The organism is Georgenia sunbinii, from assembly GCF_036421875.1.
Classification (GTDB): Bacteria; Actinomycetota; Actinomycetes; order Actinomycetales; family Actinomycetaceae; genus Georgenia_B; species Georgenia_B sunbinii.
On the sequence record NZ_JAZGOL010000004.1, the window covers coordinates 1 to 56,265 of the forward strand.

General features: G+C 71.9%; 54 protein-coding genes and 2 pseudogenes (1 of these 56 only partly in view). 19 read left to right on the top strand and 37 right to left on the bottom strand.

The genetic code is table 11. The features are described 5' to 3' along the window. Positions 1-332: 332 nt before the first annotated feature. The 6 genes and pseudogenes from V2J52_RS17045 to V2J52_RS11115 form a co-directional block, all read right to left on the bottom strand. Positions 333-1,219: pseudogene (locus V2J52_RS17045) on the bottom strand (glycoside hydrolase family 43 protein). Positions 1,220-1,321: 102 nt separating this feature from the next. Then, positions 1,322-1,555 carry a heavy-metal-associated domain-containing protein gene (locus V2J52_RS11095; RefSeq protein WP_331227777.1) on the bottom strand — a complete coding sequence of 78 codons (234 nt, stop codon included), beginning with the start codon at positions 1,553-1,555 and terminating at the stop codon, positions 1,322-1,324. Between the two features lie 110 nt (positions 1,556-1,665). Beyond that, the gene (locus tag V2J52_RS11100) at positions 1,666-2,571 is read right to left on the bottom strand and encodes an NADP-dependent oxidoreductase (RefSeq protein ID WP_331227778.1); all 906 of its coding nucleotides are present in this window, start codon (positions 2,569-2,571) and stop codon (positions 1,666-1,668) included. 74 nt (positions 2,572-2,645) lie between these two features. After that, entirely contained in the window at positions 2,646-4,583 is a 1,938-nt protein-coding gene (locus V2J52_RS11105) for a heavy metal translocating P-type ATPase (protein WP_331227779.1), read from the bottom strand. Positions 4,584-4,894: 311 nt separating this feature from the next. Next, positions 4,895-5,305, bottom strand: coding sequence for a PPOX class F420-dependent oxidoreductase (locus V2J52_RS11110; protein ID WP_331227780.1), 411 nt, complete (start codon positions 5,303-5,305; stop codon positions 4,895-4,897). A 20-nt stretch (positions 5,306-5,325) separates the two neighbouring features. After that, a complete protein-coding gene (locus V2J52_RS11115; RefSeq protein WP_491062125.1) occupies positions 5,326-5,703 on the bottom strand; it encodes a VOC family protein in 378 nt (125 codons plus the stop codon). Positions 5,704-5,852: 149 nt separating this feature from the next. Here V2J52_RS11115 and V2J52_RS11120 point away from each other — a divergent pair, with 149 nt between their 5' ends. From V2J52_RS11120 to V2J52_RS11135, 4 genes are all read left to right on the top strand, one after another. Next, positions 5,853-5,987 (top strand): DUF7800 domain-containing protein, encoded by a 135-nt coding sequence (locus V2J52_RS11120; protein WP_331227782.1) that lies wholly within the window; start codon positions 5,853-5,855, stop codon positions 5,985-5,987. Then, a complete protein-coding gene (locus tag V2J52_RS11125) occupies positions 5,984-6,394 on the top strand; it encodes an HIT family protein (RefSeq protein ID WP_331227783.1) in 411 nt (136 codons plus the stop codon). Before V2J52_RS11120 ends, V2J52_RS11125 begins: the two co-directional genes overlap by 4 nt. Before the next feature lie 123 nt (positions 6,395-6,517). Continuing rightward, the gene (locus V2J52_RS11130) at positions 6,518-6,892 is read left to right on the top strand and encodes a RidA family protein (protein ID WP_491062126.1); all 375 of its coding nucleotides are present in this window, start codon (positions 6,518-6,520) and stop codon (positions 6,890-6,892) included. 115 nt (positions 6,893-7,007) lie between these two features. After that, a complete protein-coding gene (locus tag V2J52_RS11135; RefSeq protein ID WP_331227785.1) occupies positions 7,008-8,771 on the top strand; it encodes a hypothetical protein in 1,764 nt (587 codons plus the stop codon). Positions 8,772-8,785: 14 nt separating this feature from the next. Here the strand turns inward: V2J52_RS11135 and V2J52_RS11140 are convergent, their stop codons facing one another. From V2J52_RS11140 to V2J52_RS11155, 4 genes are all read right to left on the bottom strand, one after another. After that, entirely contained in the window at positions 8,786-9,046 is a 261-nt protein-coding gene (locus V2J52_RS11140; protein ID WP_331227786.1) for a hypothetical protein, read from the bottom strand. Between the two features lie 5 nt (positions 9,047-9,051). After that, complete coding sequence (locus tag V2J52_RS11145) at positions 9,052-9,390, bottom strand: type II toxin-antitoxin system PemK/MazF family toxin (RefSeq protein ID WP_331227787.1); 339 nt, start codon at positions 9,388-9,390, stop codon at positions 9,052-9,054. Next, positions 9,374-9,571 (bottom strand): hypothetical protein, encoded by a 198-nt coding sequence (locus tag V2J52_RS11150; RefSeq protein WP_331227788.1) that lies wholly within the window; start codon positions 9,569-9,571, stop codon positions 9,374-9,376. Before V2J52_RS11150 ends, V2J52_RS11145 begins: the two co-directional genes overlap by 17 nt. A 355-nt stretch (positions 9,572-9,926) precedes the next feature. Beyond that, entirely contained in the window at positions 9,927-10,397 is a 471-nt protein-coding gene (locus V2J52_RS11155) for a hemerythrin domain-containing protein (RefSeq protein WP_331227789.1), read from the bottom strand. A 564-nt stretch (positions 10,398-10,961) separates the two neighbouring features. Between V2J52_RS11155 and V2J52_RS11160 the strand changes: the two genes are divergently transcribed. Continuing rightward, complete coding sequence (locus tag V2J52_RS11160; RefSeq protein ID WP_331227790.1) at positions 10,962-12,839, top strand: HNH endonuclease signature motif containing protein; 1,878 nt, start codon at positions 10,962-10,964, stop codon at positions 12,837-12,839. A 99-nt stretch (positions 12,840-12,938) separates the two neighbouring features. On the opposite strand, the gene V2J52_RS11165 is transcribed toward V2J52_RS11160, so the two are convergent. Next, a complete protein-coding gene (locus V2J52_RS11165) occupies positions 12,939-14,114 on the bottom strand; it encodes an RtcB family protein (protein WP_331227791.1) in 1,176 nt (391 codons plus the stop codon). A gap of 24 nt (positions 14,115-14,138) precedes the next feature. Beyond that, a complete protein-coding gene (locus V2J52_RS11170) occupies positions 14,139-14,780 on the bottom strand; it encodes a gamma-glutamylcyclotransferase family protein (protein ID WP_331227792.1) in 642 nt (213 codons plus the stop codon). Positions 14,781-14,933: 153 nt separating this feature from the next. On the opposite strand from V2J52_RS11170, the gene V2J52_RS11175 reads away from it, so the two are divergent. The 3 genes from V2J52_RS11175 to V2J52_RS11185 all read left to right on the top strand — a co-directional run bounded on the left by V2J52_RS11175 (position 14,934) and on the right by V2J52_RS11185 (position 17,408). Continuing rightward, entirely contained in the window at positions 14,934-15,668 is a 735-nt protein-coding gene (locus V2J52_RS11175; RefSeq protein ID WP_331227793.1) for an AAA family ATPase, read from the top strand. A gap of 445 nt (positions 15,669-16,113) precedes the next feature. Beyond that, a complete protein-coding gene (locus V2J52_RS11180; protein ID WP_331227794.1) occupies positions 16,114-17,169 on the top strand; it encodes a YeeE/YedE family protein in 1,056 nt (351 codons plus the stop codon). Between the two features lie 14 nt (positions 17,170-17,183). Beyond that, entirely contained in the window at positions 17,184-17,408 is a 225-nt protein-coding gene (locus tag V2J52_RS11185) for a sulfurtransferase TusA family protein (RefSeq protein WP_331227795.1), read from the top strand. A gap of 87 nt (positions 17,409-17,495) precedes the next feature. On the opposite strand, the gene V2J52_RS11190 is transcribed toward V2J52_RS11185, so the two are convergent. The 12 genes and pseudogenes from V2J52_RS11190 to V2J52_RS11245 all read right to left on the bottom strand — a co-directional run bounded on the left by V2J52_RS11190 (position 17,496) and on the right by V2J52_RS11245 (position 31,998). Continuing rightward, positions 17,496-18,443 carry a hypothetical protein gene (locus V2J52_RS11190; RefSeq protein WP_331227796.1) on the bottom strand — a complete coding sequence of 316 codons (948 nt, stop codon included), beginning with the start codon at positions 18,441-18,443 and terminating at the stop codon, positions 17,496-17,498. Positions 18,444-18,660: 217 nt separating this feature from the next. Next, positions 18,661-19,071 carry a PIN domain-containing protein gene (locus tag V2J52_RS11195; RefSeq protein WP_331227797.1) on the bottom strand — a complete coding sequence of 137 codons (411 nt, stop codon included), beginning with the start codon at positions 19,069-19,071 and terminating at the stop codon, positions 18,661-18,663. Then, a complete protein-coding gene (locus V2J52_RS11200; protein ID WP_331227798.1) occupies positions 19,064-19,297 on the bottom strand; it encodes a hypothetical protein in 234 nt (77 codons plus the stop codon). The genes V2J52_RS11195 and V2J52_RS11200 overlap by 8 nt, the downstream gene beginning before the upstream one ends. Positions 19,298-19,389: 92 nt before the next feature. Then, positions 19,390-21,669, bottom strand: coding sequence for an LLM class flavin-dependent oxidoreductase (locus V2J52_RS11205; protein ID WP_331227799.1), 2,280 nt, complete (start codon positions 21,667-21,669; stop codon positions 19,390-19,392). A gap of 2 nt (positions 21,670-21,671) precedes the next feature. Then, positions 21,672-22,565 (bottom strand): annotated as a pseudogene (locus V2J52_RS11210) (LLM class flavin-dependent oxidoreductase); the annotation flags it as partial. Positions 22,566-22,700: 135 nt separating this feature from the next. Then, positions 22,701-23,228, bottom strand: a complete 528-nt coding sequence (locus V2J52_RS11215) for a CarD family transcriptional regulator (RefSeq protein ID WP_331227801.1) — start codon at positions 23,226-23,228, stop codon at positions 22,701-22,703. Between the two features lie 259 nt (positions 23,229-23,487). Further along, complete coding sequence (locus V2J52_RS11220; protein WP_331227802.1) at positions 23,488-24,135, bottom strand: 4a-hydroxytetrahydrobiopterin dehydratase; 648 nt, start codon at positions 24,133-24,135, stop codon at positions 23,488-23,490. Between the two features lie 108 nt (positions 24,136-24,243). Next, positions 24,244-27,501, bottom strand: a complete 3,258-nt coding sequence (locus tag V2J52_RS11225; protein ID WP_331227803.1) for a PIG-L family deacetylase — start codon at positions 27,499-27,501, stop codon at positions 24,244-24,246. Between the two features lie 139 nt (positions 27,502-27,640). Beyond that, positions 27,641-28,459, bottom strand: coding sequence for a carbohydrate ABC transporter permease (locus V2J52_RS11230; protein WP_331227804.1), 819 nt, complete (start codon positions 28,457-28,459; stop codon positions 27,641-27,643). Continuing rightward, positions 28,456-29,364 (bottom strand): carbohydrate ABC transporter permease, encoded by a 909-nt coding sequence (locus V2J52_RS11235; RefSeq protein ID WP_434056420.1) that lies wholly within the window; start codon positions 29,362-29,364, stop codon positions 28,456-28,458. Before V2J52_RS11235 ends, V2J52_RS11230 begins: the two co-directional genes overlap by 4 nt. Before the next feature lie 58 nt (positions 29,365-29,422). Beyond that, on the bottom strand, positions 29,423-30,826 hold the full coding sequence (locus V2J52_RS11240) for an ABC transporter substrate-binding protein (RefSeq protein ID WP_331227805.1): 1,404 nt from the start codon (positions 30,824-30,826) through the stop codon (positions 29,423-29,425). Positions 30,827-30,915: 89 nt separating this feature from the next. Beyond that, a complete protein-coding gene (locus tag V2J52_RS11245; protein WP_331227806.1) occupies positions 30,916-31,998 on the bottom strand; it encodes a carbohydrate kinase family protein in 1,083 nt (360 codons plus the stop codon). Between the two features lie 149 nt (positions 31,999-32,147). Here V2J52_RS11245 and V2J52_RS11250 point away from each other — a divergent pair, with 149 nt between their 5' ends. Both V2J52_RS11250 and V2J52_RS11255 read left to right on the top strand, forming a co-directional pair. Next, positions 32,148-32,897: a DeoR/GlpR family DNA-binding transcription regulator gene (locus V2J52_RS11250; protein WP_331227807.1), complete on the top strand. Its 750-nt coding sequence runs from the start codon at positions 32,148-32,150 to the stop codon at positions 32,895-32,897. Beyond that, positions 32,894-34,270: a family 4 glycosyl hydrolase gene (locus V2J52_RS11255; RefSeq protein WP_331227808.1), complete on the top strand. Its 1,377-nt coding sequence runs from the start codon at positions 32,894-32,896 to the stop codon at positions 34,268-34,270. The genes V2J52_RS11250 and V2J52_RS11255 overlap by 4 nt, the downstream gene beginning before the upstream one ends. Before the next feature lie 15 nt (positions 34,271-34,285). On the opposite strand, the gene V2J52_RS11260 is transcribed toward V2J52_RS11255, so the two are convergent. The 4 genes from V2J52_RS11260 to V2J52_RS11275 all read right to left on the bottom strand — a co-directional run bounded on the left by V2J52_RS11260 (position 34,286) and on the right by V2J52_RS11275 (position 36,861). Then, positions 34,286-34,768, bottom strand: coding sequence for a hypothetical protein (locus tag V2J52_RS11260; RefSeq protein WP_331227809.1), 483 nt, complete (start codon positions 34,766-34,768; stop codon positions 34,286-34,288). Positions 34,769-34,827: 59 nt separating this feature from the next. Then, on the bottom strand, positions 34,828-35,355 hold the full coding sequence (locus V2J52_RS11265) for a pyridoxamine 5'-phosphate oxidase family protein (RefSeq protein WP_331227810.1): 528 nt from the start codon (positions 35,353-35,355) through the stop codon (positions 34,828-34,830). A gap of 147 nt (positions 35,356-35,502) precedes the next feature. Continuing rightward, positions 35,503-35,688: a hypothetical protein gene (locus V2J52_RS11270; protein ID WP_331227811.1), complete on the bottom strand. Its 186-nt coding sequence runs from the start codon at positions 35,686-35,688 to the stop codon at positions 35,503-35,505. A 213-nt stretch (positions 35,689-35,901) separates the two neighbouring features. After that, positions 35,902-36,861, bottom strand: coding sequence for a helix-turn-helix transcriptional regulator (locus V2J52_RS11275; RefSeq protein ID WP_331227812.1), 960 nt, complete (start codon positions 36,859-36,861; stop codon positions 35,902-35,904). A gap of 61 nt (positions 36,862-36,922) precedes the next feature. Here V2J52_RS11275 and V2J52_RS11280 point away from each other — a divergent pair, with 61 nt between their 5' ends. Then, positions 36,923-38,107 carry an ATP-binding cassette domain-containing protein gene (locus V2J52_RS11280; RefSeq protein WP_331227813.1) on the top strand — a complete coding sequence of 395 codons (1,185 nt, stop codon included), beginning with the start codon at positions 36,923-36,925 and terminating at the stop codon, positions 38,105-38,107. Next, entirely contained in the window at positions 38,104-38,907 is an 804-nt protein-coding gene (locus V2J52_RS11285) for an ABC transporter permease (protein ID WP_331227814.1), read from the top strand. The genes V2J52_RS11280 and V2J52_RS11285 overlap by 4 nt, the downstream gene beginning before the upstream one ends. 66 nt (positions 38,908-38,973) lie before the next feature. Here the strand turns inward: V2J52_RS11285 and V2J52_RS11290 are convergent, their stop codons facing one another. Further along, positions 38,974-39,369 (bottom strand): SHOCT domain-containing protein, encoded by a 396-nt coding sequence (locus V2J52_RS11290; protein ID WP_331227815.1) that lies wholly within the window; start codon positions 39,367-39,369, stop codon positions 38,974-38,976. Between the two features lie 222 nt (positions 39,370-39,591). On the opposite strand from V2J52_RS11290, the gene V2J52_RS11295 reads away from it, so the two are divergent. Beyond that, complete coding sequence (locus V2J52_RS11295; protein ID WP_331228092.1) at positions 39,592-42,900, top strand: DEAD/DEAH box helicase; 3,309 nt, start codon at positions 39,592-39,594, stop codon at positions 42,898-42,900. Here the strand turns inward: V2J52_RS11295 and V2J52_RS11300 are convergent. After that, positions 42,897-43,046 (bottom strand): hypothetical protein, encoded by a 150-nt coding sequence (locus V2J52_RS11300; RefSeq protein ID WP_331227816.1) that lies wholly within the window; start codon positions 43,044-43,046, stop codon positions 42,897-42,899. The genes V2J52_RS11295 and V2J52_RS11300 overlap by 4 nt on opposite strands. A 65-nt stretch (positions 43,047-43,111) precedes the next feature. Then, the gene (locus V2J52_RS11305) at positions 43,112-43,549 is read right to left on the bottom strand and encodes a MarR family winged helix-turn-helix transcriptional regulator (RefSeq protein ID WP_331227817.1); all 438 of its coding nucleotides are present in this window, start codon (positions 43,547-43,549) and stop codon (positions 43,112-43,114) included. A 209-nt stretch (positions 43,550-43,758) separates the two neighbouring features. On the opposite strand from V2J52_RS11305, the gene V2J52_RS11310 reads away from it, so the two are divergent. Together V2J52_RS11310 and V2J52_RS11315 are read left to right on the top strand one after the other, a co-directional pair. Continuing rightward, the gene (locus V2J52_RS11310) at positions 43,759-44,157 is read left to right on the top strand and encodes an ArsR/SmtB family transcription factor (RefSeq protein ID WP_331227818.1); all 399 of its coding nucleotides are present in this window, start codon (positions 43,759-43,761) and stop codon (positions 44,155-44,157) included. Continuing rightward, a complete protein-coding gene (locus V2J52_RS11315; RefSeq protein WP_331227819.1) occupies positions 44,154-45,884 on the top strand; it encodes a SulP family inorganic anion transporter in 1,731 nt (576 codons plus the stop codon). The genes V2J52_RS11310 and V2J52_RS11315 overlap by 4 nt, the downstream gene beginning before the upstream one ends. 1 nt (position 45,885) lies before the next feature. Here V2J52_RS11315 and V2J52_RS11320 read toward each other — a convergent pair whose 3' ends face one another. Then, entirely contained in the window at positions 45,886-46,746 is an 861-nt protein-coding gene (locus V2J52_RS11320; RefSeq protein WP_331227820.1) for a sigma-70 family RNA polymerase sigma factor, read from the bottom strand. A 168-nt stretch (positions 46,747-46,914) separates the two neighbouring features. On the opposite strand from V2J52_RS11320, the gene V2J52_RS11325 reads away from it, so the two are divergent. Genes V2J52_RS11325 through V2J52_RS11335 form a run of 3 tightly spaced genes read left to right on the top strand, consistent with a single transcriptional unit; the run spans position 46,915 to position 48,410 of the window. Next, a complete protein-coding gene (locus V2J52_RS11325; protein WP_331227821.1) occupies positions 46,915-47,700 on the top strand; it encodes an SDR family oxidoreductase in 786 nt (261 codons plus the stop codon). A 42-nt stretch (positions 47,701-47,742) separates the two neighbouring features. Continuing rightward, complete coding sequence (locus tag V2J52_RS11330) at positions 47,743-48,192, top strand: HIT family protein (RefSeq protein ID WP_331227822.1); 450 nt, start codon at positions 47,743-47,745, stop codon at positions 48,190-48,192. Between the two features lie 26 nt (positions 48,193-48,218). Then, positions 48,219-48,410, top strand: a complete 192-nt coding sequence (locus tag V2J52_RS11335) for a hypothetical protein (protein ID WP_331227823.1) — start codon at positions 48,219-48,221, stop codon at positions 48,408-48,410. On the opposite strand, the gene V2J52_RS11340 is transcribed toward V2J52_RS11335, so the two are convergent. The 3 genes from V2J52_RS11340 to V2J52_RS11350 form a co-directional block, all read right to left on the bottom strand. Then, positions 48,391-49,077 carry a metal-dependent transcriptional regulator gene (locus V2J52_RS11340; RefSeq protein WP_331227824.1) on the bottom strand — a complete coding sequence of 229 codons (687 nt, stop codon included), beginning with the start codon at positions 49,075-49,077 and terminating at the stop codon, positions 48,391-48,393. The genes V2J52_RS11335 and V2J52_RS11340 overlap by 20 nt on opposite strands. After that, the gene (locus tag V2J52_RS11345) at positions 49,074-49,769 is read right to left on the bottom strand and encodes a vitamin K epoxide reductase family protein (RefSeq protein WP_331227825.1); all 696 of its coding nucleotides are present in this window, start codon (positions 49,767-49,769) and stop codon (positions 49,074-49,076) included. Before V2J52_RS11345 ends, V2J52_RS11340 begins: the two co-directional genes overlap by 4 nt. Before the next feature lie 64 nt (positions 49,770-49,833). Continuing rightward, positions 49,834-51,768, bottom strand: coding sequence for a metallophosphoesterase family protein (locus V2J52_RS11350; protein ID WP_331227826.1), 1,935 nt, complete (start codon positions 51,766-51,768; stop codon positions 49,834-49,836). A 137-nt stretch (positions 51,769-51,905) separates the two neighbouring features. Between V2J52_RS11350 and V2J52_RS11355 the strand changes: the two genes are divergently transcribed. Further along, a complete protein-coding gene (locus V2J52_RS11355) occupies positions 51,906-53,381 on the top strand; it encodes a glutamate-cysteine ligase family protein (protein WP_331227827.1) in 1,476 nt (491 codons plus the stop codon). Positions 53,382-53,510: 129 nt separating this feature from the next. On the opposite strand, the gene V2J52_RS11360 is transcribed toward V2J52_RS11355, so the two are convergent. Continuing rightward, complete coding sequence (locus V2J52_RS11360) at positions 53,511-55,028, bottom strand: gluconokinase (RefSeq protein WP_331227828.1); 1,518 nt, start codon at positions 55,026-55,028, stop codon at positions 53,511-53,513. Positions 55,029-55,032: 4 nt separating this feature from the next. After that, on the bottom strand, positions 55,033-56,265 hold the 3' portion of the coding sequence (locus tag V2J52_RS11365) for a mannitol dehydrogenase family protein (protein WP_331227829.1). It continues 153 nt past the right edge of the window; 1,233 of the gene's 1,386 nt are visible here — the last part of the coding sequence; its start codon lies off the right edge, out of view; it ends in the stop codon at positions 55,033-55,035.

The following is a 56,265-nucleotide window of genomic DNA, read 5'->3' on the forward strand; positions in this document are numbered from 1 at the left end:
GATCTGGATCTCGACAATCCCTATCGTCCCAGGTCAGGAGCACTTTCTATCTCAGCGACACGGCCCCACAGCAACGCCGCTGTGAAAGCACCGGGCTAGGCGCGAACGCGGGCGAACGCGGGCGTCGTCCTTGAAAGCAGCGATCTTCGCATCCTCGACGCGGCGCTGTGGACGTACGCGGTCAAGTCGGGAGCTCAGCTCCCCCAGGAGGAGTAGACGAGGACAGAGGGGCCGCCGCGGGTAGCTTCTCGCGAGCGAGCCGCGGCGGCGGCGGACAGCTCCGCCCGCCCCCCCTGCTGGTCGCTGCGCCCTCCCCCTTCCTTGCTGACTCGCTACGGCACGACCACGCTCGGCCGGCCGTCCGGCCACTCCAGCAGCAGCACGTTGACGCCTCGGAACGAGGTGTCGCCGTACCAGGAGTGGAAGACCAGCCGGTCGACGCCGTCGGGGCCGGTGGTCACGTCCTGGCCGCCCGGCCCGACGAACCGGCCATCGGTGTCCTCGGTGGTGAGCAGCGGACCATCGGTGTCCTCGGTGGTGAGCAGCGGGCCGTCGGCCTTGGTGTACGGCCCCGCCACCGCATCAGCGGTGGCGTACCCGATGGCGTACGCCGGGCCGCCGTAGTCGTTCGCGGAGTACATCAGCACGTAGCTGCCGTCCCGCTCCACCAGCGTGGGCGCCTCGATGAGGCTGCCCTCCCACGACTGGTCCTGCTTGAGCAGCCGCACCGGCTCCCCCGCCAGCGCGAGCCGTCCTCCCGCAGCGGCGCGAGGTAGAGCCAGGTGTCGAGGCTGCAGCAGTTGCCGTCGTTCTTCCACAGCAGGTAGCGGGTGCCGTCGTCGTCGAGGAACGTCGAGGCGTCGATCGCGCCGCCCTCGCCCTCCGGGCACACCAGCATCTGGTCGCCCACCACCTCGAACGGCCCCTCGGGAACGTCCGCGGTAGCCACCCCGATGCACTGCAGCGTGGGCGTGAGGTTCGTCGCGGTGAAGTAGAGGACGTAGCTGCCGTCCTCAAGCGCGGTGACCTCCGGCGCCCAGGTCTTGCCCGGGATGACCCACGACGGCAGCTGCGGCAGCGCGTCGTCGAGCACCTCCCAGCTCGCCAGGTCGGTGGACCGCGCCACCCGCACGTTCCGCAGGTTCCCGTTGGTCCCGTACGCGTAGTAGACGCCGTCGACCTCCAGCACGTCCGGATCCGGGAAGTCGTCGTTGATCACCGGGTTGACGTCCGGCGCCGGCTCCGCCTCGGCGCACAAGCGCCGCCGTCATCATGACGGCGGCGCTCGGCCGGTGACCGGCGGCTCTCGTGCTGCGAAGTGTCAGAACGCGGAGGCCGTGGCCGTGTACCCGGCCTTCTTGACGGCGGCGACGATGTCCTCGACGCTCACACGCTCGGCGTCGTGATCGACCTCGATACGCGCGGTGGCGAAGTGGACCTTGACGGAGTCGACGCCGTCGAGGCGACCGACCTGCTTCTCGATCTTGGTCACGCAGGACGGGCAGCTGAAGCCCTCGGCGCGAAGCATCGTGTGGGTCATGGTCTGGGCGCTCATCGTGAGCTCCTTTCGTTGATTCGTCCCCATCGCTGGGCTACTGATCCTCAATCTACGGATCGGGGCCGTCGACCGCCTTGACGTGCGTCAAGGAGTCGATCCGGCCCGGATCAGCCGACCTCGATGACGACCTTGCCGGCCGCGTGGCCGGTCTCGACGGCGGCGACGGCCTCACCGGCCCGGTCAAGCGGGTAGGTGGCGGTCACGTGCGGGTCGACCAGGCCGTACTGGACCACTCCGGTGATCTTGGCCAGCGCCTCGGGGTTGCGCTCGCGGGTGGCACCGCCGAGCTCGCTCACCGCAGAGTCGGCGGCGGAGACCACCCGCGAGGGCTCGGAGGCCAGGGGCGCCGCCTCGCGCAGCACCCGACCGCCGACGAGGTCGATGACCAGGTCCACGCCCTCCGGGGCGAGCTGGCGGACGCGCTCGGCGAAGCCGTCCCCGGCGGCGACGAACAAGGCGCCGGTGGACTCCACCAGCTCACGCTTGCCCTCACGTGCCACCCCGATGACGCGGAACTCGTGGACCTTGGCGATCTGGGCGGCCATCAGGCCCACGCCGCCGCCGGCGCCGAGGACGAGCATGGTCTGGCCCGCCTCGAGCTCGACCTGGTGAGTGAGGTCGTAGGCGGTCGTCCCCGCCACCGGAAGCGTGGCGGCATCGACGAAGGAGATCTCCGCCGGCTTCGCCACCGCCTCGGCCGCGCGCACCAGGGTGTGCTCGGCGAAGCCGCCGTGCCCGCCGGGTACCCCGGCGATGACCGCGTCACCGACGGCAAAGTCGGTCACGCCCTCCCCCACGCCGGCCACGACACCGGCTACTTCGAGCCCCATCCCGGCCGGCAGCTCACGCGCGGTACCGAGGAAGCCGCGGCGGATCTTCCAGTCGGCCGGGTTGACGCCGGCCGCCTTGACCGCCACGAGCAGCTCTCCGGCGCCGGGCTCCGGCACCGGCCGGTCCTGGAGCTGCTGGTGCTCGGGGCCACCGAACTGGGTGAATACGTAGATCTTTGACATGTCGGTTCCTTCTCGTTCGATGTGTGTGACCCGCAATGCCCCGCGCTCGGTGGCGCCTGGGCGTTACGGCGGAGTCAGACCTGCTGGCGGATCTCCTCGTGCTTGATCGGTTCACCATGTACCGGCACGGGAGCGGCCGCCGGCTGGACGTCGCGCCGGCGGCGCAGCAGCCGCATCGCGTTGACGATGACCACGAGCACCGAGACCTCGTGGACGAGCATCCCGATCGCCATCGTCACCCCACCGAACAGCACCCCGGCGAGCAGCACAACCACCGTGCCGAGCGCGACGGCGATGTTCTGGCGCATGTTGTTCACGGTGCGGCGGGCCAGGCCCACGGCCTGCGGCAGCTTGAGCAGGTCGTCCTTCATCAGCGCGATGTCGGCGGTCTCGATTGCCACGCCGCTACCGGCGGCGCCCATGGCCACGCCGATGTCAGCGGTGGCCAGCGCGGGGGCGTCGTTCACGCCGTCACCCACCATCGCCACCGTGTAACCCTCCCGCTGCAGCCCGGCCACGGCGTCGAGCTTGTCCTCCGGCAGCAGCCCGGCGCGGACCTCGTCCACTCCCACCTGGACTGCGACGGCCTCGGCCACCCGCTGCTGGTCACCGGTGAGCATGACGACCTTCGTCACCCCGGCCGCGTGCAGCCGGCGGACCATCTCGGGGGCGTCGTGACGGATCTGGTCGGCGACCGCGACCACGCCGATGACGCGACCGTCGCAGGCGATGACCATCGGGGTGCGCCCCGCGGCCGCGAGCTCGTCGACGACAGGGGCTGCGACGTCGTCGGCAATCCCCTCCGCGGCGAGCAGCGCGAGGTTCCCGACGACGACGCGGTGGTCGTCCAGCGTGGTGATGATCCCCTTGCCGGGGACGGGCTCGGTGTGGGTGGGCAGGCCCAGCACCGGCAGGTCCCGCTCGGCGGCTGCCTCGAGGATGGGGCGGGCCAGCGGGTGCTCGGAGCCGGCCTCGGCGCGGGCGGCCATGGTCAGCACGTAGTCGCGGTCCATGTTCGGGTCGAGCACGACGACGTCGGTCAGCTGCGGGCGGCCCTCGGTGAGCGTGCCGGTCTTGTCCAGTGCGACGGCGGTGATCCGCGCCGAGGTCTCCAGGTACTCCCCGCCCTTGATGAGGATGCCGTCCTTGGCGCCGCGGCCGATGCCGGCGACGATCGAGACCGGGATGGAGATGACCAGCGCGCCGGGGCAGCCGATGACCAGCAGTGTCAGCGCCAGCACGATGTCCCCGGTGGCGATACCGAACACTGCGGCCAGCACGATGATCGCCGGGGTGTACCAGGCGGAGAACCGGTCCATGAACTGCTGGGTCTTGGCCTTGGCGTCCTGCGCCTCCTCCACCCGGTGGATGATCCGCGCCAACGTGGTGTCGGCGCCCACGCCGGTGGCCCGCACCTGCAGGAACCCGCCGGTGGCGATGGTGCCGGCGAACACCTGGTCGCCGGTGCTCTTCTCCACCGGCATCGACTCGCCGGTGATCGAGGCCTCGTCCAGCGCGCCGGTCCCGCCGATGACGACGCCGTCGACCGGCACCTTGGCGCCGTTCTTTACCAGTACCGTCTCACCCTGCCCGACGGCGCCGGCCGGCACCTCGACCTGTGTGCCGTCACGCAGCACGACGGCAACGTCCGGGGCGACGGCGACCAGCTCGGCCAGCGCCGAGCGCGTCTTGTTCAGCGTCGCGTTCTCCAGCGCGCCGCCGATGGCGAACAGGAAGGTCACCGCGGCGGCCTCCCAGTAGTTCTGGATGAGGATCGCGCCGATCGCCGCGACCGAGACCAGCAGGTCGATGCCGATGACCCTGACCGCCAGCGCACGGACGGCCTTGATGACGATCCGATGGCCGGCCACCACCGCCGCGGCCACCATGAAGATGTCCGCCGCCAGCGGCGACTCCCAGATCTGGGACATCGCGAACGACGCCAGGATGAGGAGCCCGGAGACCACCGGGATCGTCCACCGGCCCTGCAACCACATGTTGACCCTGCTCATGATCGATGCCTTGCCTTCCCACTCGTTCCGCGGGTTCGCGGCGCTGACATCGACGGTAGGAGGATCGGCCGGCCGGGGCCTTGACGCAGGTCAATACGGCACCGGAACTCCACTGCGCCTGACTTCGTCAGAGCTCGAGAACCAGTCGCAGAGCGGCTTCGACATGTCGCAGCTCATCGAACGTCAGGTGGCCGGCGCTGTCACCCAGACGTCCAGGATCGACCGCGGCCGTCTGCTCGACCAGCGCGCAGTCGGTAGACCACACCACGCACGCAGGCTCTCCATACGTGGTCGGCGATTCCCCTCCGCCGTCAGCCACTGATGGTCGGGCCGACCTCGTCCGGAGTGAGGACGACGACGCAGCGCCGTTCGCGCTCCATGGCGGCCCGGTACTCGGCCCAGTCCTCGTGCTCCCCGGCCGCCAGCCGGTAGTACTCGACGAGGAGGTCCATCGCCGCCGGCAGCGAGACGATCTCCACCGGACCGGTGATCTGCACCCAGCCCCCGAAGAACCTCTCAGTGAGCTGGCACAGCGAGGCCCGCGGGGTGCGGCGCAGGTTGCGGACCTTGACGGCCGTCTCACGGGTGCTGATGAGGATGCGGCCGGCGTCGTCGGCGACGGCGAGCACCGGAGACTGCTGGGCGTCCCCGGTGCGGCGGCGTGTCGCGAGCACCCCGCGCGGGTTGTCCCGGACGAACTCGAGCGCCTCGCTGATGTCCATGGGCAAGGTGTGAGGCCCGGCTACGCGTTCTGCCAGAGCCCGACGACGTTTCCCTCGGAGTCGTTGAAGTAGGCGGCGAAGCCCATCTCCCCGATCGGCGTCTTCCCGCTGAGCACCGCGCCGCCGTGCGCCTCCACCCGCGCGAGGTCGGCGTCGATGTCGGTGCTCTCGAGAGTGATGACGGTGCCGGTGTTGGTGCCCTCACGGGAGGTCATCCCGCCCCCGATGTACCCCGGCTCGCTGGGCATCCCGTCGTCGCCCGCGGGGCCGGAGGAGATGCCGACGTAGTCGAAGCCGGGCATCTCGTCGAGCTGCCAGTGGAAGACGTCGCTGTAGAACCGCTTGGCGCGGTCCTTGTCGTCGAACGGGATCTCGAAGTGGACCACTCGACCAGTCATGAAGACCTCCACGTCCGGAGCCGGCGCCCGGTCGGCGTCGACGCTGAGGAGTCTCATCGTAGAACTCAGGGGTCGTCCGAACCAGACCCTCGGTAGGTTTGCCGGCGAACCGGCCGCGCGACGCCCGGTCGGCGAGCAGACTTGGGGCCATGGCAGCAGAGCTGGTGCTCGGCCCGATGCTCCGGCGCATCGAGGACACCGCGGCCGCCGTGTGGGTGCAGACCTCGGCGGCGGCGGCGGTCCGCTGGTGGCAGCGGCGCGCGGGCAGCAGACTCTCGGCATGAGCTGCCTGTTCTGCGCGATCGTCGCCGGGGACGGCCCGGCCCACGTGGTGCTGGAGACCGACGACGCCGTCGCCTTCCTCGATGTCCGGCCGGTGTTCAAGGGGCACACCCTGGTGGTGCCGCGAGCGCACGTCGTCACGCTGCCCGAGCTCTCGCCGTCGTCGGTCGGGCCGTTCTTCACCGCGGTACAACGGGTGACGGCGGCGCTGCCCGCGGCGCTCGACGCACAGGGCAGCTTCGTCGCGATGAACAACGTCGTCAGCCAGAGCGTGCCGCACCTGCACGCCCATGTCGTGCCGCGCACCAAGGGTGACGGGCTGCGCGGGTTCTTCTGGCCGAGGCAGCGCTACGCCGAGGGTGAGGCGGCGCAGTACGCCGAGCGGATCGGGCGCGCGCTGGCAGCCTGAGGGCCGCCGTCGTCGTCCTATACTCGCCGGGCCGGGGGCTGACGACATCGGCGAAAGACAACGGAGACCTTCGTGACGACGTTCCAGCATTCCGACCAGCTGACCATCTCGAACCCGGCGGGGATGTACGACCCCAGCGGGTTCGGGTACTCCCACGTGGCGGAGGTCGCCGCCGGCGCCCGGCTGGCGTTCATCGCCGGCCAGGGTGGCGAGCGCGAGGACGGCACCTTCCCGGAGAGCTTCGAGGAGCAGGTCGATCAGGCGTTCCACAACCTGCTCACCGCGCTGGCCTCGGTCGGCGCCGGCCCCAAGGACGTCGCGAAGTTGACCGTCTACATCGTCGACCACGCCGAGGAGAAGCTCGGTGTCTACGGCGCGGCGCTGATGGCGGCCTGGGGCGACGTCGCCACGCCCACCGCCACCCTGGTCCCGGTGCCGCGACTGGCGCTGGACGCCATGCTGTTCGAGATCGAGGCGGTCGCGGTCATCCCGGGCTGAGCTGATCGGGCCGGCGGCGTCGCCCGGGAACTTCCAGGGAGCTCGAGCGCGTCGTTCGTGGTGACCTGCGGATGGCCCTTCGTCGTCGTCTGACCACGCGCGGTAGCGTGGCCCGGTGAGCAAGCGACGCCACCATCGCCGCCGGAGTACCAGCCCGAGCCACCGCCACCTGTACGCGGTTGACGCGCCCGAGACACCCGCACCCTCTCCTGACGACTTCCTCGGCACCATCGCCGCGGCTCTCGCCGACCCGGAGCCGCTGAGCTTCCTCGCGCTGGCGAGCTCAATGGTCGCCGCGCTCGACCCGCGCTCGGCCGACCCCCTGGCGCCGGTAGCGGACGACTCACCCGAGGCAGCGTTGTTCCTCGAGAGCCTCATCGGGCACGTCGTACCGGAGACCACCGCACTCCTGCTCGCCTTCGCCGAGCTGCTACCTGACAACCACCTCGCGCAACGTGCGCGGCGTGAGGCCCGTCGCCGTGACCACGTGCTGCCCCGGTGGTTGCAGCGGCTCGACGAGGCCGAGCCCGGCCCGGTGACGGCGTCGACGGACGTGCTCGGCGACGGTCAGAACACAGTGGTCTCGGTGCAGCTGGTCGGCGGCGAGTCACTCACCGCCGTCGTGTACGTCGACCACAACCTGGGTACCGTCGCCAAGGACGGTTTCATCGTCCCCGACGACCTCCCGGCCTTCCGGGCGGACTTCGACGCCCTGGCCGACGAGTCCGACGGCGTGGAGTTCACCGATCTCCGTCCGGCCGAGGCACGCGCCCAGATCGAGCAGGCGATCGCTATGGGCGCGATGACGGTGCCGCGCTTCGAGTCCGACACCTGGCCCGCGAGCCGTCCGATCGTCGAGTGGATCATCGGGCTGCTGCCGCCCGGCGGCACCGGGTTCGAGCGACCGGAGTGGACCGATGAGCAGCGGTCGGCAATCTCGGCTGAGTTCCTGCGTTCACCGGAGGGTGCCACGCTCACCGGCCGGGACGACGACGCGATCACCCGCGACCTCCTGTGGTTCACCACCGACTACAGCGGCGGGGAGCCGCTGCGATGGAGCTTCCTCAACGTCCAGATCCTCCTCGCCGACTGGTACCCCCGAAAGGTCATGGCCGGCCTCGCGTACCTGCGGCGGGTGCCCACCGTCCTGCGGGCACTCGTGCGCTACGCCCACCGCCTCGAAGGGATCCCCGGGCCGCTCACCGAACGGACCCTCAAGGCGATCGACGAGTGGGAACCCCTCTACCTCGAGCTCATCAGCGACGCCGGCGCGCCCGGCACTCCCGGGCCCCTCGATCAGCTGAGCAGGGCGGACCTGGCAGAGCTGCTGGCGCATCTCGCCAACCACGTGCACGAGCAGGCGGCCGGGGCCGTCGGTGGCGAACAGGCGCTCGCCGAGCTCGACGACGCTCCCTTGCCCGACGAGGCCTTCCAGTGGGACAACATCCCCGCAGACGTCCATGAGCGCGTGGCAGAGATCCTGCAGCTGTGCGACGGCTGCGCCGGGGAGATGTTCGACGTCGAGATGCGCACCGCCTTCCGGCGGGTGCTCGCGCGCACGGCCGCGACCGATCCCGCCGTGTTCCGTCGCCGGTCGAAGAACAGCACCGCCGCCGCGGCGATCGCCTGGCTGGTGGCGTCGGCCAACGACCGGCTCAGCCCGTACAGCGGCGGGCTGACCACCAAGGCACTGCTCGCGCACTTCGGCGTCACCGGCTCCATCTCAGACCGCGCCCGCCCCTTTCTCCGGGCCTTCGGCGCGGACGAGTGGCAGTCGGCGTACGACCTGACCTTCGGCACCCCGGAGGTTCTCACCTCCGACCGACGTGCCCGCCTGATCGAGATGCGCGACGACGACGGCACCCAGCCAGGCTCGTGACGCGACCGTCCTGGTCAGGTGCCAGCTGAGAACGCGCTGGCAAGGCGCGCGCTGATCGGGCTGAACCGCGCCCGGGGCTCACGGGCGAAGTACGACGCCTTGTGCTTCCGGAGCAGCTCCTCGCTGTCCCGCTGCCAGTCGAAGCCCGCGTCGTCGAGCACCCTGGCGAACAGCTCACTTGCGCGTGCATGGTCGCGGTCGGCCAGACGTCGTAGCACCGAGGGCGCGACGCTCTCTTCGTCCAGGATCTCCAGCAGATGCTCCGGCCGACACACTCGCCTCAAAGATCGAGAAGCACCGCGAGCGTGTCGCGAACCTGCCGGAGCACAACGGGTCCAACATTTCCGACACGCGCGATCACGCGGTCGCTCGAGACCGAGCGGACGTGTTGGCACTGGGCCGCCGAGACGGCGCCGAGGCCATTGCGTCCGTCCGGCTCGACCAGCACCTCGGCGCCGCTGTCGCGGATCGTCCTCGTGAGCGGGACCACCTGCACCACGCTAGGGCCGCCGCGAAGGACCCGCCCTGCCGTCACGACGATCGCCGGCCGCACCATCGCAGCCTCCGATCCCGCGGGCGCACCGAGATCGAGCTCGATCACATCACCCGGCGTCAGCATCGAGCCAGGAGACTTCCTCGCCGGTCAACGGCACTGCGAGATCACGGCCGATCTCGTCCTGCCGGAGCAACCGAACCGCTCGCGACACCGTCTCGGCAACCGTCAGCTGACGGCGCTCGGCGAGTTCGCGCAACTCGTCACGGGTGGCTCGACTGATCCGGATCGTCGTCGTTTCGGTCATGTATCGATGGTAGGCCGCTGTAGACTCTTTCGTCTACAGCGATCCGTTCGGCGGGACTGGTCGGCAGGTGCGGGCTACGCCCCTCCGCGTGGTTCGTCGGCACCGCGCGGCACGGCGTCCGAGAACCGATAGCGACGAACGTCGCCACGGTGGGCCTGCCGCGGCCCGATCTCCCGGCTATGACCGGATCCTGCGGCATATCGTGCCCCGGTCCGGCGACGAAGCCGTCGATCGAGCACGTGAATCCCCAGGCGACCTTTCCCATCTCTCCTCCTTGCTGGGCAGCGATGACGTGACCGTCGAGCTCACTTCGGTATTGAGTGGCCATCCACTACGGGAAGCCCCTCAGGATCGGTCAGAGCGGTCCCAGGACGTCGCGCGGGGCCGCGTTGAGGGCGAGGGTGTCGAGCACCGTGAGTAGCTGGCGTTCCTCGTACCGGAAGTGGGACTCCATGATCGCGGCGATCCCCTCGAGGTGCCGGTCCAGCTCAGCGGGGGGCGCGGCGTTCCCGATTGCCGTCTGTAGTGCGGTGATTAGGTGCGCCATCATCGAGTGGTCCTGCTCCAGGTATCGCAGCGTCTCGCGGAGCTCGGGGTGGGCGGCGGCGATCGCGGGAAACAGCGTGCGGTCCTCGCCCTCGTGGTGCCCGGTCAGCGCCGTGCAGAACCCGTGGCAGAACAGCAGCAGGTCGCGCGTGGCCAGCCCGGCCGCCTCGCCGTTGTCCAGGGCATCCCGGGTCACCCACAGCGCTTCGCGCAGCCGCTCGTGGACGCCACGCAGCTCGTGGCTCCAGGCGACAAGCCTGGTCTTCTCGCCCTCAGTCACGTGAGGGCGAAGGGAACGACGGTGTCATCGTCGACTCTCCTTCGTGTTCGGCGCCTCCATGCCTGACACGGTCTGCCACCGGCACGCGACGCTGACACGACGATACCGGACGCAGGCTCTGTGGTCGCACCTCACTCATCGTTGCGGCTCAGGGCGCTGTCCCGGCTCGCGCGTGCGTTGTCGAGGAGCCCTACCGCGGCCTCCGCAGTCCCCCAGGACTGGCTCACGCCCGATCCCCCGTGGCCGACGTCGTGCACGCACACGGCGTGGGCGCGAACTCGTGGATCGTCGACGTCGTCCTCGGTCGCGGTTCCGATTGAGGCGGATCAGCGAGGTGGCCGATAGACCGCTCTGCCGGACTTCACTGGACGTGTTCGCAGGGGAGCCGCTTCTGGAACGCCAGGCAGTGCCGCTATCGGACGCACAGCCATCACCCACGGCGAACGGCCGATGAATCTGGGGAGTGCTGACGGCGCCGTTGGCGCAGACCTGTGGATGGAAAAAATGGATGTCGGTGCCCTTCGGTACGATTGATACAAGCGTTCGACCACGGAGGTGAGCGGCATGGCGGCAGTGGCATCGGCCCCGCCCGCTGGCTCGCCCGCGGCCTCACCCGAGCCGCTGGTGCTGCTGGCAGCCGTTCGCCGCAGCGTGGCCGCGCTGCGCCAAGGCGCCGCCAGTAGCGAGGCCGGCGGCTGGCCCCAGCAGACCCGTGAGTCCGCCATCACCGACATCGACGCACTGCTCCAGGAGCTCACGCTCTACCGCGGTCGGCTGCTGCTCGCCCACCAGGAGGACGGCCGGTGGGGCTCGGCTCGCGACCGGGACTTCACCGACTGGCGAGCCAGGGAGACTGGCTCCGGTCGCGGCGCAGCGCTGGCCGACCTGCAGGTTGCCGAGGGCCTGAGGACCATGCCACCACTCGCCGACGCCGTCGAGAACGGCGAGCTCAACCTTGAGCATGCGAAGACCCTGACACGTCTGCAGCGCCAGGCTTCGGGCGAGGTACAGCGGGCGTTGGCCGACGGCGGCCTGGCTCAGCTGGTCGACCGGGCCGCACGTGACGGGCTCACCGCACCGGAGCTCGGCAAGCAGGCGCGGCAGTGGGCAGCGCAGATCGACGCGACGGCCGCCCAGGCCGACTTCAACGCGGTGCGGCGGCGGCGGTCGCTGACGCTGCACCAGCACAGTGGGGGCGTCAGGGGCGAGATCTTCCTCGACGCGGTGGCCGGCGCCGAGCTGCGCACCGCCCTGGACGCGATCAGCGGTCGGCCGGCCAAGGACGATGTCCGCACGCCGGCGCAGCGGATGGTCGACGCGCTGTCCACCATGGCTGAGCGCACGCTGCAGGTCGGCTCCGACCTCAACGGCGCCCAGGTCCGGCCGCACCTGTCGCTGCTGGTCGGTGAGGAGACGTGGGCCGGGATCCTAGCCCGCCGCCAAGCTATCGAGGCGTCGCAGCAGGTCAGCGATGCTGACGATGCCGATGGCAGTAGCGACGATGCCGATAACGGTAGCGGCGACGCCGACGGCGGTGACGGCGGTGACGGCGCCGTTATCGCTCATGGCGGCTCAGCTTCGCTGCCGCCGCTGCCGGATGTTCCGCCCGGCCTGCTCGAGGACGGCGCAGTGGTCCCGCTCGTCGAGCTCGAGCGGATCATGTGTGACTGCGAGGTCACCCGCATGGTGATGAATGCCGAGGGTGTCCCGTTGGATGTCGGCCGCACCGAGCGAACCTTCACCAAGGAGCTGCGCCGGGCGGTGACCACCCGTGATCGGCACTGCCAGTGGCCGGGCTGCCATATCCGGGCCTCGTGGTGCGAGGTCCACCACATCACCTGGTTCTCCCGGGGTGGCGTAACCTCGCTCGCTGAGGGCATCAGCCTCTGCAGCTTCCACCACCACCGGGTGCACGAGCTCGACGTGCAGATCACCGCGCTTCCCGACGGATTCTCGTTCCGTCGCGGCGACGGGTTCGAGCTGGGCACCACCCGCCGCAGCGAAGCGCCGGAGGTCCGCCTGCCCACCGGGTCGGTCGCGACTCGGACGGACTCGGCGGGTCTGGCCGCAACGCAGCCGAGCTCGGCGATGCAGGCGGCAGCATCCGACGGACTGTTCGCCGCAGACCCACCGGCACCACCGCCGATGGGGGTCGCGCCACCGCCGCAGAAGGCGGCCCCACCGCCGGGACGGGCGGCACCACCGCCGGGGCGGGCGGCCCCACCGCCGGGGCGGGAGGCACCACGAAGGGCTGCGGGACCACCACCACGGAGGCAGACCGCAGCACGACGGGATACGGCGCAACCATCACCGAGGGAACTGGCGCCACAGCGAAAGTGGCCCACCTCGACCCAGGACGCGCCGGCGGGCGGCCCCACCAAGTTCCCCAGTACCTATGCAACCGCACCGCCGACCCTCTGGGACTCCGACCCGCCCTTCTGAGTTCCGGAGCCGGGGGGCNGCCGGCGCCCGCGGTGCGGGCGCCGGGTCCAGGGCGCCGTCGGACCGACGACGTACGAACGCCGGCCGCGAACCCCTGGGCTACTGCCCCTTGACGTTGACGATCTGGCGAAGCTCGTGGTCGATCGTGACCAGGTCCGCGGCGTCGGCCATGACGACGTCGATGTCCTTGTAGGCGTCGGGGATCTCGTCGATGAACGCGGCCAGGTCGCGGTACTCGATGCCCTTCATCCGCCGGCGCAGGTCCTCCTGCGTGAAGCTCTTGCGCGCCTGGGTGCGCGAGTAGGCGCGGCCCGCCCCGTGCGGCGCCGAGCTCAGCGACATCTCGTTGCCCTTACCCGTGACGACGTAGGACCGCGTGCCCATCGACCCCGGAATCAGCCCACGCACACCCTCGTGCGCCGCGATCGCGCCCTTGCGCGACACCAGCCGTTGCTCACCGAAGTGGTGCTCGACGGCAGTGTAGTTGTGGTGGCAGTTGACCTCCTCGAGCCGGCGCACCTCACCGTCGAGGAAGCGCCCGAGCTCGTCGACCACCCGGTCCATCATCACCTCGCGGTTGAGCCGCGCGAACTCCTGCGCCCAGTGCAGGTGCGACAGGTACTCGTGGAACATCGGGTCGTCCTCGGTGAGGTAGGCGAGGTTGAGGTCCGGCAGCAGCTCCTTGCGGTCCAGCGCCCGGTCCTTCGCGGCGCTGATGTAACGCCGGGCGATCAGGTTGCCCACTCCCCTGCTGCCCGAGTGCAGGAACGTCCACACCGCCCCGGTCTCGTCTGCGGTCACTTCAATAAAGTGATTGCCGCCACCTAGCGAGCCCAGCTGCAGCCGCCAGTTCTTCGCAAACGCGTCCGGCTTGACGCCCTCCTCCCGCGCCAGGCGTTCGAGCTCAGCCACCGCCTGCGGCGCCCGGCCCCACAGCTTGCGGTTGTTGTTCCCCGGGCTCAGCGGGATCGCCCGCTCGATCTGCTCGCGCAGCTGGGACAGCGGGTGGCGTGCCCGGCGCAGGTGCTCCTCGGTGAACTGGGTCCGCACCGCGACCATCCCGCAGCCGATGTCCACGCCCACGGCCGCCGGGATCACCGCGCCGACCGTGGGGATCACCGACCCGACCGTCGCGCCCATGCCCACGTGTGCGTCCGGCATCAGCGCGACGTGCGGGTCCACGATCGGCAGCTCGGCGGTGAGCTTCGCCTGCGCCAGGGCATGGTCGTCGAGGATCGAGGCCCACGAGTAGAGCTTCTCGGTCAGCTGCTGCATATCGCCACCATGCCAGGTCCGCGGTCAGCCCACCCGCCGCAGCGGCACCACCGCCGACGGGTCCGGCCAGTCCGTCGAGCGCCGCAGGTCGGCGTGGAACCCGGAAACGTGCCGGTCCCAGAACCGGGCTCCGGCGTCGATCGAGTCGGTGTACGCCACCGGAACCACTCCGGCGGCGACGTCCGGCGCCCGGGTGAACTCGGGCTTGCCGACGAAGGTGACCACCCGGGTCAGGGACGGGGACGGTCGGGCGGCGTGGGTGACGTCGGCGGCCGCGGTGGCGCCCACCGCGTCGGTCGCGGCGACGGCGTCGCTGGCCCGGACCGCGTCGGTGACATCGACCGTGTCGTACCGCAGCTCGCGCGCTTCGAGTTGGGCCAGCTCCCCTGGCCCCACCGGCACGCAGATCCCGTTGACCGACTCCGCCGGTCCCGCCGGGCGAAGGTTCGCGAACAGCACCACCGGCGGCCGGACGTCCTGGTCGTCGAGGTACGCCTTGTCCGGCTGCGTGCCGTCGTTGGGGAACGCGACGCCGAAGTCCCGTCGTCGTCCACTGACGACGGCCGGCACGCAACGGCGCCACGAGACGGTCGGCAGCGTGGCCTGCAACGACGCCGGCTGCAGCAGCGAGCCGTACACGAACACGAACGCCGGTGGGGCGGTCATCGCGCCACGCTCCTCCCGCTGCTGCGCAGAACTCCGTGCCGCGCAGAACTCCCCCGACAACGTATCCAGCGGCGCCGACCGGCGCATGGCGTCAGACCGGCGTGCGGTGTCAGACCGGCGTGCGGTGTCAGACCGGTGCGGCACAGTGGACCCGTGATCCGACGCATCGAGCGCCGCCCCGAGACCGAGGTCGACCCAGCCGCGTGGCCCGACTCGGTGCCCGCCGTCGGCCAGCTGCTCACCCGGGGCCTTGACCTGCCGGCCGGCGTGACGTTCCTCGTCGGGGAGAACGGCGCCGGCAAGTCGACGATCGTCGAGGCCGTCGCGGAGCTGCTCGACATCCCCGTCGACGGCGGGTCGAGCGACCACCGCGCCGGCGCCGACCGCGGCCGGGGCAGCGACCGTTCCAACCTCGCCGGACGGCTGCGGACCATCCGCGGCACCGGTGGGCACGGCCGCACCGGCTTCTTCCTGCGCGCCGAGACGATGCACCGCTTCGTCACCTACCTCGAGGACGCCGCGAGCATCGAGGGAATCCCGCCGGCGCCGCACCCGCTGCACCAGGTGAGCCACGGCGAGTCGTTCGTCGAGATGCTCACCGGCCACTGGGTCCGCCGCGCGGGCATCGTGCTGCTCGACGAGCCGGAGTCGGCGCTGTCGTTCACCAACACCCTCGCGCTGGCCGACGTCCTCGGCCAGCTGGCCGCCAGCGGCAAGCAGGTGCTGTGCGCCACCCACTCCCCGCTGCTTACCGCGCTGCCCGGCGCCCAGATCTTCCAGCTCGACGACGACGGCATCACCCCGGCCACCTGGGACGAGCTCGAGGTGGTGCGCCACTGGCAGTCGTTCCTCGGTGCGCCCGAGCGCTACCTGCGCCACCTGGGCTGACCAGTTCCGGGGCGACGACGCGCCCGGGACACGAGACCGGCACCGGCCACCGTGCGCTGCGACGGCGTCGTCTCGCCTGTCGGGACGCGACCGGTCGGACGTCTTGCCTGCCGGACACCGGTCGACCGGCGCCGATGGGCACTCCTAGCGTCTGCGCCACGGTCGACCGGCCGCAGACAGGGGGGAACACCACTATGCCTTTCGTGAGGCACACCAAGCCGATGAGCACTGACGCTCGTTATCGGTGTACCGGCGAGTGTCGGTGACCCTGCTCGCCTGATCGGCTCGAGCAGCCCGACCCCGGCGGTGCGCCGGCTCCGTCGCACCTTCGTCACCACCGCGCAGCGGCCCACGGGGCGCTGCGCCCTGCCCGTGTGCTCATGCCACGGCGCCCATCGTGATGTCGCGGTTCGACCGCAGCTCATTCAACAAAGGAACTCCACCCATGGTCCTCACCGGACTCGCCGTCGGCGGTGCCCTCGGCTTTGCCATGCAACGCGGCCGGTTCTGCGTCACCGGCGCATTTCGAGACGTGTGGATCGGGCGCAACACGCGCTGGATCACCGCCTTCCTCATCGTTATCGCCGTGCAGAGCGTCGGCATCTTCGCCCTCGACGCGCTCGGCGTCATCACGCTGTCGTCCGGCCCGCTCGCACCGCTGGCCACCATCGCCGGGGCCTTCATCTTCGGCTTCGCGATCGTGCTCGCCGGCGGATGCGCCACCGGCACCTTCTACCGCTCGAGCGAGGGCCTCATCGGCTCCTGGTTCGCGCTCATCTGCTACGCCGGGGCCGCGGCCATGATGAAGGGCGGCGTGTTCGGCGACTTCACCGCGGCCGCTCGCGCCCAGACCATCGAGGTCACCACGATCCACGACACGCTCGGCATCTCACCGTGGTGGCTGGTCGGCGGGCTGGTCCTCGCCGTCGGCTACGCCGCTGCCCGCCACCTCGCCGCTGAGCCCAAGCTCGCCACCCTGCCGGCGCGGCGACGCGGCCTGGCCCACCTGCTGTTCGAACGTCCCTGGCACGCCTTCGCCACCGCCGTCGTCATCGGCGTCATCGCCATCATCGCCTGGCCGCTGAGCACCGCCGCCGGCCGGCCGGCCGGACTGGGCATCACCACGCCCTCGGCCAACGCACTGACCTTCCTGGTCACCGGGGACATCGAGCTCGTCGACTGGGGCGTCTTCCTCATCGCCGGCATCCTCCTCGGGGCCTTCATCGCGGCCAAGGCCTCGGGCGAGTTCCGGCTGCGCGTCCCCGACGCGACGACCATGGTCCGCTCGATCAGCGGCGGCCTGCTCATGGGCGTGGGCGCCGCGCTCGCCGGCGGCTGCACCATCGGCAACGCCATGGTCAACACCGCCCAGTTCTCCTACCAGGGCTGGCTCTCCTTCGGCTTCATGGTGCTCGGCACCGGGGCCGCCACCCACCTGTTCATCCTGCGCCACCGGCCCACCGCCACCCGCACCCAGCAACCGTCCCTCGCGGGCGTCTGACGAAAGGAAGCACCATGCCCATCACTCTCGAGACCTCCGGCCAGGTCTGCCCGTTCCCGCTCGTCGAGGCGAAGGACGCCATCGCGAGCCTGGCCGACGGCGACCACCTCACCATCAAGTTCGACTGCACCCAGGCCACCGACGCCATCCCGCGGTGGGCGGCGCAGGAGGGCTACCCGGTCACCGACTACCGACAGGTCGGCGACGCCGAGTGGTCGATCACCGTCCAGAAGAAGTAGTCACCCGCCGGCTCCGTTCGCGGGTGGAAAGCCACGGGGTCCGACGAGGACCCCGTGGCTGTCGCCCATTTAGGCGGGTACGGACGACTACGAGCCCTCCCCCGGCACACGTGACCGTGCCTCGGTGAGTGCGCGCTCCGCCTCCTCGCTGCGCGCGACGGCGGCCGCGTGCGCCTCCTCGGCGGCGTCCTGCTGCTCGTCGAGTAGCGCCAGCGACTCCTTGCGCTTGGCCAGCTCCCGCTCGGCCTCCTCCACCTGGGCGGCAGCGCGCAGCACCGCGGCGTGGAGCCGCTCGACCTCGTCCTCGGCCTCGGCCACCTCGTCCCGGGCCGTCGCCGCTGCCCGCTCGGCGGCCGCTAGGTCCCGCGCGGCCTGCCGGGCGGCGGCCTTGTCGGCGCGCGACCGTGCGGCGTCGGCGCCGGACGGTGCCGCGCCGGCACCGGCGCCAGCACCACCACCGCCGACTTCCGGTATCTCGGCGTCGAGCTCGTCGTCGTCGGGCACGTCCTCGACCACACCGGGCAAGGCCAGCGCACCCAGGTCAACCGCACCCGGCTCGAGCGGGCGCACGAGCAGGCCGCTGCGCACCGCCCGCTCGGCGGTCCGGTCGATGACGACGGCGTGCCAGGTCCCCGTCACCTGGCCGAGCGCGGCAGCGGACAGCGCGACGTCGTGGTCGGCGGCGAGCGCCTCGGCGGCGGCCGCGACCCGGGCGGTCAGCCTCCGACGCCGTCGGCCGAGGTCGCGCAGCTCCGTCGCGTTCGCCGACGCCTGGGCCACCCGCAGCTCCGCGCCCAGCTGGCTGAGCGCGTCGACCTCGTCGGGCAGCCCGCGGACGACGGCGCCCACCGCCCACGCGGCAGCGGTCGCCTTGGGCAGCGCTGCCACCCGAGCGGCGGCCTGCTTGTCGTCGTCGGCGCGGAGCGTGGCGGCGCGGGCCTTGCGGGCCGCGACGAACTCCGCAGGCACGATGGCGTAGAGCTCGTACGCCAGCCGCACGAACGCGTCGGAGGCAAGGTCCGCGCTGATATCCATGGTCAATGGTCTACCAGCACGAGTCACCGTCGTAACGGTTCGCCGCGGTGGCACAGTCTCCATGCGGCTCTTGCGGGTGCCGCCGTAGGCAAGGGCGGCACGGATGGTCCGCCCGGTGAAGCTCGCGACGGTGTCGAAGTCGAGGTCTGCCAGTCACCGGCCCAGCGTGGTACGGACCGCTGCCGTCACGCATCGCTCGGGTCGGTCCGCACCTCGCTCAGCCGAACGGGTCGACGATTGCTACGCCCCTGAGCACACTGCCTGTCGCGAGGTCCTCCGTCCACAGCTCGGCGCATCCCGACTCGACTGCAGCCTCGAGGATCAACGCATCCCAGATCGAGAGCTGGTGACGTCCGACCGTGGCGACTGCGCGCTGAACCAGTCCGCCGTCCGTGGTGACCACCGGCAGCTCGGCAAGTGCTGCCAGGACCCGCGAGGCAGCCGTGTGGGGCAGCGGTGGGGTCAGCTTTCGTGTCACCACGACGAACAGCTCGAGCAGCACCTGGGTGCTGATGACGAAGTCGTGCTCAGCGGCCGTCAGGAGCTGGCGGGCACGCTCCTGCTTGACAGGTTCCCCCGCGTCGAACTGGTAGGCGATGACGTTGGTGTCCAAGAAGACCCTAGACACGGTGCAGATCGCTTCGCCGCCAGGTGCGCCCGGTCCCCTCGCTGCCAGACCGGTGCTCGTCCGCGATCAATGCGAGCTCCGCGAACACCTGCCGCGTCGGCGGCGCGTCGGCGTACCTGCGCAACGCCTCGGCGAGGTAGGCGTTGACGGACTCCTTGCGTTCGAGTGCGCGGATCCGCGCACGTCGCAACGTCTCTTCGTCGACGGAGATCGTCAGGTTGGCCATGAAGCAGTGTAGCACTGGTTCCGTGCTACACCGCGATGTCACGCGCGAACCATCACGCCCGTACTCCGCCCTGACAAGCGATATGGCACGTCTCAGGGCGCGATGTTGAAGTTGTCGCGGAACACGTTGTCGGGGTCGTAGCGGCGCTTGAGCTCACGCAGCCGCGTCAGCGTCCTCGGCGGGTAGACGTCGAGCAGCCGCTCCGGCCGCGGGTCGGTCTCGAAGCTGGCGTACAGCCCGTCGAAATGGTGGTGCAAGCCGTCCCAGATGCCGTCGAGCCGCTGCCGGTTCGAGCCCATCGCGGTCACCGAGAAGTTCGCCGACCGGTGGGCGAACGCGGTCGCGTCCGCCGGCACGTCCGTCGTCGCGCCGCCGAGCGCGCGGATCTGGAAGAAGAAGGTGTGCCCGGACCGGATGAGGCGCTCCGCATCCGCGGCAAACTGCGGCGTCACCTCCTCGAGGAACCCCGAGCGGCTCACCGGCTGCCCCTGGGAGTACTGCGGAGCGTCAGGAGTCGAGACCAGCGCCGGGTACGGCACCACCTGGATCGCCTGCCCCACGAGCGGAGCGACCTGGGCGAACGGCTGCAGCCGCTCGAGGATGGTGTCGGGGTCGGCGGAGTCGATCACCGTCATCGTCTGCGCCACCACCTGGCCACCGCGCGGCGCACCCATGGTGAGGAAGCTGGTGAGGTCGCGCGGCGCGGCCTGCACCGCCGCGCCCCACCGCACCAGGAAGTCGGCGGTGTCGCTGGCGTCGAACACCAGCTGCGCCACCCCGACGTCGCCCACCTCGGCCGCCTCGAGCTCGAAGGCGGTGACGATGCCGAAGTTGAACCCGGCGCCCCGCGCCGCCCAGAACAGGTCGGGGTTCTCCTCGTCGCTCGCGCGGACCCGCGAGCCGTCCGCCAGCACCATCTCGACGGCGCGGACCCGGTCGATGGTCAGCCCGTGGGCCCGACCGAGGAAGCCGATGCCGCCGGTGGTCGCCAGTCCCCCGACGCCCACCCCGCCGAAGTCCCCCGAGCTGATCGCCCAGCCGTACGGCGCGAGCGCCGCGGCGACCTCGCCCCACCGGGCGCCGGGCTCCAGCCGGACCAGCCGGCGCGCCTCGTCGAGCACGCTGATCGCGTTGAGCCGGGCGAGGTCGATGACGATCCCGCCGTCGTTGGTCGAGCGGCCGCTGATGCCGTGGCCGGCGCTGCGCACCGCGAGCGGCACCGGCTGGCGGCGCGCGAACGCCAGCGCCTCGACGACCTCGTCCGCGTCGCCGGGACGCAGCACGAGGCCCGGCGAGCCGCCGCGCAGGTAGGTGGAGCGGACGGTGGCGTACGGCGCGTCGCCGGGCTCGACGGCGCCGGCGGCCAGCGACGCCGGGACGTCGTCGTAGGCGATCGAGATGCGCCGGGCGGCCCGGGCCGCCGAGCTGCGCACCTCCCCGGTCGGGGTGCCGCGGCGCGACCTGGCGGCGGCCACCGCCTCCCGCAGCGCGGGGGCGACCTCGGTGGCGAACCGGCCGAGCACCTCGTCGTCGTCGGTCGCCAGCACCAGGGTGGCAGCGCCGTCGGCGAGGACGAGCGGGAGCAGGTCGTCGACCCACTTCGCCGGCGGGCCGACGAGGAAGTCCCCCGGGTACGGGGTGAAGCGGCCGTCGAGGTTGACGATCCGGCGGATCTCCCGCGGGTCGCGCCCGGCGGCGGTGGCTGCGGCGTCGATGACAGCGTTCCCGGCACGCAACGTCGGCAGCCCGGACGTGCCGCCGGGCACCACCCAGCCGTCGGCGGTCCGTGCCACGAGGTCGAGCATCCGCGGCTTGCCGCCGCCGACCCAGACCGGCAGGTTGCGCGTGGGCGCCGGGCCGCGCTGGGCGCCGTCGACCACGTGATGCTCGCCGCGGTGCCGGACCGGTCCGGGCGCCGCGGCGTCCCAAACCGACCGGACCACCTCGATCGCCTCCTCCAGCGCGTCGACCGACTCACCGGGCGTCCGTCGCGCGACGCCCATCGCGGTCATCGCGTCCCAGAAGTGCCCGGCGCCCAGCGCGAGTCCGACGCGGCCGCGGGCGAGCAGGTCGAGGCTGGCCGCGGCGCGGGCGACCACGGCCGGCGGCCGCATCGGCGTGTTGAGCACGCTCGGCGCCAGCTGGATGCGGTCGGTACGCCCGGCGATCCAGCTGAGCAGCGTCCACGCCTCGAGGAAGCGCGGCTGGTACGGGTGGTCCTGGACGGTGACCAGGTCCAGCCCGAGCTCATCGGCGCGTACCGCGAGGTCGACGACGGTGTGCGGCTCGTCGGCGCTCGGGGTGAGGAAGACTCCGAGCTGCAGCGGCTGGCCGTAGTCCACCGGCCCCGAGGCCGGCAGCTGCGAGGCCATCACGCGCGCTCGGTCGCGACGAGCTCACGGACGGCCGGAGCGATCTCCTGGCCGAGCACCGCGAACATCGACGGGTCGTCACCACCGAGGATGTAGGCGCTGACGCCGTACTCGAGGGTGATCGCGGCGAGCTGCTCGGCCCACTGCGCCGGCGGGCCGACGAGCAGCTGGTCGCCCCGCTGCTCGGCGAGCCGGCCGTTGATGTTCAGCAGCCGCCGCACGGCGCGCGGGTCGCGGCCCGCGGCGGTCGCGGCGCCGTCGATGACCGCATTGCCGTCGGCGATCTCCTGCAGGCTCTTCATGTACCCCAGCGACGGCAGCCAGCCGTCGCCCGTGCGGCCGGTAAGCCGCAGCATCCGCGGCTTGTAGGCACCGATCCAGATCCCGACGTCGTGCGCCGGGGCCGGCCCCCGCTTGGCGCCGTCGGCGCGGTGGTGCTCGCCGTCGACGACGAGGCGCGAGCGGTCCGAGGTGTCCCAGATGCCGCGGATGATGTCGATCGCCTCGTCGAGCGCGACGACGCTCTCCCCGGGCGTCAGCCGGCCGCCGCCCATCGCCTCGATGGCGTCCCAGAATCCGCCGGTGCCCAGGCCGAGCTCGACCCGTCCGCCGCTGAGGAGGTCGAGGCTCGCCACGGCACGGGCCAGCACCGCCGGCGGGCGCAGCGGCAGGTTCACGACGTTGGTGGCCAGCCGGATCCGCTCGGTGCGGGCGGCGACGTAGGACAGCAGCGTCCAGGTGTCGAGGAACGAGGACTGGTAGGGGTGGTCCTGGAAGGTGGCGAGGTCCAGGCCGGCGGCCTCCGAGGCCCGGGTCAGCGCGACGACCCGCTCGGGCGCGGCAGCGGTGGGGGTGATGAATGATCCGAAGAGGAGGTCGTGGCCGTAGTCCGTCATGCCGGAGGAACGCCGGCCACGGCGCGCACTATTCCGAGACATCGGCCATGTCCCCTGCCCCGGGACGCGACAACGGCGGGCGACCCGCTGTGGGTCACCCGCCGTTGTCGGCGTACGGAAAGCTGGATGTCGCGGTCAGACCGCCGGCGCGAGCTCGACGCCGGAGGCCGGGAGGCCCTTGTTCTCGAGGACGGCGGCGTCGACCATGGCGGTGACGTCGTCCTCCGTCAGGTTCAGCGAGATGGCCAGCTCGGCCACGAACGGGGTCATGGCGTCGCGCAGCAGGTTCATCTCCCCGAAGGACAGCCGCTTCTCGGTGTTGCGGCGGGTGAGGTCGCGAATGAGGCCGGCGATGGTCCGCACGTCACCGCTGCGCAGCCGCATGGTGTTGTTCTTGATCCGGCGTGACCACACGGTCTCCTCGACCTCGCTCTCCGCGAGCAGCAGGTCGAAGATCTCACGCACGCCAGCGGCGTCGAGAATGGGCCGGACCCCCATCTCCTCTGCCAGCTCTACCGGGACCGCGACCGAAAGGTCGGAGTGGCGCACCTCGAGGTTGAGATACTTGCGACGGTCGTCCCGAATCGTGCGGGTGAAGATCTTCTTGATCGTTGCCGGACCGTGGTGAGGATGGACGACGACCTGACCTGTGGAGAAATTCAACGCGTGACCCCTTCGAGAAGAGAGCGCCACACTCGGCGGCGACGAACGCCCTGGGGCGACCGTCGGCGACTGCCCAGACCACCCGAGCGCTAAGCGTCCGAGCGGAATGAGGACACGGAGGAATTCGCAGCCACATCCGGTGAGAGCGCCCGACCTCCGCGAGCCAGCCCTACCATTCTCTCATATTTTTGGCACTATTTCGCGAAGGTGGCCTTCGCCACAGTTCCGCGGTCATCGAGCATGTGATGAGCGAAGGTGATCATCGCTCGAGGGACGTGCAGACGCAGGCGCGATTTCCGTCGGGGTCGGCCAGCACCGTGAAGCTCGGCGCGTGCGAGTCGTCCACGACCCTGCCGCCCGCGGCGACGGCCGCCGCGATCCGCCCCTCGGCCACCTCCGGCGCGACCCACAGGTCGAGGTGGAAGCGCTGGCGCGGCGTCTCGTGCGGCTCGGTGCCCTGGAACCACAGCGGAGGCAGCCGCCCGCCGGGATCGGCCACCTCGTCATCGTCCACGCCGGTCGGGTCACCGGTGAGCAGCGCCGCCCAGAACGGGCCGACGGCGGCGCTGTCGGCCGTGTCGAGCCCGACCTCCAAGGCGGTGACCGCCGCCGGCTGCGCCTCGACGCCCTGCGAGCGTGCGAGGTCGCTGATCTGCCGGGCAAGGTCGAGGTCGCGCTGCGTGAGCTCACCGACGTCGTGGCTGAGGAGCTCGAGGTCCACGTGCGGGTAGGTGAGCGTGACGTCGGGGTGGTGGTTGGCGGCCTCGGCCAGCTCGGTCACCGCGGTGACCAGCCGCAGCCCGGCGACGAAGCTGCCGGTGCGGAACCTCGCGTGCAGCGAGCCGGCGAGCACCCGCCAGTCGGCCAGCCCCGCGTCGTCGACCTGTCGGGCAGTGATCCGTGCCATCCCCCCACGGTGGCACGCCGGCGCGATGCCGGCCACCGGAACCGGCCCCGGACGCAGCGGTGCCCCGGACCACCGGCCCGGGGCACCGCCTCAACTACGTCCGCGAGATCAGCGGTTCGCGCGCACCCGCCTCACTCCCAGCGTGGTCGCGCCACCGACGACGGCCAGCCCGAGCGCGACGAGCACGTACGTGAGCACGTCCGCGCCGGTAGTGGGCAGGTCACCGCCGCCGCTGCCGCCACCGGTGGGCGAGGACGTCGGGGCCGGTGACGACGGGTCGTCCGTGGGCCCGGGCGTCGTCGGCTCGTCGGTCGGCTCGTCGGTGGTCGGCTCGTCGGTGGGCTCCTCGGTCGGGAGCTCACCCTCGGCCACCGGGAAGTGCCACGCGTTCACGCCGCCGTCGGCGGACTCCCAGGAGACCAGCACCGAACCGTCGGCACGCAGGTCGTCGAGCACGTCGTCGCCGATCTCCACGGTCACCGTGCTCGCCCCGGGGCCGACCTCGGCGACGGCGTTGCCGAGCAGCCGGCCACCCATGTCGGGCGCCCAGGGAGCCGCACCGATGTCGTCCGGCGAGCAGGCGGTGAAGCCGAGGACGTCGCCCTCACAGCTGGACACCCAGACCGGGACCATGCCCAGGTCGCCGCGCCAGACGAAGGCCCGGACCGTCCCGGGCTCGGCGGCCTCGACGTCCAGCGTCACCGACGGGTTGCCGATCTCGACGTCGGCCACGGTCAGCGCACGGCTGGCCGGCAGGCCCGAGATCGTCACGCCACGCACCGCGGACTGGTAGATCGTCTGCGGCGACTGCACGCCCATGAGCGCGGTGTCAGGGATGATCGGCGCGGCCGGCTCGGTCGAGCGGTCGGCCGGCGGCTGGTACCCGTCGAGGTAGCCGTGGCCCCACCGGTAGGGCTCGGACTGCTGGCTGCCGAACGGCGACCATCCGGTACGCGTCTTGCCGATGAAGGTGTCCACGTCCGAGTCGTACGGCGTGACGTTGAGACCCATGAACTCCGGGTCGACGTCGTTGGTCACCGAGTCACCGGTCGGTGCCGCACTGGTCGGACCGACCGCCGCGGGCAGGTTCGCCAGCGGGATCTTGGTCTCGACGGTGTAGAACCCACCCTCGTAACTGCCGTCGGCGCCGCGGTTGACGGTCACCGCGACCTCCTGGCCCGGGGAGTTCGGGGCGCCCTCGATGGTGTCGGCCAACGGCCCCGACGAGAAGCCCTGGTGGTTGTCCGCGTCACGGCTCCAGCAGGGCCCGTCCGGCCCGTTGCCGGCGCTGCCGGTCGGGTCGTCGGTGAACGGCATGATGCCGGTCTTGAAGGTCGTCGAGGTGTCCCGCGACGTCGCCTGCGGGTCGAGCAGCACCTCGACGGAGTCGACCAGCCAGTGCCCGAAGCAGCGCTCCGGCGTAGCGGCCGCGCTCGCGACGTCGTCGACGACGTGCGCGTACACGTACAGGTCGTCGCCGGACCAGGCGAGCCGGGCGAAGCTGCCGTCGCCGCAGTCGACGCCGTCGGGCTCGCACTCGGCACCCTCCCAGCGGCTACCGATGTCGATCGCTGAGCCGTAGCTGTCGTCCTCGGCGCCGTCGACCACGGGCGCGTCGCCGGCCTCGGGGATGACGGTGGTGGGCACGACGTACATCGTCAGCGTCTCGCTGCTCGTCGAGCCTGCCTCGACGGCGGTGGTGGTGATGGGCAGGTCCACCGTGGCGCCGCCTGCCGCGCTGGGATCGGTGTGGGTGAGGGTGAACTCCACCGTGGTGTCCTCCCCCGCGGCGAGGTCGGCGTAGGGCACGGACGCCGGCTCCACCACGAACGGCGCCTCGACCTCGAGGGTCACCTCGCCGTTCTGCGTCTCGGCGGTCCGGTTGGTGACGACGACGGGCACCGTGACCGTCTCGCCCGCGCCGATGTCGCTCTGCGCGGAGGACCGGCCCGCGACGTAGGTGAACTGCTCCGCCCACTCGTCGTACTCGGAGAAGTTGCCCCACCGCTCGAACCGACCCTCGACGCCCGACACGATCTCGACCCGGGTGTCGTTGTAGGCGGTCACCGTGCCGTTGTCGAAGCTCGCCGCGATCCGGTGAACCGCGGTGGCGGCGTCCGCCGCGGGCGTGACGGTGAAGGTCACGCTCGACTCGGCCGCATCGGTGATCGGCCCCAGCTGCTGCGTCTCGGAGACGTCCCAGCCGGCGGGCACCTCGAGGGTGACGTCGCCGGCGGCGATGGTGCCGGCACCGGCCTGGCTCTCGACGGTCACCTCGAAGGGCTCGTCGGGCGCCTGGAAGTACTCTTCGATGTCGAAGGAGAAGGTCGAGCCGAGCGGCATGCCGCCCGGGTCGGCGATGACCGAGCCGAACAGGATCGCGTCGTCGCGACCGTTCTCCGGCGAGCCGTTGGGCTGGAACGGCACCTCGGACTGCGCTATGCCGTAGCGCTGGCAGCTCGGGTCGAAGATCCCGATGTGCTTGGAGCGAGCCTGGGTCGGGTGGGCGCGGTTGCCCTCACGACCGACCTGTGCCCAGGTCTGCGCGGTGCCGGGCTCCTGGCCCTGGATGTTGCCGGGCAGCCAGGTGAACGGCGATGGGTAGCCGGTCCAGGTGCCGACGACGGTGAACGGGTTGGCCGGGTCAGGTTCGAAGCCGGCGTTGCAGCTCGGTCCGTCTGTCCCGCCCTCGCCCTGCGTGCTGGCCCCGGAGGTGATCATCTTGACCTGCCAGACGTCGACGGCGTCCGGCCCGGTGAGCTGCTCGGGGAACATCGTCGGGTCGGCGGCGGCCTGCGCGGCCTCCCAGATGACCCGGCCGGCGTACTGGTGGTTGCCGTGCCCGGCCGGTGCCGGTGAGAAGCCGGTGAGGATCTCGGGCTGGGTCTGGCGGATGACGTGGACCACCTGGCGCTGGATCCGCTCGGAGCCCCACACCTCCTCGGTCAGTGCCGCGCTGGTGTTGTAGAAGAAGTCGACGGCGTCGATGTTGAAGATGTCGACGGTGCCGGAGCGGAAGTGAGAGGCGCGGTCCTCGTTCTCGCGGCGCAGGCCGAGCGCCGGGCCGGCCTCGTCGCCGACCGAGTTGGAGCCGCCCTCGCCGCGGGTGAGCATGATGATCCCGCACTGGACGTCGTAGCGGTCGTGCCAGACGCCGCACGGCGTGGTGAAGCTCGCGTCGTCGTCGGGATGGGCCCAGATGCCCATGACGTCGATCTTGTTCGGCGACACCTCCGTGGTGACCGACGGATCACCGACGGTCAGCGGTGGTTCCTCGGTGTCCCCGACGGCTGCCGGCAGCACGCCCCCGAGGGAGATCGCCACCAGCCCCCCGATGGCGAGGGCTTTCCTACGTAACCTCTTCACAGATACCTCCCGAACAGGCGGACGGCATCGTCCGCGTGGGCAGTTGCCACGGGTCGCGCGCGGCTCGCGTCAACTTATCGAAACCTTGCTCACTTCTACAAGGGATTGCTCACGATTGTGCGCAGTTGTGCGCGAACGGTCAGTCCTTCACCGCCCCTTCGAGCATGCCGCGGATGAAGTGCCGCTGCAGGAAGAGGTAGAGGATGACCATCGGCAGCGCCACGAGGACCGCGCCGGCGGCGAGCAGCGTAGTGCCCTGGGTGTATTGGCCCTGGAACAGCGCCAGCCCCAGCGGTGCGGTGCGCAGCTGCGCGTTGGGCGACATCACCAGCGGGATGAGGAACTCGTTCCACGTCCACATGAAGGTGAGGATGAGCATCGTGACGATGGCCGGCCGCGCCACCGGCACCAGCACCTGCCACAGCACCCGGTGGTGCCCGGCGCCGTCGAGCCTGGCCGCCTCGATGATCGAGCGGTTGGCGCCGCGGAAGTAGGCACGCATCCAGAAGGTGCCGAACGCCACCGACTGCGCCACCTGCGGCAGCGCGATCGCCCAGTAGGTGTTGGTCAGGCCCACGCTCTGCAGGTCGAAGAACAGCGGGACGATGATCGCCTCGGCCGGCACCATGATGCCGAGCAGGAAGACGTAGAAGATCACCTGCGAGCCGCGGAACCGGAAAGCACCCAGCGCGTAGCCGGACATCAGCGACAGCACCGTCGCCAGCGAGACGACGATGACGGCGACGACCACCGAGTTGATCATGTACTCGCTGAACCGGCCCTGCTCCCAGGCCCGGCCGAAGTTCTCCCAGTGCAGCGGCCCGCCCGCCGCGGCGTCCGCCGGCGTCTCCGGCAGCAGCGCGGTGCGCAGGATGGTGGCGATCGGCGCGAGCGCGAACAGCGCGAAGACCACGAGGATGACGTAGTTGCCCAGCCGCTCTCCGGTGGAGACCTTCACTTCTCACGCTCCCCGATGCGGTTGACGGCCAGGTTGATGAGGAAGATGAGCACGGTGAGCACGATGGCGATCGCCGCTGCCGAGCCGACGTCGCCGATCATGAACGCTCGGCGGTAGACCTCGTAGCTGGGCACCGACGTCGACGTCCCGGGGCCGCCGGACGTCGTCACGTAGACGAGGTCGAAGGTCTTGAGCGCCGCGATGATAGTCAGCGTGAGGGCGACGACGATCTCCGCGCGCACCGACGGCACCGTGATGAACAGGAACTGCCGCACCGGCCCGGCGCCGTCGAGCGTCGCTGCCTCGAACAGGTCGTTCGGGATGCGGGCTATGCCCGCCATCAGCAGCACGGTGACCAGCCCGGTGCACACCCAGGTGCCCACGAAGCCCACCGCCGGCAGCGTCCAGGTGAAGTCCCCCAGCCACGTCCGGGTGAGGGAGCCGAGCCCCACCGCCTCGAGCAGCCGGTTGAGATCACCCTTCGGCGCGTAGATCTGCCGCCACGCGACGGCGACGACGACCATCGCGATCACCTGCGGCAGGAAGACCACGGTCCGGAAGAAGCCGAGCCCACGGACCCTGGCGCGCACGAGGATGGCGGCGAGCACCAGGCCCACCGCCAGCGGGATGATCGCGAAGAAGAAGATGAGCACCAGCGCGTGCCAGAACGCCTCACGCAGCTGGGGGTCGGCGAACACCTCGATGTAGTTGTCGAGGCCGACGAAGGTCGCCAGGCTCAGCCCGTCCCAGTCGTACAGCGAGATCTGCGCCGCCCGGCCCAGCGGGTAGAGCAGGAAGACCGCGTACACCACGAAGGCGGGCAGCAGGAACAGGTACGGGGTGGCCCCGAACCGGTGCGCCGAGCCGCCCGCCGCGCGGCCACGCCGGCCGCGCGCGGCGGCCACGGCCGGGGGGGGGGGGGGGNCCGGGGCACGGCGGGCATCGCCGCCGTGCCCCGGTCGGTCAGTTGTTGGATGCGACGAAGTCGCCATAGTCCGCCTCGAGCGCGGCGAGGAGCCCGGCGGCGTCGAGCTGGCCGCCCATGAAGGACTGCAGCGACTGGCCGAGCGTGTCCCCCATCGTCGGGGTGGACCAGTCGAGGTACGGCACGAGCGAGCCGTCCTCGGTGACCTCGGCGTACGCCTGGTAGATGTCGGCCTGCAGACCGTCCTCCGGCATGTTCTCCGTGGTCTCGACGACCGGCATGTTCCCGGTCTCGGCCAGCACCGTCATCGCCTCGGCGCTGGTGATGAAGTCGATGTAGGCAGCGGCGACGTCGGGGTTGCTCGCCTGCGAGGTGACCGCGAACGGGATGCCCGTGCCCCCGGTGGTCACCTTGCCCGCGCCGGCCTCGACCGGCGGCGGGGCGATGAAACCGACGTCCTCGCCCATGGTGGCCTCGATGTCCGCGCCCAGCCAGGAGCCGGCCATCAGGTAGACGCCCTCCCCCTCGGAGAAGGCCTGCCAGATGGCGTCGTAGTCCGCGCCGTTGAAGCCCTCGTTGAAGTAGCCGGCGTCGACCCAGCTGCCCAGCTCCTCCGCCGCAGCCTGGTTCTCCGGGCTCTCCCAGCTCGCGCCGGCGTTGCCGAAGCCCAGTGCCCGGATCTCCTCGGGATCGACGTGCGCGCCCTGGATCTGGCCGAACACATGCCCGGAGGGCCACTGGTCGAGGTTGCCGAGCATGAGGGGGGTCTCGCCGCCGTCGCTGATCTCGGCGAGCTGGTCGCCGAACGCCGCCCAGGTCTCGGGCAGCTCGAGGCCGAGCTCGTCGAGCTTCGACTTGGAGTAGAAGATGCCCACGACCTCACCGACCTGCGGCAGGCCGAAGATCGCGCCCTCGCCGAAGGTGACGCCGTCCTCGGAGTAGCGGGTGTTCTGCAGCACCGAGTCGGAGAACCGGTCGGTCCAGCCGTAGGCCTCGGCGTAGGGGTCGAGGTTGAGGAGCTGACCGGCGGCGACGTACCGGCCCATCTGCGACCGGGAGTTGTTCACCTGGGTGACATCAGGGGCGTCGGAGCCGGAGAGCGCCAGTCCCAGCGTCGTCGTGAGGTCGTCGTTGGAGACCGACGTCCGCTCGATGGTGATGTTCGGGTACTCGGCCATGAAGTCGGCGTTGAGCTGCTCGATCTGCTCGGCCTGCCCGCCGCGGACCTCCTGGTCCCACACGACGAGGGTCTGGTCCTCGAGCGTGGAGATGTCGGTGACGATCTCACCGGTGGTCGTGGCGTCGTCGCCGGGGGCCGGCTCGGTCGTCTCCTCGTCGCCGTTGCCGCCGGAGCCCGGCGTGCACGCGGCCAGCAGCAGTGTCGCGGCGGTGACGGCGGCGGCACCACTCGCGAAGCCGCGGCGTCCTCTGGTTCGACTCATGCTCGTTCCTCCTGGTGAGTGGCGGTGCGGGGGGTGCGCCTCGCCGGTTGGGTAAGGGTTGTCAAGATCGCGTGTCACAGGTCGGGGTGTCACAGGTCGGCGTCCAGCGCGAAGGTCGCCTCTGCCCGCCGTGCCACCCGGTCCGGCCGGGCAGGCAGCACCCGGTCGAGGAAACCGTAGTCCTCGTACCGCTCGGTGGCGGCCGGCTCACCGGCGCGGTGCGCGAGCGTCGTCGCCGACCACCAGTCGTGGAGGTCCCCGATCCCCGGTGCGGCGAGGGAACCGCCGAACTGCTGGACGGCGAGCGCCGCGCACAACGTGGCGAACCGCAGCCGCTGGGTGAGCGGCCACTCTTGCAGGGTGGCACTGACGAACGAGGCGAGGAAGACGTCGCCGGCGCCGGTCGGGTCGATGGCGGTCACCGGCAGCGCCGGCACCATCACCTCCTCGCCGGTGGCGGAGTCGATCGCCACCGCGCCGGCCGAGCCCATCGTCACGACGACGAGCGGGACCTGGTCAGCCAGCCGCCGGGCGGCCGCCCGCGGCGAGTCGGTGCGGGTGTAGGCCATCGCCTCCCGCTCGTTGGGCAGGAAGCCGTAGCAGCTGGCGAGCGAGTCCAGCCGGCGGGGGTCCCACGCCTCGGCCGGGTCCCAGCCGACATCGGCGAACACCTTGGCGCCGTCGGCGGCCGCCGTGCGCCACCACTGCTCGGCGTCCCGTCGGTCGTCGAGGTCGATGATCACCGCGCGGCTGCGCGGCGGGTCACCGATGAGCTCGTCGTGGGTCATCGGCAGGTCGTGGCCGTGGGTGATCATCGAGCGGTCGTCGTCATAGGCAACCGAGACCGTCACCGAGGTGTGCTGGTCAGGCAGCCGGGTCGACCGGCTGAGGTCGATCCCCTCCTCGGCGAGCACGTCCCAGCACCAGCGGCCGTAGACGTCGCCGCCGAAGCCGGCGGCGAGCCCGGTGCCCAGGCCGAGCCGGCTGGCGGCCACCGCGAGGTTGGCGATGCCGCCGGGTAACGAGCCCATGCCGCTCGCCCACACCTCGGTGCCGGGGCGTGGCACCGTCGGCAGACCGGTGAAGACGATGTCCAGGAAGACCGGGCCGCAGAGGAACACGTCGAGCAGGGCGGGCTGCTCGGGCGTCGCGGGCTGCGGGGACTCAGGCATCACGGCCTCCTGCGTCATCGCTGCTCCCGTCCGGCGGTCCGTCGACCCCGTCGACCGGTACGCGCAGCCCGGCTGCGCGTCGTTGGTCGCCGTCCAACATTCTATGCACACTCCTGCCCACTCATGCACGCTTCTGCTAACATCAATGCGTGCTGACCTCGACCAGGCGCGACTCTATCCTCGCCGAGCTGCAGAGTGCGGGAGAGGTCTCCGTCGCGCGTCTGGCCGACCGCTTCGGCGTCAGCACCTCGACCATCCGCCGTGACCTCAACATGCTGAGCAAGCAGGGCCGGCTGCAGCGGGTGCGAGGCGGTGGCTCGATCGAGCCGGACGCTCGGCCGTTCGCCGACGTCGCCGCCGCCCGCGGACCGGTCCGCGCCCGGCTCGGTGCGCGTGCCGCCGAGCTGGTCGAGGAGCGCAACGTCGTCATCCTCGACATCGGCACCACCGTCGCCGAGGTCGCCCGCCACCTGCGGGGCCGCCGGGTCACCGTCGTCACCGCCTCCCTCGCCGTCGTCGACGTGCTGCGCGACGATCCCGTCGTCGAGCTCGTCGTCCTCGGCGGCGTGCTGCGGCCCTCCTACCTCTCCTTCGTCGGCTCGCTGCCCGAGCAGGCGCTCGCGCAGATCACCGCCGACATGTGCTTCCTCGGCACCAGCGGGGTGCGCGACGACGGCTCGATGCTGGACTCGACGAGCATCGAGGTCCCGGTCAAGCGGGCGATCCTCGCCGCCTCCGAGCGCCGCATCCTCGTCGCCGACGAGGACAAGTTCCCCGGCTCCGGGCTGCTGGCGGTGTGCGGGCCCGAGATGCTCGACGTCGTCATCACGACGCCTGTGGCAGACTCGCCGGGGCTGCAGGCCCTGCGCCACCACAACACGGAGGTCCTCACCGCGTGAAGCTCACCCTCATCGGCGGCGGAGGCTTCCGCGTGCCGCAGATCTTCGAGGCGGTGTCAGGCGCCGGGGCCCGGATCCGGATCACCGAGCTGTGCCTCTACGACGTCTCCGACGAGCGGATGGCCGTCATGGGCCGCGTGCTCGGAGCGATGAGCGAGGCGTACGCCGGCACCGAGGCGCAGCCCCCCACCGTCACCACGACCACCGACCTCACCGCCGCGCTCACCGGCGCGGACTTCGTGTTCTCCGCGATCCGGCCGGGCGGCACCGAGGGCCGGGTCCGTGACGAGCACATCGCGCTGCAGCTGGGCGTCCTCGGCCAGGAGACGGTCGGGCCCGGCGGGCTCGCCTACGCGCTGCGGACCGTCCCCCACGCCGTCGAGCTGGCCCGCCGGGTGCAGGACGTCGCACCGGGCGCCTGGGTCATCAACTTCACCAACCCGGCCGGCATCATCACCGAGGCGATGCGCGGGGTGCTCGGCAACCGGGTGATCGGTATCTGCGACACCCCCATCGGCCTCATGCGGCGCGCCGTCCAGGCCGTCGGCCGGCAGCCTGTCGAGATCGACTTCGACTACATCGGCCTCAACCACCTCGGCTGGCTGCGGAGCCTGGACGTCGACGGCACGGACGTGCTGCCCGAGCTGCTCGCCTCCGACGAGCGGCTCGACGCCATCGAGGAGGCGCGGCTGTTCGGCTTCGACTGGGTCCGCGCGCTGGGTGCGCTGCCCAACGAGTACCTCTTCTACTACTACTCCCACCGCGAGGCGCTGGCCCGGATCAGCAACGGCGAGCCCACCCGCGGGGAGTACCTCGACCGCCAGCAGCTCGACTTCTACCGGGCGGCGGCCGCCGAGCCGGACCGCGCGCTGGAGATCTGGGACGCCGCGCGCCACGCCCGCGAGTCCAGCTATATGGGCGAGTCCCGCGCCGAGGAGGACCGCTTTAGCCGGCGCGCCGAGGACGTCGTCGGCGGCGGCTACCAGGAGGTGGCGCTCGACCTCATGGCCGGGCTGACCACCGGGCAGGCCGCCACCATGATCCTCGGCGTCGGCAACGACTCCCGCGGCCCTGGCGCCGATCTCATCGTCCCGCAGCTGCCGCCCGACGCCGTCATCGAGGTGCCGTGCTCGGTGGACCGCGACGGCGTGCACCCCCACTCGGTGGCGCCGCTCAGCGGCGAGATGGCCGGCCTGCTCGTGCAGGTCAAGGCCAGCGAGCAGCTCGTGCTGCGGGCGCTGGCGGAGGGGTCGCGCGAGCTCGCCTGGCGGGCGTTCGCCAACCACCCGCTGGTCGACTCCGTCGAGATCGCCCGCCAGCTGGTGGACGCGTACTGCGAGGCGACCCCGGAGGTCGGGGCGCGGCTGCGGTAGCGGTCGTCGGCGGGGCTACTGCCCCGGTGAGCCCGGTCTGCCCGCGAGGCCGTCGCGGTCGGTGAGGCCGTCGAGGATGTCTGCGGACATCGGGGCCACCCGGAACGGGACCGCGCTGCCGGCGCTCTCCTCGACGTGACGCAGGCCCACCGCCCGGGTCCGGGCCGTCGCGTCCGCCTCCTCCAGGGTCTCGAGCTGCCGCTCGAGGTCGGCCAGCTGGGCTGTCAGCGCGGCCGCCTGCGCCTGGAGCGCATCGGCCCGGTGCGAGCTGGTCTCGTCGACCGCCTGCTCGACGAGGTCGTCGCGCAGGTCGCGCAGCACGGCGACGGCCTCCCGGGCGGCGTCGACGTGGCTCCGCTGCCGCTCGAGGGCAGCATCGGTGCGCCGCAGGTGGGTGCCGAGGACGGCGGAGCGTGGGAAGCGCCGGCTGCCGGGCTGTGGCGGCCCGGGCGCGGGTTCGGCCGACGGCGGGGGCTCGACCGGCTCTCCACGTTCCATGCGCCCAGCCAACCACCTGCGTCGGCTCGACGCCGGACGCGCTCAGCTCGCGGCCCCGTTCAGCCCTCCGGCCAGCGGTAGGTGGTCTGACCGTGCAGGTCCTTGGCGAAGCAGAACGCCCGCTCCGGAGCCACCCGCAGCACCCACGCCAGCCCGCCCGGCGAGGCGAAGCCCTGGCCGCTGACCTCGAACCGCCACGCCTCCCCGTACTTCGCGAGGAACGCATCAGCGATCGCGGTGAGCCCCTCGGGGGTGATCACCCGCTCGACGTGTCCCTCGATGACGACGTCGCTGCCGACCGTCCAGGCGTTCGTCCCGGTGGTCACGGTGACGGCGGTGTTGCCGGTGAGGTTGCGCTGCTTCTGCTCGCCGACGCCGGTGCAGAAGCACAGTGTGCCGTCGTGCCACACCCCCACCATCGGCGTCGCGTGCGGCCGACCGTCACCACGCACGGTGCCGAGCCAGTACAACTCCGCGGCCGCGAGCGCGTCCTCGGTCTCCTGCCACGGCCGCGCCACGGCGGCCGGATCGCTGAAACGGGGGTCCAATGACGACGTCGTCGGTTCCTGCACGATGCTCTCCCTCACTCGGTGACTCCTCCCGGTACCGACCCGGGGGCACCGCGGGACTCATCGGGAGACGACGACGGGCCCGGCACATGTCGTGCCGGACCCGTGGTCTCCGGTGTTCCTTGCGGGCGGCTCGCCGCCTGTCTGCCTACGGCCGGTCATCGGCTACAGGGTGTCCGCGACGCCCTGCGGCAGCGCGTTGCGGGTGGTGGCGCGGGGCAAGATCCCCGCCCAGCGGCCGCGGCGGGCGCGCAGCACCCGAGTCGCCGGACGGCGCTGGAGGTAGACGTAGTCGGCAAGGGGCATTCCCATGCTGCTCGCCGACATGTCGCCGAGCATGATCGAAGACATCGTGATTTCCCATCATCGTGAACGAACCCGACGGCGGTGGCCGTGGGCATGGCGGAGTCACCGGAAGAACCCGGTGGTGAGACGTGCGGGGATCGTGGGCAGCGTCGCCTCGATCCCTGGGGGCGACGGCCTACTCAGCGCACGGTGTCGATTGCCATACCGAAAGCGTGGCAGGTCCCCGTGACGGAGTCACGTGATTATTCGCCGGCCCCGTCAGCGGGCGGCGACGGTGAGCCGGGCGGCGACGGCGCGCAACGGCGCGAGCATCTCGTCCGGCGCGGTGACGGTCCACGCGACGTCGCGGGGGATCCAGCCGAGGCCGTAGAGGATGTCGGAGACCGAGGTGCCGCCGATCGGCCAGTCCACCCCTCCCGACTCGTTGGACTGCGCGCCGCTGGCCCAGATGCCGAAGTCCGCCCGGGCCCGCGCCAGCGTCATGTCGAGGTGGACCACCGCCTCCAGCGGCTGCCGGGAGTCGACGTGCGCGTGCTGGACGAACTCGGCGGCGTCGGCCGCGGGCAGCGTGCGGGGCTCGGACCGGACCCCGGTGAGCAGCAGCCGCGCCATCCGGTCGGCGCGGAAGGTCCGCCAGTCGGCCCGCTCGAGGTCCCAGCAGACCAGGTACCAGCGGCTGCCCATCGGCACCAGCGAGTGCGGCTCGACGTGCCGCGAGCTCTCGACGTCGAGCCGGGAGACGTAGCCGAACCGCACCCGCTCGTGGTCGCGGCAGGCGAGCGCCAGCTGGGCGAGGAGGTCGGCGTCGACCCGCTCGCCCTGGCCGGGCACCGTGACGGCGGTCTCCTGGAACGCTGAGACCCGCCGGCGCAGGTGAGGTGCGAGCATCTGCTCGAGCTTGGCGAGCGCGCTGAGCGAGGTGTGCTCGCCGTCGGACAGCCCTTGGACCGCCGCGGTGCGCAGCCCGACGGCGATCGCCACCGCCTCGTCGTCGTCGAGCAGCAGCGGCGGCAGCCGGCCCCCGCCGGCGAGCTGGTAGCCCCCGCCCGCGCCGGGCGTCGCGGCGACGTCGTAGCCGAGCTCGCGCAGCCGGTCGATGTCGCGGCGCAGCGTGCGCTCGCTCACCCGCAGCCGGTCGCGCAGCTCCTCCCCGCTCCAGTGCCGGTGGGTCTGGAGCAGGGAGAGGAGTCGCAGGCTGCGGGCGGTGGGATCGGACATGGCAAAAATCTACTCGGCATTGCGGTCAGGATCCGGCCGCATTGGTTTCTAGCCTGGGATCATGACACCGATCATCAGTACCCAGGGGCTGGCGAAGCACTTCTCCGGCCCCGGCGGCGGCGACGTCGTCGCGGTCGCCGACCTCACCATGGACGTCTCCCCCGGCTCGCTCACCGCGTTCCTCGGGCCCAACGGCGCGGGCAAGTCCACCTCGCTGCGCATGCTCACCACCCTGCTCGAGCCGACCGCCGGGCGGGCGACCGTCTGCGGCTACGACATCGCCACCCAGCCGGCCCAGGTCCGCGCCCGCATCGGCTACATCGGCCAGAAGAACGGCGCCGGCCAGTACTACCGGCTGCGCGACGAGCTCGTCAGCCAGGGGGCGTTCTACGGACTCGGGCGGGTCGAGCGCCGGCGGCGGGCCGACGAGCTCATCGAGATCCTCGACCTCGGTGAGCTCGCCAACCGCCCGACGATGAAGCTCTCCGGCGGGCAGCGGCGCCGGGTCGACATTGCGCTCGGGCTGGTGCCGGGACCGCGGCTGCTGTTTCTGGACGAGCCAACCACCGGCCTCGACCCGCAGTCCCGGGCGCACCTGTGGGACCACATCCTCTCGCTGCGGGAGCGCTACGAGATGACGCTGTTCCTCACCACCCACTATCTCGACGAGGCCGACCACTTCGCCGAGCGGGTGATGGTCGTCGACCACGGCCGGATCATTGCCGACGACACCGCCGCCCGGCTCAAGAGCGACCTCGCCGGCGACCGGGTCGCGCTGCGGGTGACCGGCCCGACCGACGCCGTCGCACGCTTGCTGCGAGCGGCGGCCACGGGCTCGGGCCAGCGCGACCCGCAGCTGCAGGTCGGGGCGACCGACGACGACGGCGTCACCTCGTACGTCGTCGTCGTCGACCACGGGGACCAGGTGCTGCCGGTCCTCCTCGGCGACCTCGCCGCGCAGGGCCACCGGGTCCACGCCGTCGAGCTCGACCGCCCCAGCCTCGACGACGTCTTCCTCGCCCTCACCGGCCGCAGCCTCCGCGAAGACCGCACCCCCACCCACCCAGACTCATCGCCGGCAGCCGACTTATCGCCGACAGCGGGATTGTCACCGACAGCCGACTTATCGCCGACAGCGGGATTGTCACCGACAGCCGACTTGTCACCGACAGCGGGATTGTCACCGACAGCCGACTTGTCCACCAGCTCCGACGTCGCCGCCAGCAGCCAGGGAGACCGCTCATGACCACCACCGCTCTCCCGACCCCGGGGCCGACCGACGTCGTCAGCCGCCCGTCGGGCCTCGTCCGTGACATCGGGAACGTCTTCCTGCGCGAGCTCTGGCCGATCCTGCGTGACCCGTTCTCGGTGGTGTTCGCGCTGGTGCAGCCGCTGGTGTTCCTCGCGTTCTTCGGACCGCTGCTCAGCGGGATGACCGGGCTGCCGCTCGCGGAGTCGCTGCAGTGGTTCGTCCCCGGGATCATCGTGATGTCCACGCTGTTCGGCACCGCGATGACCGGGTCGAACCTGCTGTTCGAGATCCAATCCGGCTCGCACGAGCGGATGCTCGTCGCCCCGGTCGCCCGCCCGGCGCTGATGATCGGCCGGGCGCTGAAGGAGATGGTGCCGCTGACGATCCAGGCGCTGGTCATCACCGGCGTCGCTTCGATCGTCGGGTTCCGGCCGTCGCCGCTCATGGTGGTCGGCCTCGTGCTGCTCGGCGTGTTCGGCGTCGGGCTCGGCGCGCTCAGCTACGCGCTGGCCATTGCCTCCCGGGAACGGGACTGGATGTTCTGGACCGTGCAGCAGGGGCTGCTGTTCCCGCTGATGATCCTCTCCGGGATGCTGCTGCCGCTCGACGCCGCCCCCGGCTGGATGCAGGCGCTGGCGCGTGCCAACCCGCTCACCTACCTCGTCGAGGCGGAGCGGTCGCTGTTCAACGGCGCGCTCACCGACCCCTCGGTCTGGCAGGGCGGCATCGCCGCCGTCGCCGTCGCGGCGCTCGGCCTCACGCTCGGGATCCGGGCGATGCGCGACAGCATCTGACGTCGGCACGGGTGGCCGGCGGCATCGCAGCCAGCCACCCGCGCCGCCGGGTCAGAGCCGGGCGAGTCAGAGCCGGGCGAGCGCGCTGCGCTTGACCGCCTCGAACTCCTCGGCGGAGATCGCGCCGGCGTCGAGCAGGGCCTTGGCCTGCGCGATCTCCCCGGCCGGGGTCGACCGCTCGGAGACCTCTCGGATGTAGCCCTCCGTGGCCGCACGCTGGGCGTCGTGCTGCTGCTGCGTCCGCGCTCCCATCCCGCGGCCCCGAGCGATGAGGTAGACGATCATCGTCAGGAGCGGCAAGAACAGCAGGAAGACGATCCACAGCGCCTTCCAGCCGCCACCGAGCTCGCGGTCACGGAAGAGGTCGGTGATCACCGAGAAGAGCGCCATCAGGTAGCCGATGAAGATCATCACGGTGAAGAAGAACCACAGGTAGTCCCAGATGTTGCTGAGGTAGTCCATCGGGCGGCTCCGTCTCGAGGCGTTCACTGACAGGAAGGCCCGCCCCGACGAGAGTGCCGGCGAGCAGCAGAGCTGTGCGTGAGCAGTGCGGCGGCGGTGATGCCCGCCACACGGCGCTCATCCTATTCACACCTCGGCGGCGAAACGGCGGTTTGGCGGCCCTCGGTGGCGAGCCCGGCCGCCGTCGATGTCGGCGGTGACGGCTACCGTGGTCGGGTGGAGATGACGTGGACGACCCACAACGGTCTGGCCGGGATCCGGGACCGGCTGCCCGACGACTCCACCCTCCGCGCCACCTTCGGCGCGCCCACCGTCGAGCGCGGCCTCGACTACGCCGCGCGCGGCCGGGTGCAGCGGCTGCAGGTGGAGACCGGCGGCCGGCTGCTGTACGGCACCGTCGCCGGTTCCGGCGGTCGGCCGTACCAGACGGTCGTCGTCCTCGACGGCGCGCTGGGGGTCTCCAGCTCGTGCACGTGCCCCGTCGGCGCCGCCTGCAAGCACGGCGTCGCGGTGCTCGCCGCGGCCCGGGACCGCGCCTCCTCCGCCGCCCGGTCGGCCGGCCAGTCGGACTGGGAGCGGGCGCTGGCCGCCGTTGTCGGACCGGCGAACGAGCACGACGCCGGGACTCCCCTCGGGCTGCAGTTCGAGTACATCACCGGCCGCCACGGACCCACCCGCGACTCCTCCGCCCGGCGGGTGCGGATCCGCCCGGTGGTGCAGGGCAAGACCGGCCGCTGGGTGATGGCCGGCATCGCGTGGCGCGACATCCAGCACGCCTACCGGTACAGCGGGCACGTCGGCGAGCACGTCGAGGCGCTCAAGGCACTCATCGGCACCTGGGACGCCAGCCGCTCCTACGGCTCCGCCGACCCCAACGTCTTCCTCGACGACTTCGGCCCCGCGCTGTGGCCGCTGCTGCGCGACGTCGTCCACGCCGGCGTCGAGCTGATCCCGCACAAGAGCATCACCGGTCCGGTGCTGCTCTCCGAGGCATCGGCGGAGCTCGGCCTCGACCTCACCCGCCACCGGGTGCTCGACGGCACCTCGATGGCCGGCACCGCCACGGTCGGCCCGCTGCTCGCCGGTCCCGCCGCGCTGAGCATCGTCGGGCGGCCCGCCCACGGCGTCGTCGTCGACGTCGCCGCCGCGGACGTCGTCCCCGGGCACGACGGCGCCGCCCCGGCCCTCGCCACCCGCGCGGGCATCCTGCTCGCGCCGCTGGCGAGGCGGCTGAGCAGCCAGGCCTCCGACGTGGTGTCCGCGGCTCCGGTGCGTATCCCACCAGCCGACCTCGACCGGTTCCGCCGCGAGTTCTACCCCCAGCTGCGCGGCGTCGTGCCGGTCGGCTCGAGCGACGGCTCGGTCGACCTGCCGCAGATCACGCCACCGACCCTCCTGCTGCGCCTGAGCTACGGGCACCACCTCGAGCTCGAGTGGTTCTTCCGGTACGACGTCGAGGGCACCGTCACCGGGGTGCCGATCGACGCCGCCGAGGACGACGCCGGCCCGCCGCGCGACCCGCACGGCGAGGACCGGTTGCTCGCCGGCCTCGACCTGCCTACCGACCTGCTGCCGCAGCTGCGGGCGGCGCCGCCGGGCGTCGGGCCCGCCGCGCGACTGCGGTTGTCGGCGCTGTCGGCGGCGGCGTTCACCGAGGACGTCCTGCCTCGGCTGCGGCACAGCCCCGATCTCGTCGTCGAGACCGTCGGCGAGGTTCCCGATTACAAGCTCTCGCACGCCACCCCGGTCATCGAGGTCTCGGCGACCGACACCGACGACGCCGACTGGTTCGACCTCGGGGTGCGCGTCCAGCTCGACGGCGAGCAGGTGCCGTTCCGTGAGCTGTTCCGGGCGCTGGCCGCCGGCGACACCCACCTCATGCTCCTCTCCGGCACCTACTTCGCCATCGACCGGCCGGAGTTCGACCAGCTGCGCCGGCTCATCGCCGAGGCCTCCGACCTCCAGGACACCCGGCCCGAGGACGGCCTTCGGGTCTCCGCCTTCCAGACCGGGCTGTGGGAGGAGCTCGCCGAGCTCGGCGTCGTGGCCGAGCAGAGCACCCGGTGGCAGCAGACCGTCGCCCGGCTCACCGCCGGCGACGACCTCGTCGAGGCCGAGCTACCGGCCGGCGTCAACGCCACGCTGCGGCCCTACCAGCTCGACGGCTACCGATGGCTGAGCATGCTGTGGCAGGCGGGGCTGGGCGGCGTGCTCGCCGACGACATGGGCCTGGGCAAGACCCTGCAGACCCTCGCGGCGATCGCCCGGGAGAAGGAGACCGGCCGGCTCACCGCACCGGTGCTCGTCGTCGCGCCCACGTCAGTCGTCGGCGGCTGGGCCAGCGAGGCCGCCCGCTTCACCCCGGGTCTGCGGGTGGTGACCATCGGACGCAGCGCCGGCGCCGCCCGTCGCACGCTGGCGGACAAGGTCGGGGACGCCGACGTCGTCATCACGTCCTACGCGCTGCTGCGGATCGACTTCGACTCCTACGACTCGCTCGACTGGAGCGCGCTCGTGCTCGACGAGGCCCAGTTCGTCAAGAACTACCAGGCCAAGACCTACCAGTGCGCCCGGCGGCTGCGCGCCCGGTTCAAGCTGGCGATCACCGGCACCCCGCTGGAGAACAGCCTGATGGACCTGTGGTCGCTGATGTCGATCGCCGCGCCCGGGGTGTTCCCCGACCCCAAGCGGTTCACCGAGACCTACCGCAAGCCGATCGAGCGCGGCGAGGGCGACGAGCAGCTCGCGACGCTGCGCCGCCGGATCGCGCCCTTCATCCGCCGCCGGACCAAGGAGGAGGTCGCCCCCGAGCTGCCGGAGAAGCAGGAGCACATCCTCACCGTCACGCTCAACGACCGGCACCGCAAGATCTACGACACCCACCTGCAGCAGGAGCGTCGCAAGATCCTCGGGCTCGTCGACGAGCTCGACAAGAACCGGTTCACCATCTTCCGGTCGCTCACGCTGCTGCGGCAGCTGAGCCTGGACCCCGGACTGGTCGACGAGAAGTACGCCGACGTCAGCTCCAGCAAGGCCGACGCCTTCATGGAGCACCTCGAGGAGGTCATCGCCGAGGGCCACCGTGCACTGGTCTTCAGCCAGTTCACCGGGTTCCTCGCCACAGTCCGGGCCCGGCTCGAGGCCGACGGCGTCGACTACGCGTACCTCGACGGCCGCAGCACGCAGCGGGCCCGGCGGATCAACGAGTTCAAGACCGGCGAGGCACCGGTGTTCCTCATCAGCCTCAAGGCCGGCGGCTTCGGTCTCAACCTCACCGAGGCCGACTATGTCTTCATGCTGGACCCGTGGTGGAACCCGGCCGTCGAGGCGCAGGCGGTCGACCGCACCCACCGCATCGGGCAGGACCGCAAGGTGATGGTCTACCGGCTGGTCGCCGAGGGCACCATCGAGGAGAAGGTGATGGCCCTCAAGGAGCGCAAGCAGAACCTGTTCGACCAGGTCATGGGCGACGACGCGCTACTCTCCGCGCCGCTGACCGCCGACGACATCCGCGACCTCCTCGCCGGCTAACCCGCACCCTCCGTCACCGACAGCAGACTTGTCACCGACAGCGGGATTGTCACCGACAGCAGGATTGTCACCGACAGCAGGATTGTCACCCAGAGCAGACTTGTCACCGACAGCGGGATTGTCGCCCACAGAGCGGGATTGTCCACCAACGGCTGCGGACAATCCCGCTCTCGGCGAAGGGGGCGATCGTCCCGCGGACCCGCCGGGCCGGCTAGAGCTCGGGCTGGGCGTCGCGGAGCTTGCGGCTGAGCCGGCCGAGCTGGGTGAGCTCCGCCTCGCTCAGCGCGGCGCCGACGTACCGGCGGATCGAGCGCACGTGCCGGCGGCCGATCTCCCGCTGCAGGGTGGCCCCCGCCTCGGTCAGCGCGACGACGACGCCGCGGGCATCGCCGGGAGCCGAGCGGCGCTCGACCAGGCCACGGTCGGCGAGGCGGTCGACCATCCGGCTCAGGCTCGGCTGGCTCAGCATGATGAGGTCGTTGAGCCGCCGCATCCGCATCGCACCGCCGTCGCCCAGGCTGAGCTGGAACAGCACGTCGTACTCGCGCGACGTCAGCGGGGTGAAGTCGTCGTTCGCCTCGAACCGGCGCATGAGGGTCACCTGAGCGCGGAACAGCTCCTCCCACGACTCAGCGGCCAGTCGGGTCATCGATGTCCCGGCGTCGCCGTGGCGTGGCCGCCCCGCGTCCGTCCCCATGCAACCTCCAGAGTCGACCTCCGATGCTAGCGCCCACTGGCACCCTGCCCCGCCTCGCCCCGGGTGGGCCTGCCCACCCGGCCCGCTCGACCCGCTCGACCCTCCGCAACATGATGAGTTGATAGAATCATCAAGTCGCCATCTGATTCGGAAAGGATCCCGTGCCCACCACCGCAGTCCCCTCCCCCGACGGCGCGCAGCGAGCGGCGCAGCCGCCGGACATCCGCACCCCGATCTACGAGATCAAGGCCGAGCTGTTCAAGGCGCTCGGGCACCCGGTGCGCATCCGCACGCTCGAGCTGCTCACCAGCGGCGCGCAGCCGGTGAGCGCGCTCATCGCCGACATCGGGATCGAGGCGTCCCACCTGTCCCAGCACCTCGCCGTGCTGCGCCGAGCGCAGGTGGTCACGACGCAGCGCAGCGGGAACGTCGTCACGTACACGCTGGCCGATCCCTGCATCGCGGAACTGCTCGACGCGGCCAAGGCCTTCCTCCTCCACCGCCTCGCCGCGACCAGCACCGCGCTCGCCGACCTCACCGCCGCCGAGCCGGACCAATGACCCTCTACGCCAGTCGGTCGCGCGGCCACCGGGTACGCGACCTCGTCCGCACCAGCCGAGAGCTGCTGCCCCAGCGCAGCGACTACGCCGCCCTGCCACGGTCGTGGCGCGGCGACCTCCTCGCCGGGCTGACCGTCGGGATCGTCGCCCTGCCGTTGGCGCTGGGCTTCGGAGTGGCGTCGGGCGTCGGCGCCACCGCGGGACTCATCACCGCGATCGTCGCCGGCTTCGTCGCGGCGGTCTTCGGCGGGTCCCACCTGCAGGTCTCCGGGCCCACCGGGGCGATGACCGTCATCCTCATCCCGGTCGTCGCCCGGTACGGAGCCGAGTCGGTGTTCGCGCTGTCGATCCTCGCGGGCATCATCATCATCGCCATGGGGATCGCCGGCATGGGCCGGCTGGTCGACGTCATCCCGTGGCCGGTGATCGAAGGCTTCAGCCTCGGCATCGGCGTCATCATCTTCCTCCAGCAGGTACCGCTGGCCCTGGACGTACCCAAGCCCGACGGCGAGAACGCCGGCCTCGTCGCGCTCGAGACGCTGCGGATCACCGAGTGGGGACCGGCAGTGACACCGCTGCTGGTGACCGCCGCCGTCGTCGTGATGATGTTCGGGCTCTCGTGGTGGCGGCGCACGCTGCCCGGCTCGCTCATCGCGATCGCCGCCGCCACCCTCGCCGCCGAGCTGCTCGACCTCGACGTCGCGCGGATCGGTGCGCTGCCCGACTCCCTCCCCACGCCGTCGATCCCCGCCTTCGACGCTGCCGCGCTCGCCACCCTGCTGCCGTCGGCGTTCGCGATCGCCGCGCTGGCCGCGCTCGAGAGTCTCATCTCCGCGCGCATCGCCGACGGCATGGTCGACGACGTCCGCCCGACCCACACCAACCGGGAGCTCGTCGGGCAGGGGATGGCCAACGTCGCCTCGGGCATCTTCGGTGGGATGCCCGCGACCGGTGCCCTCGCTCGTACCGCGGTCAACGTCCGCGGCGGCGCGAAGACCCGGCTGGCGGCGGCGAGCCACGCCGTCGTGCTCGTGCTCGTCGTGCTGCTCGCCACGCCGGTCGTCGCCCTCATCCCGATGTCGGCGCTTGCCGGCGTCCTCATGGTGACCGCGCTGCGGATGATCGACCTGCGCACCGCCCGCGCGATCATCCGCTCGGCGCGGTCCGAGGCGGCGGTCTTTCTCCTCACCGTCGGGGTGACGGTGGTCTTCGACCTCATCGTCGCGGTGCAAGTAGGGGTCGCCACCGCCGCGTTCCTCGCGCTGCGGGCGATATCGCGCGTCTCCGGGGTCCGTCGGGACCCGCTGGACGACGACGTCGCGGAGCCGTCGCCGCTCGACGACCGCATCGCGGTCTACCGCTTCCACGGGGCGCTCTACTTCGGCGCCACCAGGCAGTTCCTCGACGAGGTCACCGCGGTCGACGACGTCGAGGTGGTCGTCCTCGCGCTCGGCGACATCCGGGTGATGGACGCCTCGGGGGCCAACGCGCTCCAGGAGATCATCACTGACCTCCAGGGCCGGGGCGTCACCGTGCTGCTCAAGGGGCTCGACCGCAACCAGCTCCGCACCGCCAGCGCCGTCGGGGTGATCGCCGCGCTCGGCACCGAGGAGCACTACTTCGCCGACCTCCGGGCGGCAGTCACCCACGCCCGGACCCACGTGGCGCACGCCGACGGCGACGCCCCGGGGCAGCTCGGGTGCGCCGAGCCCAGCCGGCTACGCTGACCTACCCGGGCAGGTCAACCGTGGCCAACCGCGCCGGGTCGGCGAGGACGTCCAACCGGGTGATCCGGCCGCCGGTGATCTCGAACGCCATCAGCGACAGGACTCGGCCGCCGTCGACCGCCATCACCCCGGGGCGACCGTCGATGAGCACCGGCACCGCGCGGGCCGCCACCGCGGCGAAGCCAGCCGCCTGCCGGGCGAGCTGCTGAGCGCCGCTGATCACCCGGGTGCCACCCGCGCCCGCGTCCGAGGTGAGCACGACGTCGTCGTCGAGGAGCGCGACCAGCGCACTGAGGTCGCCGCCCTGGACGGCGGCCAGCCAGGCGTCGACGACGCGCCGGTGCCAGGCCCGGTCCGCGCGCACCGTCGGCGGGGCGCCGCGCACCCGCCGTCGGGCCCGGGAAGCGAGCTGGCGGGCGGCCGCCGGGGTGCGGTCGAGCACCGTCGCGATCTCCTCGAACGGCCGGCCGAAGACGTCGTGGAGCACGAACGCCAGCCGTTCCGCCGGGCCGAGCGTGTCGAGCACGACGAGCAGCGCGACGCCGACGGCGTCCTGCCGGCTGATCTCCTCCTCCGGGTTCCCGGTGTCGGTCACCGGCTCCTGCCACGGCTCGATCTGCCATGCCCGCTCTCGCCGACGCGCGGCGCTTCGCAGGTGGTCGAGCGCGAGCCGTGACACCACGGTGGTCAGCCAGGCATCGAGGTTGCGGATCGTGCTGGCATCGGTGCGGTCCAGCCGGAGCCACGCCTCCTGGACGACGTCCTCGGCCACGCTCGGCGAGCCCACGAGCTGGTGGGCCACCGCCCGCAGCCGGCCACGCTGCGCCTCGAACTGGATCGCCAGCTGTTGCCGGTCGGTCATCTGCCCATCCTCTCGCTCGCGGGCTGCGGTCACCAGGTCGACGTCGCCGGGGCGACGGATGTGACGGCGTGTCACATCCGCCCCCCGTCCGCCGTCGACCTGGCAGCACCACCACCTCGGGTGGGCACCGCCGGCACCGCCGGCCGGAAACCGAACGGAGACCGCACCATGGCACCTGTCATCCTCGTCACCGGGGGCACCGGCGCGCTCGGCAGCCACGTGCTGCCACTGCTGACCGCCGCCGGCCACCAAGTTCGCGTCCTCAGCCGCCGACCGCACGAGCCGCTCCCCGGCGTCGAGTACGTGGTCGCAGACCTCCTGCACGACGACGACGGCGCGGTCACCGCCGCGGTCGACGGCGTGGACACCGTCCTCCACCTCGCCGGCGGGCCTCGCGGCGACGACCGGGCGACCGCCACCCTCGCCCGGGCGGCCGCCGCCGCCGGGGTGAGCCACGTCGTCGCCATCTCGGTGATCGGCGCGGACCCGGTGCCGCTGGGGTACTTCCGGGCCAAGCTCGGCGCCGAGCAGGCGGTCGCCGGCGCCGGTGTGCCGTGGACGGTGCTGCGCGCCGCGCAGTTCCACGACCTCGTGCTCACCGCGGTGCGGTCGATGACCCGGCTGCCGGTGGTCCCCGCGCCCGGCGGGCTCCGCTTCCAGCCGGTCGACGCCCGCGACGTCGGGCAGCGGCTGGTCCAGCTCACCCTGGGCCCGCCGGCGGGCCGGGTCCGTGACCTCGCCGGCCCGCGTGACTACGCAGTCACCGAGCTGACCCGTGGCTATCTCGAGGCGCAGGGCCGGCAGCGCCCTCACCTGCCGGTGCGGATCCCCGGCCGGGCGGGACGCGCCTACCGCGCCGGGGACAACCTCAACCTCGACACCGCCGACCGCGGCAGCCGTTCGTGGGAGGACTTCCTCGCGGCGCGGGTCGACGCCGGCCACCGGGTGGGCTGAGGTCCGGGGCTCGTGGCCGCCGCGGCACCGTAGTGTGGCGCCATGAGCACCGTCTTCTCCAAGATCATCGCCGGCGACATCCCCGGCAACTTCGTGTGGGCCGACGACGTCTGCGTCGTCTTCGCCACCATCGCGCCGATCACCGACGGCCACATGCTGGTGGTGCCACGCGAGGAGATCGTGCAGTTCACCGACGCCAGCGACGACCTGCTGCGTCACCTCGTCGTCGTCGCCAAGACGGTTGGCCGCGCTCAGCAGGTCGCCTGGGACGCGCCGCGCGCCGCCATCCTCGTCGCCGGCTTCGAGGTGCCGCACCTGCACGTGCACGTGCTGCCCGCGTGGGACGAGCAGTCACTGACCTTCGCCAACGCCCGGCCGGACGTCGCGGGCGAGGACCTCGAGGCCGCCGCCGAGCGGGTCCGGGCCGCGCTGCGCGACGCCGGCCACGGCGTCAACATCCCCGCCGAGCTGGGCTCGCCCTCGCTCGACTAACGTCCGCGTCGACAAGTCGGCTGTCGGTGACAAGTCGGCTGTCGGTGACAAGTCTGCTGTCGGCGACAAGTCTGCTCTCGGCGACAAGTCTGCTCTCGGCGACAAGTCTGCTGTCGGGGACAAGTCTGCTGTCGGGGACAAGTCTGCTGTCGGGGACAATCCCGCTCTCGGGGACAAGTCTGCTGTCGGCGGGAGGGGTCAGGCGGGGGTGGGGGTGATCCAGATGGCGGCGACTGCGCCGTCGCCGAGGTCCACGCGGCTCGGGCTGGCGCCGTCGATCGTGACGTCCACGCTGATCGTGCCCACCTGCGGCCGGGTCTCGACGACCGCCAGCCGGGCGTCGAGCCGGACGCCGACGTCGGCGAGGTGCCGCAGCACCTGCGGCTCGGCGTCCGAGATCCGCGCCACCATGCCGGAGCCGCCGGCTGGCACCGCGGCCAGCGGCACCGCTGCAGGGACCTGCACCACGCCGTCGCGGGTCGGGATCGGGTCGCCGTGCGGGTCGCGCGTCGGGTGGCCGAGCAGCGCGTCCACCCGGTCGACGAGCAGGTCGGACACCGCGTGCTCGAGCACCTCGGCCTCGTCGTGGACCTCGTCCCAGGCGTAGCCGAGGTGCTCGACGAGCAACGTCTCGATGAGCCGGTGGCGGCGCACCATCGCCAGCGCCGCGCGACGCCCGGTCTCGGTCAGCGTGATGACGCCGTAGCGCTCGTGGTGGACCAGGCCCTCGGTGGACAGCCGCCGGACCGTCTGGGACACCGTCGAGGCGGCCACCCCCAGCCGTCCGGCGAGCGCGCTCACGCTCATCCCCGCCTCGCCCCACTCACCGGCGGCGTAGATGAGCTTGAGGTAGTCCTGGGCGACGTTGGAGTCCGGCAGCGTCACAGCATCAGCGCCCACTGGTCCCAGAAGGCCACGACGACGAGGCCGACGACGATGACGTACCAGGCCACGATGATCAGCGCCCGCTCCTGGGCGACGAACCGTCGCAGCCCGTCCGGCGCCGGCAGGTGCCCGGCCTGCAGCCCGCGGGCGAGGACGTTGACGACGATCGGGATCGTCACCACCCAGACAACCACGCAGTACGGGCACAGCCCGCGCAGCTCGACGAGCGCCTGGTACTGGAACCAGCCCAGCGACAGCCCGGCGAGGACCGATCCGGCCATCAGCGCCACCCAGTAGGGCCGCGGCAGCCGGCCACCGCCGAGCAGCGCGAGCCCGCTGGCCAGCACCACCGCGAACGCGATCGTTCCCAGCAGCGCGTTGGGGATGCCGAGCGCGGCCGCCTGCGGGCTGAGGATGAAGCTGCCGCAGCCGACGATCGGGTTGATGTCGCAGGCGAGGTCCGCGTTCGGGTCCGCCAGCAGCGCCCGCTCGGAGAGCACGAGCATCACCGAGGCCCACAGCCCGATGGCCCCGCCGATGGTCAGCAGCCACGCCAGCCCACGACCGGATCCGCCGGCGAGCTGGTGCTCGGTGGGTCGGGTCCGGTCGAGGACGGCCAGCTCGCGTTCCTCCGGGAGCAGCTCGTCCTCGACTGCCGCCGACTGGTTGGCGGGTGGTGGCTGGTGGCTCACTTCGGCTCCGTCCTCGTGCTCGGCGTCGGACGGCGCCGCGGCGCGCGACCCGGTCGCCCGGCCTCTATCGTGGACGGCCATTATGGACCGCCGGCGGGGTGCCGGCGGGCGCGCGCCCGGACGTGTCGCCGGTGGCCGGCGTCGGATCGGGCTCCGGCTGCGGCGTCGGGACGCGGTACCAGCGCCCCAGCGTCACGTCGCCGGCGGTGTCCACGGTGATCACCCGGTAGTCCATCGGCTCACCGCGCCCGACGTCGTAGCGCAGCACGGTCAGCTCGGCGGCGCCGTTGAGCGGGCCGACGGTCAGCCCGCCGGCGGCGCCACCGCTGCTCGCGCTGACGTACCGCACGCCGAGGTCGGCGACCTCCGGTCCCAGCCGCCGGTGCCAGTGCCCCGACACCGTCAGCCCGGCGCACCCGGCGGCAGCAGTCGGCTCGGCGGCGCGCGGGTTGTGCACCAGCAGGATGTCGATCGGGTCGTCGTCCTCCACGGCGCGGCAGGCGCGGTCGGCCAGCCGGCTGCCGAGCTCGGGGATCGTCTCGTCGCGCTCGGACTGGGTGCCCTCGCCGATCGCGGTGAGCGTGGGGTCGGTGTCACCGAGGATCCGGACCCCGGCGACCTCCACCGGGTCCCCGGAGAGGACGGTGTAGCCGGCGTCGGCCATCTGGTCGGCGGTGACGACCGAGTCGTGGTTGCCGGTCGACACCACGAGCGGGAGGTCGTCCGGCAGCGCGCCGGCGAAGGCGTTGACGCAGTAGGACTCCACCGACGTCCCGCTCATCACGGTGTCGCCGCCGTCGAGCACCGCGCTCGCGCCGCTGAGCCGGGCGGCGTCGGCGATCACCGACGCCATGCCGACGTTGCAGTGCAGGTCGCTCACCACCAGCAGCGTCACCGGCTCGCTGCGCGCCGGCGCGGCCGGGGTGACGGCGTCGGCGGCATCCGCCCGGGGTGCGTCGTCGCCGTCGGCCTCGGCTTGGGCGTCGGCGGCGGCCTGGGCATCGGCGGCGTCGGCGTCGGCGGCTTGGTCGTCGTCGTCGGGCTGGCCCGGCGCGTCGGTCGGCGTCTCAGGCGCGGTCTCGCCGTCCGCGGGCGGCTCCTCGGCATCGGCCGATGCCGCCTCGGTGTCGACGGGCGCCGGGCTGACGATCGGGATCGACGGCGGACGCAGCGGGGCACGGTCCGTGTCGTAGGCCGCCGCCAGGTTCGCCCGCACCTCGCCGTAGAACGCCTCGTTCTCGTCGTAGGCGTCGACGAGGTAGCCGCCGTAGGTGTCGATGAGCTGGGCCATCCGGCCCGTCATGCGCAGGTCGGCGAGCGGCGTGCCGGCCAGCGAGCTGATCGTCGTGCCCGTCGGTGGCCGGTCGCGCACGACCTCGGCGACCGGCATCGCCACCAGGCTGACGACGAGGGCGCCCGCCAGCGGCAGCACACCCGGCCGGCGGGCCGCGGTAGTGATCTCGCTGCGCAGCAGTCCCCGGGAGGCGAACCGGCCCACCGAGATGAGAAGCAGCAGGACCGACCAGGCGACGGCGGCGCGCCCGACCGCGTCGCGCACGAGCATGGTGGCGGCCTCGGCGATCGCGGCCTCGGGCTGGGAGGCGACCTGCGCGTAGGCGGCGAAGTCCCCGGCGAGACCCGTGACCGGGCTGGTCGGCACCGCCGTCAGCTCGACCGGGATCTCCTCGACGACCACCGACACGCCGAGCGGCCACGGCAGCGGGGAGTCGAGCAGCACCGAGCCCAGCGGGCCGAGGTCGATGACGACCTCGTGCTGCGGGGTCACCGAGTAGTGCGCCCGGTGGGGACCGAGCGAGGAGTCCGCCGACGCCGTGAACAGCCCGAACCCGACGGCGACGAGCAGCGTGACGGCCCCTGCCAGGCTCGTGCGCACCACGCGCCGCGTCGTCGTCGTCTGGCGGTGCCACCAGCCCCAACGGCGCCACGGCACGCGGCGCCTCGGCGGTGGCGGATCGGTGGGCTCATCGTGCGTCGACATCACCGCCATTGTCGCCGACCGAGGTGGCGGCCGCTGCCGCAGACACAGGGCGGACCGGCGTTCGCGCGCCAGGACCGCGCCGATGTGGTTCGCTCGGACCGACAGCGTTCGCGCGGACCAGACCCAGGAGCAGGCCGATGGGCGAAGAGATCTCGGGTACCGCCTTCAGCCGGGCGGACCATGCGCGCTACCGCGCCAAGGTCCAGCAGTGCCTCGACACGCTGGAGCACATGCTCGAGACCGGGGTGTTCGTCGAGGACGAGTGGCGCACCGGCCTGGAGATCGAGCTCAACCTCGCCGACAGCGAGATGCGGCCCTTCCTCGACAACGCCACCGTGCTCGAGCGGATCGACGACCCGCTGTACACCACCGAGCTCGGCAAGTTCACCATCGAGCTCAACGTCGAGCCCCGGCGCATCGACGGCCAGTCGCTGCAGCAGCTCGAGGCCGCGCTGCGCAAGAACCTCAACCGCGCCCGCGACCGGGCCGGTGACGCCGGCGCCGAGCTGGTGATGATCGGGACGCTGCCGACGCTGCCGGTACCGCCCGAGGACCGTGCCTGGTTCAGCGACAGCGACCGGTACCGTGCCTTGGACGACGCCGTCATGAGCTCGCGTCGGGAGGACATCACGTTGAGCATCGGCGGCGCCGAGCCGCTGTCGCTCACCGTGGACTCCATCGCCGCCGAGGCCGCCTGCACGTCCACGCAGTTCCACCTGCAGGTGACCCCGGAGCGCTACGCGGCCTACTGGAACGCCGCGCAGCTGCTTGCCGGCCCGCAGCTGGCGCTCGGCGCGAACTCCCCGTTCCTGTTCGGCCACCACCTGCAGGCCGAGACCCGCATCGAGGCCTTCCTGCAGTCCACCGACACCCGCTCCCCCGAGCTGCGCAACCAGGGGGTGCGGCCCCGGGTGTTCTTCGGCGACCGGTGGATCACCTCGATCTTCGACCTGTTCGAGGAGAACGTGCACTACTTCCCGGCGCTGCTGCCGGTGAGCTCCGAGGAGGACCCGGCCGAGGTGCTCGCCGCCGGCGGCACGCCGTCGCTCGCCGAGCTCCGGCTGCACAACGGCACCATCTACCGGTGGAACCGGCCGATCTACGACGTCCAGGACGGCCGGCCGCACCTGCGGGTGGAGAACCGGGTGCTCCCCGCGGGGCCGAGCGTCGTCGACACCCTCGCCAACGCGGCATTCTTCTACGGCGCGATCGTCGAGCTCGTCACCGACGAGCGGCCGTTGTGGTCGCGGATGTCATTCGACGCCGCCCGGGAGAACTTCGAGAACGCCGCCCGCGATGGCATCACGACCACCTTCTACTGGCCGGGCATGGGCGAGGTGCCGGCCGACGAGCTCGTGCTGCGGCGGCTGCTGCCGCTGGCCTCGCGCGGGCTCGAGCGGCTCGGCGTCGACTCCCGGGTGGCGGGGCGCTACCTCGACATCATCGAGGCCCGCGCCCGGCTGCAGCGCAACGGCGCCACCTGGCAGGTGGCCGCCGTGCGCGGTCTCCAGGCCCGCGGCAGCGACCGCGAGGAGGCGCTGCGCCTCATGCTCGCCGAGTACGTCCACGCGATGCACTCCGGCGAGCCGGTCCACACCTGGGACGTCCCCTGATCACCCGCCCCGCCCGCCAGCCCCACCAGCCCCGCCCAGATCTGGTATCTCATACCGAGACCGGACGTTTCGTCGTCCCCCAGCGCCGAGATACCAGATCTCGGCCCAAGACGGGGCGCGGGGGTGGGGTCAGCTGCGGGTGGCGCTCAGGGTGTCGAGGAACTCTTGCAGCTCGCCGTAGGCGTTCAGCAGGCCGGAGGTGCGGCCCCGCAGCTCGGTGTAGGTGGCCACGTCGGCGTCGCTGACCACGATCGGGTCGTCGACCCCGCCCGGCGGGGCGAGCGCCGCCAGCCCGGCCGTGAGCGAGTCCGCCTGGCCGGTGGCGAGCATCGCCAGCACCGCGGAGCCGAGCGCGGAGCCCTCGGCGTCGTCGGTCGGCACGACCGGCCGGCCCAGTGACGCGGCCATGACCTCGCGCCACAGCTCGGAGCGGAACGCCCCGCCGGTGACGCGCACCTGCGACACCGGCGCGACGCCGTCGAGCACGTCGACGATGTCGGCCATCTGCCGGCAGACGCCCTCGAGCGCCGCCCGCAGGAAGTGCTCGCGGCCGTGCGCGCTGCGCACCCCGAGGTAGGCGCCGGTGAGGTCCGGGTCCCACAGCGGGGCCCGCTCCCCCAGCAGGTAGGGCAGCATGACCAGGCCGTCGCTGCCCACCGGGGCCTGCGCGGCCAGCGCCAGTACGAGCGGGTCGCGCTCCGGGCCGGCTGGCAGGTCGGCGGCGTACACGTCACCGGCCCACCGCATGACGACCCCGCCGTTGCTCATCGCGCCGCCGACCACCCAGGTGTCGTCGGTCAGCGCGTAGCAGAACAGTGCGCCGCTCTCGGCGAACCGCGGCTCGGGCACCGCGATGCGGACCGCGCCGCTGGTGCCCATCGACAGCCCCGCGACGCCGGGCTCGATGGCGCCGGTGCCGAGGTTGCCGAGCGGCCCGTCGGTCGCCCCGACGTTGACCGGGGTGCCGGCCGGCAGCCCGATCCGGGCACCCGCCGCGGGCGAGAGGTCGAGCAGCGCCGTCGTCGGCAGCACGTCGGGCAGCTGCTCGCGGGAGATCCCCGCCAGCTCGAGCGACGACGGCGCCCAGTCCCGGGCGTGGACGTCGAGCAGCCCGGAGGCCGACGCCGTCGACAGCTCGGTGACGAGCCTGCCGGTGAGGTGCAGCAGCACGAGGTCCTTGAGCCCCACCCAGTGACGCACCCGGGCGGCGGTCTCCCGGTCGTGCCGGGCGAACCACATGAGCTTGACCAGCGGGCTCATCGGGTGGACCGGGGTGCCCGACAGCCGCAGCAGCTCGCGCGCCCGACCGGCCTGGCGCAGCCCGCGGGCCTCGGCGTGGCCCCGGGTGTCGGCCCAGGTGATGATGTCGGTCAGCGGCCGCAGGTCCTCGTCCAGCCCCACCAGGCCGTGCATGGCCGAGCCGACGCCGATGACGCCGACCTCCCGGCCCTGGCAGCCGGCGACCGCCTCAGCGAGCGCCTCGTCGACGGCGCGCAGCACCATGGCGGGGTCCTGGACCTGCCACCGCGGCTGCGGCTCGCTGAGCCGGTACTCCCGGAACGCGGAGAGGCGCCAGCTGGACTCGGGGTCCACGACGACCGCTTTGGTCGTCGTGGTGCCCACGTCAAGGCCGATGATGAGACTCATGGGCTCAGTGTGCCGACTTCGCGTCGGCGCCGCTGGTCAGCATCGTCAGGTCGTCGACGACGGCGGCGGTCAGCTCCGCGTCGCCGCCGATGCCGAGGCGCTCGAGCACCGCGACGACGGCGTCGGCCAGCTCACCGGCAGCAGTCTCCTGCCAGCTCTCCCCCGCGACGTCGTTCACCGGGGCGCCCAGCCCGCGCAGGTGCCCGATCCAGGCAGCCAGCGCACGCGCGGCCCCGGACGGCAGCCGCCCGGCGGCGCGCTCGCCCTTGACGACCGGGACGATCCGGACCGGGATCTTCTGCGAGCCGTCCGCCGCGATCCGCGACAGCACGTCGCGCATCCGCGGGTTCTCGAAGCGCTCGGTCAGTGCGGCGCGGTAGGCCACGACGTCGTCCGCCGGGACCTGGAGGTTCGGCGCGGCGTCGTCCCACAGCTCCTCGACCCAGCCGCGGCAGCGCGGGTCGTTCATCGCCTCGACGACGGTCTCGTGACCCACGATGGTCGCGGCGTACGCCATGAGCGAGTGGGCGCCGTTGAGCAGCAGCAGCTTGCGCTGCTCGTAGGCCTCGACCTCGTCGACCAGCGACACCCCGGCGTCCTCCCAGCGGGGACGGCCGGCGGGGAACGTGCCGCTGACCACCCACTCGCTGAACGGCTCGGTCACCACCGGGGAGGCGTCCTCGACGCCCAGCTGCTCCCGGACGGTCTCGCGGTCGGCGTCGGTGGCGGCCGGCGTGATGCGGTCGACCATCGAGGTGGCGAAGTCGACGTTCTCGTCGATCCACGGCAGCAGGTCGGGGGCGATCTCGGCCGCGAGGTCACGGACCACGCGCTCGACGACGGCGCCGTTGCCCGGCAGGTTGTCGCACGACAGCAGCGTGATCGGGCCGGCCTCGGCGGCCTGGCGGGCCAGCAGCCCGGCGACGAGCCGGCCGGGGGTCGTGGTGACCGCCCCGGTGACGTCGTCCTGGAGCGTCGCGACATCGGCGACGACGTCGGCGTTCGCCAGGTCGAGCCCGCCGTCGGCGCCGCGCAGGTAGCCGGCCTCGGTGACCGTCATGGTGATGATCGCGACATCACTGTCGCGCAGGTAGTCGAGGTAGGCGAGGTGGTCGCTGGCGGTGTGCACCGCGCTGACCGAGGGGATGACCTGGAGGTCGTCGCCGTCGGCCTGTCGCACGATGAGCGTGTACAGGCCGTCCTGCGGGGCGAGCGCCCGGGCGGCGTCGGGGCGCCG

Coding starts and splice junctions, on each gene's coding strand:
- V2J52_RS11095 (WP_331227777.1), bottom strand. CDS start 1,555: ATGAGCGCCCAGACCATGACCCACACGATGCTTCGCGCCGAGGGCTTC.
- V2J52_RS11100 (WP_331227778.1), bottom strand. CDS start 2,571: ATGTCAAAGATCTACGTATTCACCCAGTTCGGTGGCCCCGAGCACCAG.
- V2J52_RS11105 (WP_331227779.1), bottom strand. CDS start 4,583: ATGAGCAGGGTCAACATGTGGTTGCAGGGCCGGTGGACGATCCCGGTG.
- V2J52_RS11110 (WP_331227780.1), bottom strand. CDS start 5,305: ATGGACATCAGCGAGGCGCTCGAGTTCGTCCGGGACAACCCGCGCGGG.
- V2J52_RS11115 (WP_491062125.1), bottom strand. CDS start 5,703: ATGACTGGTCGAGTGGTCCACTTCGAGATCCCGTTCGACGACAAGGAC.
- V2J52_RS11120 (WP_331227782.1), top strand. CDS start 5,853: ATGGCAGCAGAGCTGGTGCTCGGCCCGATGCTCCGGCGCATCGAGGAC.
- V2J52_RS11125 (WP_331227783.1), top strand. CDS start 5,984: ATGAGCTGCCTGTTCTGCGCGATCGTCGCCGGGGACGGCCCGGCCCAC.
- V2J52_RS11130 (WP_491062126.1), top strand. CDS start 6,518: ATGTACGACCCCAGCGGGTTCGGGTACTCCCACGTGGCGGAGGTCGCC.
- V2J52_RS11145 (WP_331227787.1), bottom strand. CDS start 9,390: ATGCTGACGCCGGGTGATGTGATCGAGCTCGATCTCGGTGCGCCCGCG.
- V2J52_RS11150 (WP_331227788.1), bottom strand. CDS start 9,571: ATGACCGAAACGACGACGATCCGGATCAGTCGAGCCACCCGTGACGAG.
- V2J52_RS11160 (WP_331227790.1), top strand. CDS start 10,962: ATGGCGGCAGTGGCATCGGCCCCGCCCGCTGGCTCGCCCGCGGCCTCA.
- V2J52_RS11165 (WP_331227791.1), bottom strand. CDS start 14,114: ATGCAGCAGCTGACCGAGAAGCTCTACTCGTGGGCCTCGATCCTCGAC.
- V2J52_RS11170 (WP_331227792.1), bottom strand. CDS start 14,780: ATGACCGCCCCACCGGCGTTCGTGTTCGTGTACGGCTCGCTGCTGCAG.
- V2J52_RS11180 (WP_331227794.1), top strand. CDS start 16,114: ATGGTCCTCACCGGACTCGCCGTCGGCGGTGCCCTCGGCTTTGCCATG.
- V2J52_RS11185 (WP_331227795.1), top strand. CDS start 17,184: ATGCCCATCACTCTCGAGACCTCCGGCCAGGTCTGCCCGTTCCCGCTC.
- V2J52_RS11190 (WP_331227796.1), bottom strand. CDS start 18,443: ATGGATATCAGCGCGGACCTTGCCTCCGACGCGTTCGTGCGGCTGGCG.
- V2J52_RS11200 (WP_331227798.1), bottom strand. CDS start 19,297: ATGGCCAACCTGACGATCTCCGTCGACGAAGAGACGTTGCGACGTGCG.
- V2J52_RS11205 (WP_331227799.1), bottom strand. CDS start 21,669: ATGGCCTCGCAGCTGCCGGCCTCGGGGCCGGTGGACTACGGCCAGCCG.
- V2J52_RS11220 (WP_331227802.1), bottom strand. CDS start 24,135: ATGGCACGGATCACTGCCCGACAGGTCGACGACGCGGGGCTGGCCGAC.
- V2J52_RS11240 (WP_331227805.1), bottom strand. CDS start 30,826: ATGAGTCGAACCAGAGGACGCCGCGGCTTCGCGAGTGGTGCCGCCGCC.
- V2J52_RS11245 (WP_331227806.1), bottom strand. CDS start 31,998: ATGCCTGAGTCCCCGCAGCCCGCGACGCCCGAGCAGCCCGCCCTGCTC.
- V2J52_RS11260 (WP_331227809.1), bottom strand. CDS start 34,768: ATGGAACGTGGAGAGCCGGTCGAGCCCCCGCCGTCGGCCGAACCCGCG.
- V2J52_RS11270 (WP_331227811.1), bottom strand. CDS start 35,688: ATGTCTTCGATCATGCTCGGCGACATGTCGGCGAGCAGCATGGGAATG.
- V2J52_RS11275 (WP_331227812.1), bottom strand. CDS start 36,861: ATGTCCGATCCCACCGCCCGCAGCCTGCGACTCCTCTCCCTGCTCCAG.
- V2J52_RS11280 (WP_331227813.1), top strand. CDS start 36,923: ATGACACCGATCATCAGTACCCAGGGGCTGGCGAAGCACTTCTCCGGC.
- V2J52_RS11285 (WP_331227814.1), top strand. CDS start 38,104: ATGACCACCACCGCTCTCCCGACCCCGGGGCCGACCGACGTCGTCAGC.
- V2J52_RS11290 (WP_331227815.1), bottom strand. CDS start 39,369: ATGGACTACCTCAGCAACATCTGGGACTACCTGTGGTTCTTCTTCACC.
- V2J52_RS11295 (WP_331228092.1), top strand. CDS start 39,592: ATGACGTGGACGACCCACAACGGTCTGGCCGGGATCCGGGACCGGCTG.
- V2J52_RS11305 (WP_331227817.1), bottom strand. CDS start 43,549: ATGACCCGACTGGCCGCTGAGTCGTGGGAGGAGCTGTTCCGCGCTCAG.
- V2J52_RS11315 (WP_331227819.1), top strand. CDS start 44,154: ATGACCCTCTACGCCAGTCGGTCGCGCGGCCACCGGGTACGCGACCTC.
- V2J52_RS11320 (WP_331227820.1), bottom strand. CDS start 46,746: ATGACCGACCGGCAACAGCTGGCGATCCAGTTCGAGGCGCAGCGTGGC.
- V2J52_RS11325 (WP_331227821.1), top strand. CDS start 46,915: ATGGCACCTGTCATCCTCGTCACCGGGGGCACCGGCGCGCTCGGCAGC.
- V2J52_RS11330 (WP_331227822.1), top strand. CDS start 47,743: ATGAGCACCGTCTTCTCCAAGATCATCGCCGGCGACATCCCCGGCAAC.
- V2J52_RS11350 (WP_331227826.1), bottom strand. CDS start 51,768: ATGTCGACGCACGATGAGCCCACCGATCCGCCACCGCCGAGGCGCCGC.
- V2J52_RS11355 (WP_331227827.1), top strand. CDS start 51,906: ATGGGCGAAGAGATCTCGGGTACCGCCTTCAGCCGGGCGGACCATGCG.
- V2J52_RS11360 (WP_331227828.1), bottom strand. CDS start 55,028: ATGAGTCTCATCATCGGCCTTGACGTGGGCACCACGACGACCAAAGCG.